This window comes from Deinococcus marmoris DSM 12784 (assembly GCF_000701405.1).
GTDB classification, from domain to species: Bacteria; Deinococcota; Deinococci; order Deinococcales; family Deinococcaceae; genus Deinococcus; species Deinococcus marmoris.
Genome location: NZ_JNIV01000020.1, coordinates 1 through 53,511, shown reverse-complemented (window position 1 = coordinate 53,511; position 53,511 = coordinate 1). Strand labels below are relative to the sequence as shown.

The following is a 53,511-nucleotide window of genomic DNA, read 5'->3' as shown; positions in this document are numbered from 1 at the left end:
CATCGAGTGTACGTTCAGCAGCATGAAGTCGCGTGGCTTTGACCTGGAACGGTCAGCGGTGACCCACGCTGACCGATTAGAGCGGTTGTTTGGACTGGTCACGCTGGCCTGGGTGTGCTGTCTGCGGGTGGGCGTCTGGATGAATGCGTCCAAACCAATTCCAGTCAAAGCGCATGGTCGTCGCGCAGTCAGCGTGGTCCAGTATGGCTGGCAATATCTGGCGAGAGCGCTGAGATGGGATCACCCACAGGCCGAAATATACTTCGGCCTCTTAAATCAACCTTTCTCCGCACCCAGCGCCACTTAAACGCAAGTTGTCCGGTACTGAAGTCATAGTCGTAGCCGAAGAGCTGATGATGGAGATTTCCTAGAAAACTCAGGAAGATTCGGTAATCGTTGGGAATGATTCTGGATAATACTCCTTCCAGCTCTAAAATTTTTTCTTCTGTCCATCCCAGTTCGGTTGGTACGAAGTGTTTATCAAGCCAGGACTCCACAGCTTCTGGACTCATTTTGTAGAAACGATAGGGACAGTTCAATCGGAGTTGATCGGCTCTCTCGGCCACAGCAGAAAAGCGTTGCTTAACTGTTTGTAAGTAGCTGCTTTCCATTTCAGATTCAGTGAATGTCAATGCCCTGCTCCTTGCGGTAAGCCATCATGGCGTCCCAACTGCTGGCAATTTCAGGGCGCTGGGCGGTCAGGGCGTCCCAACTGATGTTTTCCTGCGTGCTGGAAACACTGACCATCGTGATGCAGCCGTCCACCGGGCAGACGTTGGCGCACAGCGCGCAGCCCACGCACTCGGGTTCGCGGACCACCGGAGTCGGGCGGGTGTCGGCCACCGCCCTGCCGTTGACGCGCACGTCGTAGCCGGGGTCTACCCGCACGCCGTTTCCAGCCACCAAGTCAATGCACTGGTGCGCGGTGTCGTTGCAGGCCACGTAACACAGGTTGCACTGAATGCACTTGTCCGGGTCAATCCGCGCCACCGCCTGATACCCCAGATCCAGTTGCCCAAAACTGCTCATCTGCGGCAGGGCCCGGCCCGAAACGTCGGCAATGGTGGCAAAACCCTTGTCATCCATCCAGTTGCCCAGGCCGTCAATCATGTCCTCCACGATCCGGTAGCCGTAGTGCATGGCGGCGGTGCAGACCTGAACGGCCCCCGCGCCCAGCAGCAGGAATTCGGCGGCGTCCTTCCAAGTCACGATGCCGCCCATGCCGCACACCGGAACGCCGCTTTTCAGCACGCCCTGGTCGGTCAGCAACTCCGTGAGCATATTTAACGCGATTGGTTTGACGGCTGGCCCCGCGTAACCGCCGTGGGTGCCGCGCCCGCCAATGTTGGGCGTGATTTGCAGGGTGTCCAGATCAACGCTCATCACTGAATTGATGGTGTTGATCAGGCTCAGCGCGTTGGCCCCGCCCGCAATCGCCGCGTGCGCAGGTTCGGTGATGTGTGTGACGTTCGGGGTCAGCTTGACGATCACCGGGAGTTTGGTAATAGAGGTGACCCAGTGCGTGTTCAGCTCGCACATTTCCGGCACCTGACCGACGGCTGCGCCCATGCCGCGTTCGCTCATGCCCTGGGGGCAGCCGTAATTGAGTTCTATGCCGTCTGCTCCAGTGTCCTCAATCATCATGACGATTTCGCGCCAAGCTTCGGGCGAGGCATCCACCATCGCGCTCACGATCACGGCGCGGTCCGGCCACAGCCGCTTGATCTCGGCGATTTCGCGCAGGTTCACGTCTAGCGGGCGGTCACTGATCAGTTCCACGTTGTTGATCGCCAGCAGGCGCTGCCCGCCGATACTCAGGCCGCCGTAGCGGTTGCTGATGTTCAGGACGGGCGCACCGATGGTCTTCCAGACGGCCCCGCCCCAGCCGTGTTCAAAGGCGCGGTGAATCTGCGCCCCGCTGTTGGTGGGCGGCGCGGAGGCCAGCCAGAACGGATTGGGCGCGCGGATACCCGCGAAATTGACGGAGAGGTCAGCCATGTGGAGCCTCCTGGGCAGATAAAAGAGCTTGATGAATGGCAACGGCGGCGTATTTGCCGTCCTGTACGGCCATCACGGTGCTGGCGGTGCCGCGCAGGCGCACGCAATCGCCCCCGGCATACACGCGCGGCAGGCTGGTCTGCATGTCGTGGTTGACGACCATATAACCGCCGGAAACCTCTAGCCCCAGCTCGGTTGCCAGCGCAGGTTTCTCCTGTCCAATCGCCTTGATGACGGCGTCGCAGGGAACCACGAATTCGCTGCCGGGCAGAGGATGCGGGCTGGGCCGTCCGCCGGTGTCTGGCACGCCCAGCACCATCTTCACGCACTCCACGCCCGTCACCCTGCCGCCTTCCGAGATCACCCGCACGGGCTGGGTCAGGAAGCGGTACTGGATGCCCTCTGACAGGGCGAATTCGTATTCGTGGCGGTAGGCGGTCATCTCGGCTTCGGTGCGGCGATACAGCAGGGTCACGTCCGCGCCGCGCCGCCGGGCAATGGTGGCGGCGTCAATGGCCGTGTTGCCTGCGCCGATGACCACGACGTTTTCAGCGTCTGGCAGGCTGTCAGGGGTAATCTTGCTGTCCTCAATGTACTGAAGGCCGTCAATCAGGTGTTCCTCGCCAGGAATGCCCATTGCCGGAACTGCGCCCAATCCCAATCCCAGAAATACAGCGTCGTATTCATCCAAAAGTGCAGTTAGCCCGGCTTGATCCGTCAACTCGCGCTCAGTCTCCACCGTCACGCCCAGTGCCCGGACCGCCTCCACTTCCTGCAACGACACCTCCACGGGTTCGCGCAGGACGATAATTCCGTAGGTGCTGAGGCCGCCGCCCAGCTCGCGCTTTTCCAGCAGCGTGACTGCGTGGCCCAGCTTGGCGAGTTCGGCGCTGACGCTGAGTCCTGCGGGACCACTGCCGACGACGGCCACCTTGCGGCCCGTGGGCGTTCCTGCCGTGAACATCTGCAAACCGCGCTCCTGCACATGGTCTACCGCATGTCGTTGCAGCCGCCCAATCGCAATGGGCTTTTCTTCCGCGTTCAGCACGCACGCGCCCTCGCACAGTTCCTCGACGGGGCACACACGGGCACAGGTACCACCCAGAAAGTTGGATTCCAGAATGACGCGGGCGCTGCCACGCAGGTTGTCGGTGGCAATTTTACGAATGAACGTGGGGATGTCGATATGCGTCGGACATGCCTGAATGCACGGCGCGTCGTAGCAGTACAGGCAGCGGTGGGCCTCCACTGCCGCCTCGTGCGCGCTCAGGGGCGGGTAGGTGGGCGCGAATCTGGGGTCAAAGGGAAAGCCAGCGTGAGGAGTCTGGGCGTCGTCTACCAGCGCGTGGTCCGTCAAGGCATCCTCCGGTTGTGCGTCCATCCTGAGTCGAAGACATGGAAAATTGCCACCGCCCTGGCAGCCTGAAGGCCACCGGGCAGCGGTCCAGACCCTCACCGGAGACGATTAACCGCGTGGGCGCATGCTAGGGCGAAAATAAAGAAAAAGTCAATTTTGGGAATCGGGAACTGTACGGACCAATGACCTCAAGGATACTTCCGACGCAAAGTACATTCTTGCGTGTTCGAGATGCAAGCGGAGTTCCCGCATCATGTGTGTGTCTGAAAAGTTTAGAAGAACGGCAAAAATCTGAATGTGGCCCCCTCGTTTGTCGCCGCCAAAACGCGGAGATTACTGGAAGCAACGCGGCAACCGAAATCGATTTCGATTCTCCGAAATGACGTGCTATGGTGGGCTTACTCAAAATCAATCACCTCCTCTCGTTCGCGTATTGTCGTGCCCCACCTCTTGCTCTCTGGAGAACCCTGTGCCGATCTGGAGCCACGCCGATTCTGTTTGCGTTTCCGTCCAGTCCCGTAACGTGGGGCACGCGTGACAACCACGCCTGCCGTGCAGTTCCGGGGGATCACAAAATCATTTGGGCCGGTGGAGGTCCTGCACGGCGTCAGTTTCGAAATTAGCGCCGCCGAGATTCACGCTTTAATCGGCGAGAACGGCGCGGGCAAGAGTACGCTGATGAAGATTCTGGGCGGCTATCAGTCCCAGACCTCTGGCGAGATCGTATTGAAAGGACAGCCTGTGACCTTTCGCAGCAGCCGCGACGCCGAGGGCCGGGGCGTGGTGCTGATCCATCAGGAATTCAACCTGGCCGATGACCTGAGTGTGGCACAGAACATCTTTCTGGGGCGGGAACTGGGCGGCACGCTGCTGAACGACGCAGAGATGAACCGGCAGGCGGCGGAAGCCTTGAAGCGGTTAGATGTGGGGCTTGATCCCAGAGTCAAGGTCAAAGACCTGAGCGTGCCGCAAAAGCAACTTGTCGAGATTGCCAAGGCCCTAGCCAGAAATGCCCGTGTGCTGGTCATGGACGAGCCGACGGCCACCCTGACCAACCGCGAAACCGACGTGCTGTTCGCGCTGATTCGCCGCCTGCGGGACGATGGCGTGACCATCCTCTACATCAGCCACAAGCTGGACGAGGTGCAGGCTCTGGCCGACTCGGTGACCGTCTTGCGCGACGGCGCGGTGGTGTTCAGCGGCCCGGCGGCGGGCAAAACCCCGCACGATCTGGCGAATTTGATGGTGGGCCGGGAGCTGGAGGAAATGTTCCCGGACAAGGGGCGGCCCGCCGAGAAAGAGGCGCTGCATGTTGAGGGCCTGGAGGTTCCCGGCTGGGCGCACGACATCAATTTCACGCTGCGTGCGGGCGAGGTGCTGGGCTTCGCGGGCCTCGTGGGTTCGGGGCGCACAGAGCTGTTCGAGGGGCTGCTGGGCCTGCGCCGCCACACCGTTAGTCAGGTGCGAGTGGCGGGCCGCCCCACCCGTATCAACAGTCCTGGCAGAGCGGCAAACGCGGGCATCGTCTATCTCAGCGAGGACCGCAAGGGCAAGGGTTTGCTTGTGGACTTCCATCTTCGACCCAATCTCACGTTAATGACACTGGAGGAGTACGCGCGGCCCCTGCTGAACATCGGCGCGGAGACGCGGGCGCTGGAGGGGGCGGTCAAAACTTACGGCATCCGCACCGGGCGGCTGGACGTGCCCGCCAGCGCGCTGTCCGGCGGCAATCAGCAGAAGCTGGCGCTGGCCCGCATTCTGGAAGTCGATCCCGACGTGATCGTGCTGGACGAGCCGACGCGCGGCGTGGACGTGGGGGCCAAGCGCGAGATCTACCTGCTGATTCAGGCGCTGGCGGCGGCGGGCAAGGGCATCATCGTCATTTCCAGCGAGCTGACCGAGTTGCTGGGCCTGTGCCAGCGCCTGCTGGTGGTGCGTGAGGGCCGCGTCGTCGGCAACCTGACAGGGGGCGAATTGACCGAACAGGAAGTGATTCAGTATGCCACCGGATTAAAAGCCAATTCCCCTGCCCTGGAGGCTGCCCCCAGATGACCGAACATTCCGCCGAAACATCCAAGCCCGCCCGCCCGCCGCTGCTGTCCCGGCTGGGCAGCCTGGGGCCGCTGCTGGGGCTGATCGCCCTGATGATCGTGGCGACGGCACTCAATAGCGACTTCCTGACCGTCTCTAACCTGTCTAACGTGGCGACGCGCGCCTCATTTATCGGCATCATCGCGGTGGGGGCGACGTTCGTGATCATCTCCGGTGGGATTGATCTGTCGGTGGGTTCGATGGCCGCCCTGATCGCCGGTTCGATGATCCTGATCATGAACGCGCTGGGAGCTGGTGGCGGCGGGGCTGGCGTGATTGCCATCGGGATGCTGTGTGCGCTGCTCATCGGGGCTGGGGCGGGGCTGCTGCAAGGCACTTTTATCGCGCGTGGGCGTATCGAGCCGTTTATCGTGACGCTGGGAACGCTGGGCATCTACCGCGCCGTCCTGACCTACCTGTCGGAGGGTGGCAGCATCTCGCTCAACAACACTCTCAGCGACGCCTACAGCCCGGTGTATTACGGCAAGATTCTGGGCGTGCCGTTTCCCATCATCGTGTTCGCGGTGGTGGCGCTGCTCGGCGGGCTGATTCTGAACCGCACCCGTTATGGCCGCTACGTGCAGGCCATCGGCAGCAATGAGCAGGTGGCGCGCTACGCCGCTGTGGATGTGAACCGCGTCAAGGTCATCACCTACATGATCCAGGGCATTTGCGTGGCGCTGGCTACCCTGCTGTACGTGCCCCGTCTGGGCAGCGCCAGCCCCAGCACCGGCATCCTCTGGGAACTGGAGGCGATTGCCGCCGTCATCATCGGTGGCACGGCCCTCAAAGGCGGCTCCGGGCGCATCTGGGGAACGGTGGTGGGCGCGATCTTGCTGCTGAGCATCGAGAACGTGTTGAACCTGACCTCGATCATCAGCGTGTACCTGAACGCCGCCGTGCAGGGCGTCGTGATCATTGTGGTGGCCTTCCTGCAACGTGGAAAACGGTCATGAAGGCCGTGGAACCGGTCTGTGTTTCTCGGCTGCCTCCCTAGCAGATGCCTGTGTGGTCACGTGAGCCTCACCCGGAGAAAAGATATTCCGCGCCGCGTTCTTCCGCCCATCTCCGCATAGAAAACCAAGGAGCCAACCATGTCTCAAACCCTGAAAAAACTCGCCGTCCTATCCATCTCGCTGCTGGCCTCTGCCGCGCTGGCGCAAACGAAGCAGGTCATCGGTGTCTCCATCCCGTCAGCGGACCACGGCTGGACGGGCGGCGTGGTGTACTGGGCCAACCAGACCAAAACAGAGCTGCAAAAGATGTATCCGGGCCTGACCGTGATCGTCAAGACGGCCAAGGACGCCAACGAGCAGGCCAACCAGATTCAGGACATGTACACGGTCAACAAGATCAACGCGCTGGTGATCCTGCCGCAGGAGAGTGCGCCGCTGACCCGACCCGTCGCCAACCTCAAGAACAAGGGCGTGTTCACGGTGGTGGTGGACCGCGCGCTGACCGATCCCAAGGCGCAGGACGCCTACGTGGCCGGGGACAATCCGGGCCTGGGCCGCGTGAGTGGCGAATACGTGGGCAAAACGCTGGGCGGCAAGGGCAATGTGGTGGTGCTGCGCGGCATTGCCACCGTGATCGACAACCAGCGCGTGGACGCCTTCGACAAGGTGATGAAGGAGAAGTACCCGAACGTCAAGATTCTGGACCGGCAGTACGCCAACTGGAACCGCGACGACGGCTTCAAGGTCATGCAGGACTACCTGACCCGTTTTCCCAAGATTGACGCCGTGTGGGCGCAGGACGACGATATTGCCGTGGGCGTGCTGAAGGCCATTGAGCAGGCGGGGCGCAAGGACATCAAATTCGTGCTGGGCGGCGCGGGCATGAAGGAAATGATCAAGAAGGTGCAGGACGGCGATCCCCTGATCACTGCCGACGTGACCTACCCGCCCAACATGATCCGCGAGGCCATGCTGCTGACCGCCAAGTCGCGGATGACCAAGACGGCCATGCCCAAAACCACGATCATTCCCAGCGTGTTGGTGACGAAAGACAACGCCGCCAAGTTCTATTTCCCGAATTCCCCGTTCTGAGAACGAGGGAGATTTTTTTCTCCGTGTGAATGGGAGGCCCCTTGCGGTTTAACCCCTCAGTCTGCTTCGCAGCCAGCTCCCCTTAAAGGGAGCCAAGAAAAGCGGCTGGTCAGGCAATTCTGAGACTCTCGCCTCCCTTCCAAGGGGAGGTGCCCCGGAGGGGCGGACTCACAGAGCTGCAAAGCAGAGGGGTTAATCGTGGGAGCCACCCCGTCACACCAGCGTCCAACTCGACCCAACCCCTGCCCTGGAGGCACCTTAGACCCATGCCAAGACCTGTCACTTTATTTACCGGCCAGTGGGCCGACCTGCCACTGGCTGAACTCGCACCGCTGGCCAGACAGATGGGCTTCGATGGTCTGGAACTGGCCTGCTGGGGCGATCATTTCGATGTGCAGCGGGCGCTGAAGGAGGATGGTTACGCCGATAGCGTGCGCGAGTTGCTCGCCCAACACGGTCTGCAAGTTCACGCCATCGGCAACCATCTGGTGGGGCAGGCAGTGTGTGATCCCATCGACGAGCGGCACAAATCCATCGTTCCCGCTCACGTCTGGGGCGACGGCGATCCCGAGGGTGTACGCGTGCGGGCCGCCCAGGAAATCATCGACACCGGCAAGGCGGCCCGCAAACTGGGTGTGAACGTGGTCACCGGATTTACCGGATCGAGCATCTGGCACAGCCTGTACGCCTTTCCACCCACCGATCAGGCGTACTGGGAACGTGGATTTGCGGACTTTGCCCGGCGCTTCACTCCCATTCTGGACGCCTTCGCCGAGGTAGACGTGAACTTTGCGCTGGAGGTTCATCCCACCGAGATCGCCTTCGACACTGCCAGCGCTGCCCGTGCCCTGGAGGCTGTGGGCCACCACCCGCGCTTCGGCTTCAACTATGATCCCAGCCATCTGGCGTATCAGGGCGTGGATTACGTGGGCTTCATTCGCCGCTTTCCAGAACGCATTTTCCACGTCCACATCAAGGACGTGTGGTGGGGTCACGGCAGCGGCGAGGTGGGCGTGTTCGGCGGCCATACCACCTTTGGCGACAGGCGGCGCTTCTGGGATTTCCGCTCAGTGGGGCGCGGGGACGTGAAATTCGAGGACATCATCGTGGCGCTGCACGACATCGGCTACAGCGGGCCATTAAGCATCGAGTGGGAGGACGCCCGCATGGACCGGGTGGCAGGCGCAACCGAGAGTGCGGCCTACACGCGCCGCCTGGATTTCCCGCCGTCGGACGTGGTGTTCGACGCGGCGTTTGCCAAGGAAGAGGCGTGAGCGACTATCGGCGTCCCCTGCGGCTGGCGATGGTAGGCGGCGGTCAGGACGCCTTTATCGGCGCTGTTCACCGGCACGCGGCGGCGCTGGACGGGCGCTATGTGCTGGTGGCTGGGGCGCTGTCCAGCACGCCGGAAAGGTCCAGAGAATCGGGGGCGGCGTTGGGCCTCCCGCCGGAGCGCAGTTACGGCATCTGGCAGGAACTGTTAGAGGGCGAGAAAAACAGGGAAGATGGCGCGGAAGTGATCAGCATCGTCACGCCCAACCACCTGCATTTCCCAGTGGCGCTGGCAGCGGTTCAGGCGGGTTTTCATGTCATCTGCGACAAACCCCTGGTGCCCACGCTAAAAGAGGCGCAGGAGTTGGAGGCAGCGGTCAAACAGGCTGGAACCGCCTTCGCCGTGACCTACAACTACAGCGGCTATCCCCTGATCCGTCAGGCCCGCGAGATGGTGCGGAAGGGTGAACTGGGCCAGATTCGCAAGGTGATCGTGGAATATCACCAAGGCTGGCTGGCCACCGAGCAGACGGGCAAGCAGGCCGAGTGGCGCACCGATCCGGCCCGCAGCGGTCCTGCCGGGGCGTTGGGCGACATCGGCACCCACGCCGAGCAACTGGCGACGTTTGTCAGTGGGCTGACGCTGGAAGAGGTGGCTGCCGAGCTGACTGCCTTCGTGCCGGGCCGTCGTTTGGACGACGACGCCAGCATGTTGCTGCGTTTTGAAGGGGGCGCAAGGGGCGTACTGACCGTCTCCCAGATCGAGATTGGCCGTGAAAACGATCTGCGCCTGTCTATTTTTGGCACGAAGGGCAGCCTGAGCTGGCGGCAGGAAGACCCCAACCACCTCCTTTTCGACCAACTGGATAGGCCCCGGCAGATTCTGACGCGCGGCGGGCCGGGAACGGGCGGAGCGGCCAACGCCGTGACCCGCCTGCCCGCCGGACACCCGGAAGCGTTTATTGAGGCGTTTGCCAACATTTACAGCGCGGTGGCCGACGATCTGGCGGCGCAGGAACGCGGCGAGGCGATCAATCCTGACTATCCGACGATCAAGGACGGCGTGCAGGGCGTGAAATTCATGACGGGCGTGCTGGAAAGTGCGGCGGCGAACGGAAACTGGGTTAGCCTGAAAGGCAGTGGCTAAGTCGAGCAAGCTCGAAACCGGGCGCGTCAGCATCCGCGAGGTGGCCGCCGCGTCGGGCGTCAGCACGGCCACGGTCTCCAAGGTGCTATCGGGCCGCGCCGATTATCCGGTGCGTGCCGAGACCGCCGAGCGGGTCAAACTGGTGGCCCTTGAACTGGGTTACGTGCCGGACGTGGCCGCCCGCAACCTGCGGACCCGGCAGACCGGGCAACTGGGCGTGGTGCTGGAGGCGGTGGGCGCTTCGGAACCCGACAGTCTGCTGGGGGCCATGACCACCAGCAACGCGGTCCGCCGGACCTTTGACGGTGCGATCATGGCGGGCCTCAGCGACGCGGCGCGTAGCCTGAACGTGCCCGCGCTGGTGGTCTATCCGGGCAGCAGCGGCCTGCACCACACCTATCTGGACGGACGGGTGGACGGGTTGCTGGTGGGGTGCGATCCCTTGCGCGGACACCAGTTGCTTCAGGACCTGGCCCAACTGCCGCTGCCCGTGGTGGCGCTGTGGACCCAGCGGGTGCCGCCGGGCATCAGCAGCGTGGACGTGGACCATCAGGCGGGCGCGCGGCAGGCTATCGGGCATCTGCTGGAGCTGGGGCACACCCGCATCGCCTTTTACGGTGGTGGTGAGGCCAGCGGAGTGGAACACTTCCAGCGCCGGGAACAGGGCTACCGGGAGGCGATGACCGCCGCCGGACTCTCCCCTATGGCCGCCGTGCATGACGGTGATCTGCTGGTGCAGGCTGTCAGACGGGGCGAGGTCACTGCGGTCTTTGCCGAAACCGATCTGGGGGCAGCGGCGGTGGTGCAGGCGCTGGCCAGGGCTGGGCTGAGCGTTCCCGCTGACCTTTCGCTGGTGGGCTTTGACGACATCCTGGGCGCGGAATACATCGCGGGCGGCCTGACCACGGTGTACCAGCCCGCAGCGGAAATGGCGGCAGAGGGTGTACGGGTGCTGCTGGCCCGTCTCGGAGGTGCGCCCGTGTCCCACACGCTGCTTCCCACGCACCTGCTGGTGCGCCGCAGCACCGCTCCGTTGACTGACCCTGAGTGACCTACAAGAGGAGCCTGACCGTTTCATAGTCAGTTCTCCGGTATATGACCTCTTGACCTTTTGAGCGAAAGGGGTATACTTCAGTCACCGAAATCGTTTTCCTTAACTCAAACTGTTGAGACTTCCCCTGAAAGTTGCCCTCTTCGCCTTGATTCAGCCCTATGGGGTTGTCTAATTTTATTTCTCTGTCTACTGGCGCAAAGCGCCCTATCAAGGAGTTCTATGAAACGAATGGGCATTTTAACCGCAGTTCTTGGCCTGAGCCTTCTCGCCTCGCCCGCACTGGCACAGAAGCAAGTGGTGGTGGGCGTCAGTTGGTCCAATTTTCAGGAGGAGCGCTGGAAGACCGATGAAGCGGCGATCAAGGCCCAACTGGACAAGCTGGGGGCCAAGTACATCAGCGCCGATGCCCAGAGTTCCAACGAAAAACAGCTCTCGGACATTGAAAGTCTGGTGACGCGCGGCGCAACCGTGCTGCTGGTGCTGGCCCAGGACACCGAGGCCGTGCTGCCCGCCATTGCCAAGGCCAAGGCCGACGGCATCCCCGTCGTTTCGTATGACCGCCTGATTGAAGACCCCTGGGCTTTTTACATCTCCTTTGACAACAAGGAAGTCGGGCGCTTGCAGGCCAGGATGATCCTGAACGCCAAGCCCAAGGGCAATTACGCCTTTATCAAGGGCAGTCCCAGCGATCCCAACGCGGCGCTGCTGTACGCTGGGCAACTGGAAGTGCTGGACAAGGCGATCAAGTCCGGCGCGATCAAGAACGTGGGCAGCCAGTTCACTGAAGGCTGGCAGCCCGAGATCGCCCAGCGCAACATGGAGCAGATGCTGACCGCCAACCAGAACAAGATTGACGCGGTGGTGGCCTCCAATGACGGCACGGCAGGGGGCGCGGTCTCGGCACTGGCGGGCGTGGGGCTGGCGGGTAAGATTCCCGTCTCGGGTCAGGACGCCGACAAGGCCGCCCTGAACCGGATTGCCAGAGGACTGCAAACGGGCACCGTCTGGAAGGACTCGCGCACGCTGGGAACGGAAGCGGCCAAGATCGCCGTGCAACTGGCGGGCGGCACCAAGGTCAATGCCGTCAAGGGCAGCAGCACCTTTAACGGTGGCCCTAGGAAGGTGGCCGTGTCCAGCATTCTCCTGAAGCCGGTGGTGGTCACCAAGGCCAACCTCGGCACGCTGATCACCGCCAAGTGGGCCACCAAGGCCGAAATCTGCAACGGCGTGACGGGCGCTGCGGCCCCGGCAGCCTGCCGCTAAACCCCTAGACCGTTTCAGGGGGAAATGAACAGGGCCAGTCTGTCGCCCGTCATTTCCCCTTTCGCATGCCGCTCCTACTGCGGCCTGGAGGACTATGCAAAGTGTCAAGACCGTTCCAACCACGCCGCCTAAGCGATTACTGGCGCAACTGGGGATTGATGGCCGCCTGCTGTTCATGGTGCTGGCGATTGCCGGAATCTGGATCGCTTTTAACCTGCTGACCGGCGGGGTCTTCATCACCTCGCGCAATTTGTGGAACCTGTCGGTGCAGACCGCGTCGGTGGGCGTGATGGTCAGCGGCATGGTGCTGGTCATCGTGATGCGCAACATTGACCTGTCCATCGGGTCCATCCTGGGCTTCACGGGGATGGCGATGGCGGTCCTGAACATCCGGGTGTTCACGGAGGATACGTGGTGGGGCGCGCTGCTCACGCTGGCGCTGGGGCTGCTGCTGGGGCTGGGCATCGGCATGTTGCAGGGAACGTGGGTGGCGCTGCTGGGCGTGCCGTCCTTTATCGTCACCCTGGGCGGCCTGCTGATCTTCCGGGGCGGCGCGTGGCTGCTGACCAGCGGCCAGACGGTTGCGCCCCTGACCGAGACCTTCCAGATTCTGGGCGGCGGCCTGAACGGCTCGATTGGCGGCCCGGCAAGCTGGGGCGTGGGCGTGCTGATCGCGGCGGCCATCGTGTGGACGGACCTGCGGAACTATCAGCAGCGGGCCAGACGCGGGCTGCCCAACCGCTCCGCCACCCTGCAATTCGCCTTCACGGGCGTCACGCTGGCGCTGGTGCTGGCCTTCGTGCTGGTGATGAATAGCTACCCCGATCCCCGCAGCGGCCTGCCACGCGGGATGCCGGTGCCGGTGCTGATCATGCTGGCGGTCACGGCAATCATGATGTGGGTGGTCCGCGCCACCCGTTTTGGCCGCTATGTGTTCGCCTACGGCGGTAACCCGGAAGCCGCGCGGCTGGCCGGGATCAACACCACCCGCCTGACCATTCTGGTCTTCGGCATCATGGGCATGCTGGCCGCCCTGGCCGGGGCGATTCAAACGGCCCGTCTGAACGCCGGGACCAACTCCACCGGCACCCTGGCCGAACTGAGCGTGATCGCGGCGGCCGTTATTGGCGGAACATCGCTGGCGGGCGGCACGGGCAGCATTCCCGGCGCATTTCTGGGAGCGATTCTGATGGCGAGCCTGATCAACGGCATGTTGCTGCTGGATCTGCCCAGCGCGTGGCAGAACGTGGTGCAGGGATTGGTGCTGATGCTGGCGGTCACGCTGGACGGCATCTTCCAGCGCAGGCGGGCCAAATGAGCGCAGCCTTTTCCCCTAACAGCGTCACTCCGCTGGTGGAGGCGCGTGGCATCTCCAAGAGTTTCGGCGGGATCCACGCGCTGGAGGACGTGAACATCAGCCTGGCCCCCGGTGAGGTGCTGGGATTGCTGGGCCACAACGGCGCGGGCAAGTCCACCCTGATCAAGATGCTTTCCGGGGCGTACACCGCCGACGCCGGGCAGATACTGATGAACGGGCAGGAGGTGAAACTGACCAGCCCCCGCGCCGCGCAGAAGCTGGGGATTGAAACCATTTACCAGAATCTGGCGCTGGCCGACAACCTGGATGTGGCGGCCAACATTTTCCTGGGGCGCGAGTTGCTGCGTGGTGGCACGCTGGACGAGGACACGATGGAGCTGGAGGCCCGCAAGGTGCTGGACCGCCTGAAGGTCAATCTGCCGGACCTCAAGAAACCCGTTTTTAACCTGTCGGGCGGGCAGCGCCAGTGTATCGCCATCAGCCGGGCCATTTATTTCAAGGCCAGAGTGCTGATCATGGACGAACCCACCGCCGCCCTGGGGCCGCAGGAAACGCATCAGGTCAACGAGCTGATCAAATCGCTGAAGACCGAGGGCGTGGGCATCTTCCTGATCAGCCACGACATGCATGACGTGTTCGATCTGGCAGACCGCGTGACCGTTATGAAAAACGGGAAAGTGGTGGGCAGCGCCCTGACCTCACAGATCACGCAGGACGAGGTGCTGGAGATGATCATCGCGGGCAAGTTGCCGGGGCGGGATGTGCTGACGCTCTAGACGTTCTGCCCACTGCCACTCTGCTCAAATCAAACTGAAATCGTTTTCGTTGTACCCTAGGAGAACCATGACCAACTTTACCCCCACCGCCGCAGACCGTTTTACCTTTGGCCTCTGGACCGTCGGCAACGTCGGACGCGATCCATTCGGGGAACCCACCCGGCAGCCGATCAGCGCACCGTACATCGTGCGGAAGCTGGCCGAACTGGGCGCATCGGGCATTAACCTGCACGACAACGATCTGGTGCCGATTGACGCCACGGCTGCCGAGCGCGACAGGATTGTTTCAGACCTGAAAGCTGCGCTGGCTGAAACCGGGCTGAAGGTGCCGATGGCGACTACCAACCTGTTTGGCGACCCGGCGTTCAAGGACGGCGCGTTCACCAGTGCGGACCGCCGAGTTCGCGCCTACGCCCTGCAAAAGACCATGCGCTCTATGGACCTGGGGGCCGAGTTGGGCGCAAAAACCTACGTGTTCTGGGGGGGCCGCGAGGGAACCGAGGTGGACGCGGGCGGCAAGCTGCTGGACGCGCTGGCGTGGTTCCGCGAGAGCCTCAACTTTCTGGCCGAATACAGCGAATCGCAGGGCTACGGCTACCGCTTCGCGCTGGAACCCAAGCCCAACGAGCCGCGCGCTGACATCTTCCTGCCCACCGTGGGCAGCGCTCTGGGCTTCATTCCCACGCTGGACAAACCGGAATTGTTCGGCGTCAACCCCGAATTTGCCCACGAGACGATGGCGGGCCTCAGCTTTCCGCATGCCATTGCTCAGGCGCTGGATGCGGGTAAGCTGTTCCACATTGACCTGAACGATCAGAAGATGGGCCGCTTTGACCAGGATCTGCGTTTCGGCGCGGAGAACATCAAGGGCGCGTTCTTTACGGTCATGCTGTTGGAAGACACGGGTTACAGCGGCCCGCTGCACTTTGACGCCCACGCCCTGCGGACCGAGGACGAGGCGGGCGTGTGGGCCTTTGCGCGCGGCTGTATGCGGACCTACCTGATTCTCAAGGACAAGGTGGCGCAGTTCCATGCCGATCCCGAGATCACGGCGGCGCTGGAGGCGTACCGCGTGGAGGACACGGAGCTGGCCACCCTGAGCAAGTTCTCGCCCGAGAATGCCGAGGCCCTCAAGAACCGCGAATTTGACCGTGAGGCGCTGGGCGTGCGTGGGCTGGGTCTGGAAGCCCTGGACCAGATGACCATTGAGCTGCTGATGGGCGTGCGCGGGTGAGCCAGCCCGTCAAAACCCAGCCAGTCACGCTGGGCATTGACATCGGCACCAGCGGCGTCAAGGCTGTGGCGCTGGACGCGGGCGGGGCAGTTGTCGCCAGCACCACGCGCACCTATCCCCTGCTGACGCCTCAGCCCGGCTGGACTGAGCAGCGCCCGCAGGACTGGGCGTCAGCCACTCTGGACGCGCTTAAAGAACTGGCTGGGACGTTGAAAGCAGATGGCCGCACGCCGCTGGCCCTGGGCCTCAGCGGGCAGATGCATGGCGCGGTCTTTCTGGACGCGGACGGCGAGGTGATTCGCCCCGCGCCCCTCTGGAACGATCAGCGTACCGGGGCGGCGGTGGATGAGATTGAGGCTAAGATTCCGCGTGAGGAGCTGATCGCCCGCACGGGCAACCGCGCCGTGACTGGATTTCAGTTGCCCAAGGTGCTGTGGCTCCGTCAGGCCGAGCCGGAGAACTTCGCCCGCCTGCACAAAGTGCTGCTGCCCAAGGATTACCTGGGCTACGTGCTGACCGGGAATTTCTTCACCGAGCCATCGGATGCTTCGGGCATCGGGGCGCTGAATCTGACGAATAAGACGTGGGATACGGAAGTCTTGAACGCCCTTTCTCTGAACGTGGACCTATTCCCAGAGGTGGTGGATTCCTGGGCGGTGGTGGGGCAGATTCTGCCTGAGATGGCGGCGCAAACCGGACTGCCTGTTGACCTGAAAATTGTGGCGGGTGGCGGCGACAATGCGGCGGCGGGGATTGGCCTGGGCCTGGGCGCACACCGCCCCGGCGTGGGCAGCGTCAGCCTGGGCACCAGCGGCGTGCTGTTCGCCCCGCTGGACACGCCTACCCCCGATCCGCAGGGCCGCGTCCACCTGTTCGCCCACGCCGACGGCGGCTACAACCTGCTGGGCGTCACGCTGGCCTGCGCCGGGGCGCTGCAATGGTTCCATGATGCGCTGGCTCCCGAAACGGATTTTGCGGACCTGCTGGCCGAGGCTGGAACGGTCCCGGACGGTGCGGAGGGCGTGACCTTCCTCCCTTACCTTGCCGGGGAACGCAGCCCGCTGATGAATCCCGACTTGCGCGGCTCATGGTCTGGCCTGAGTCTGGCGCACCGCCGCCCACACTTGGTTCGCGCGCTGCTGGAAGGCACGGTCTGCGCCCTGTCTGACACGTACAGGGTGATGCAGCCCCTTTCCAGTCTGACCACGCTGCTCTCCACGGGCGGCGGCGCACGCAGTGACCTGTGGCTGGGCATGGTCAGCGGCGCGCTGGAATTGCCTGTCCAGCACATTGAACATGCTCCCGGTGCGGCAGAGGGCGCGGCCCTGCTCGCCATGCCTGCCGCCGGACTGTTTCCCGATCTGAAAGCGGTGATGGACACGCTCAGGCCGGGGGGAGAGGCCGTGGCCGCGCAGCCGATGGGGCAGGCTTTGAAACAGCATGAGCAGGCGCTGGCGGCATTGCCTGACCTCAACGCCTGAACCGCAATTTTTCAGAGCAAACGCGAAGGGTCCCGGCTATGACGGCGGGACCCTTCGCGTTTGTCCGCGCCGCCCTACTTCAGCGCGTTCATGGCGATCATCTTCAGCGCGCCGCCCGCTTTGGCAAATGCCTCGTTGCAACCCACCGCATTGTGGCGTGACATCAGGTAGGCCAGATCGTTGTAGGTCAGCCAGACCTGCCCGGCGGCGTCCTGATACGACAGGAATTTGACGGGCAGGTCAATCGCCACCGTCTGCGCGCACTGCATCAGCGTCGTGCCGCCCTTCGGGTTGCCCACCAGCAGCACCTCGGTGGGGCGCAGTTCCAGACCCACCTTCTGCGCCGCTTGGGCGTGGTTGATGCGTGCGGCCACGCCAAAATCCAGGGCCGCCGCCGCACTTGTTACCCGGTCCAGCGTCTCGCCCACGCTGTAGGTGCTGGGCAAACTGATCAGGCCACTGGCCACTGGCGCTGCCCCTCCGGCGGAAGCGAGGCCAAGATTGGCGGTGAGGGCGGCAGCCAGGGTAGCGGCGCTCAATAGAGTCGGGAATTTTGACATGGGAACTCCTCTTGAAAGTCGGCGGTCTGAACGGGCGGATATTCTCAGTACGCTGGCTGAGCAATCTGGGTTCAATTCTGTCCTATAGCCGCGTCCGCACTTCCCACAATTCCGGGAACAGCACCACACCCAGCACGCCGCGCAGGTAGCCCGCGCCGCTGGTGCCGCCCGAACCCGCCTTGAAGCCAATCGTGCGCTCCACGGTGGTCAGGTGGTTAAAGCGCCAGCGCCGGAAGTTGTCCTCCACGTCCAGCAACTTCTCGGCCAGCTCGTACAGGTCCCAGTAGGTCTGCGGATCGCGGTAGACGGTCAGCCAGGATTCCAGCACCGTTTCGTTCAGGACCGGGGGCAGGGTCAGGTCACGGTGAAGCACCTCGTCCGGCACAGGCAGCCCGCGTTCGGCCAGCAGTTTCAGGGCCAGATCGTAGACGCTGGGGGCGTTCAGCACGGCCTCCAGCGGGCCATGCAGGTCCGGGCGATGTTCGTGAGGGCGCAGCAGCACGGCGCGTCGGTTGCCCAGCAGGAATTCCACCGTGCGGTAACTGGCCGACTGGAAACCCGACGCCTGCCCGAAGGCGTGCCGGAATTGCAGATAATCGGCAGGGGTCATGGTCTTCAGGACTTCCCAGGCGTTGGTCAGTTGCTCCTGAGCGCGCACCACACGGGTCAGCATCTTCAGCGGCGCGTCGGTGATGCCGCCTTCCAGCAGGCGCATGGCTGCCCCGAGTTCGCGCACGATCAGCTCCAGCCACACTTCCGAGACGTGGTGAACGGTGATGAACAGGTGCTCGTCGTGTGCCTCGGTAATCGGCTGATGCGCGGCCTTGAGCGTATCCAGTTGCAGGTAATCGCCGTAGCTGAGGCTTTTGGAAAAGTCGGTATAGGCGCGTTCGGGAGCATTCTGGTCAGTCATGCGCCTCCTGCTAAGACCTGTTTAATGCCCTGCACGGCCCGCCACACGTCCGCGTGCGAGTGGTACAGCGGCGTGAAGCCGAAGCGCAGGATGTCCGGCGTGCGGTAGTCGCCCAGGATGCCGCTCTCGATCAGCTTTTGCATCACTTCCCGCGCCTGCGGATGCCTGTAGGAGACCTGACTGCCGCGCTCGTCGTGGTTGCGGGGCGTTACCAGCGTCAGCGGGTACTGGGCCGTCAGCGGTTCCATCAACTCCATAAACGTGTCGGTCAGCGAGAGCGATTTGGCCCGCAAAACGTTCATGTCCACATCCGCGAACACGTCCAGCGCGGCGTCCAGCGCACTCAGGCTCAGGACCGTCGGTGTGCCCACCACGTAGCGCCGTGCGCCGGGGGCGGGGGTAAATTCGCGGGCCATCTCAAAGGGGTCGGCGTGGCCCATCCAGCCGCTCAGGAAAGCGCGGGCCGAGTCCTGATGACGCTCTGCGACGAACAGAAAACTGGGTGCGCCGGGGCCGCCGTTGAGAAATTTGTAGCCGCAGCCCACCGCGAAATCTGCGCCCGCGCCGTTCAGGTCCACCGGGAAGGCCCCGGCAGAATGTGCCAGATCCCACACCGTCAGGATGCCGTGCTGGTGCGCTTTGGCCGTCAGGCCCGCCATGTCCAGCCGGTGGCCCGTGCGGTAATCCACCTCGGTCAGCAGGGTCAGGGCGACGTCTTCACTCAGGTTGGCTTCCAGTTCGGCAGATGGCACAGGCCGCAGCTCGTACTTCTCCCCCAGCAGCGCGTTCAGGCCCTGCGCCATGTACAGGTCCGTGGGGAAGTTGTCGGCGTCAGTCAGGATCACCCGGCGCTCAGGCGGGGCCATGTGCAGCGCGGCGGCCAGCAGCTTGAAGATGTTGACGCTGGTGCTGTCGCCCACCGCGACTTCGTGCGCCCCCGCGCCGATCAACGGGGCAATCTTGGCGGCCACACGGTCCGGCAGGTTCATCCAGTCCTGGGCTGCTTCAGCATTGGCGGTCCACGAGCGGATGAGCTGACCACCCCATTCCTCCTCGGCCACGCGGGCCAGGCGGGCGGGAACGGTCAGCGGCAACGCGCCCAGGCTGTTGCCGTCCAGATAGACCACGCCCTCCGGCAATTTGAATTCGGCGCGTTTGTAGGCCAGCGGATCGCGGGCGTCTTTTTCCTGCAACTGGCTCAGGGTGGAATCGGCGAACAGGCGGTCAAATACGGTCATGGTGGAACCTCGCAGTGAAAATGAAAATCCGGCCCCGGCAGCGGGGTGTGGAAAGAAAACCGCCTCAACCCGGCAGTGGACGGCCCAACTTGGCGCACCACCACGCCCGCAGCGCGTGGGCAATGGCGTTCGCCCCGGCGCGGGTGCCGTGATGGAGGCTGTCGGTTGACATTCCCCTGAGTATAGAGCGGGGTCTACTCTCGCCCGGCCCACAGCCCCGCGCCGATCAGCCCGGCATCCGCGCCCAGTTCGGCGTGAACGACTTCAGGTTGGTAGCGGGCGGGAAACTGGCTCAGGCTCCCGCGTACCCGGTCCAGGTATCCGGCCCGCAGGCCCACGCTGCCGCCCAGAGCCACACGCGTGACGCCCAGCAATGCAGCGATGTCGGCGATTTTCCACGCGATCAGCGCGGCGGAGCGGCGGTAGATCAGGTCCGCCTGGGCATTCCCGTCTTCGGCAGCGTCGGCCAGCGCGCGGGCATCGGCCAGACCCAGCGCCAGCGCCTGAGCGCCCAGGGCCGTCCCGCTCGTCTCGAACTCCAGCGGTCCCAGTTCGCCCAGCGGCGCAACCTCCGCCCCCCGTTTCCAGACCGCAGGCACGCTGACAAAGCCCAGTTCGGCGTCCAGCCCGTTGCCCGCCAGATGCAGCCGCCCACCTAGCACCAGCCCCGCGCCCACCCCGGTGCTGACGGTGATGAACATAAATTCGCCCGTGCCCCGGCCTGCCCCCCCCACGTATTCACCCCAGGCGGCGGCGCGGGCGTCGTTCAGGGCTGCACAGGGCAGCTTTAGCCCGGCCCCGATCTGATCGGCAAGCGGCACGTCGGTCCAGCCGGGAAAGGTGTGGACGGCAGTGGCCGTCACGCGCCCACCCGCCACCGCGCCCGCGCACGCCACGCCGATAGCGGCAGCTTCCGGGGCAAGCGGGGCGGCCAGTTCCAGCGCCGCTGTGGTCACGGCGTCCGGCGTGCTGGGCTTGGGGGTGCGGACCTCGGCGCGGCGGGTGATCCGCCCGCCTTCCATCAGCGCGGCGCGCATGGAGGTGCCGCCGATATCCAGGGCCAGAAGTGACGTGGGAATGGGCATGGGGGGATTACAGCACGGCGGAATTACAGCACGGCGAGGCTGGACCTCAGTGGGCCAAATCTCAGCGGGTCAGCGCCAGACTGGGCACACGGGGCGGGGCACAACTGCCGCGCACGATCAGGCGGCCTGGAAAGACCGCGTGCTGGGGCGTGGTTTCTCGGCCCGCGTCAAATCCGCCTTCCAGCGCGCGCAGCACCGCGTGGGCCGCTGCCCCGGCCATCGCCTCGACAGGCTGCTCAATCACGGTGATGGGCGGGTCCACCAGGGCGGTCCACGGGTAGTTGTCGAAGGTCAGCAGCGACAGGTCACCCGGCAGGCTCAGGCCACGCTCGCGGATGGCCCTGAACGCGCCGATGGCCTGGGTTCCGGTCAGGGCAATCAGGGCGGTGGGCGGCGTGGGCAGCGCCAGCAGTTCATGGGTCAGGTTGTAGGCGGTGTCCTCGGTCAGCAGGACCACGCGCTGGTAGTCGGGCGGCACACTCAGGCCCCGGTCCTGCATGGCCTGCGGAAAGGTGCGTGAGCGGTCTTCCGGGTGAATCTCGGGATCATAGGTGCCCAGTGCGGCAATCCGGGTGTGGCCCAGTCCGTGCAGGTAGGCCACCGCCTCACGCATGCAGCCCGTGTGATCCAGCACCACGCTGGGAAAGCCCGAGTCGTCCGGCGCATAGTCGAATTCCAGGATGAACAGTCCCCGCTCCCGCAGACGCTCCAGGTATTCACGGCTGTCGTCGCCGTAGCCGGGCCGCAGCATGATGGCGGCCACGCGCTGGCCGTACAGGCGGCGCAGTTCGGGCAGCTCCAGCCGGGCGCTGTACTCGTTCTCGCTGACGATCAGGGTGTAGTCGGCGGCCTTGAGGTGCCGGGCGGCGGCGCGGGCAAACTGCGCGAAGAACGGCTCGACGATGCTGGCCACCACCAGGCCCACCGTGCGGCTCTGGCCGCCGCGCAGGCTGCCCGCGCGCACGTCGGGTTCGTAATGCAGCTCCTGAATCGCCGCCTGTACGCGCGCCAGCGTGTCGGGCGTGAGTTTCTCGGGGTCGCGCAGCGCACGCTTGGCAGTGGTCGGTGACACCCCGGCCAGCCGCGCGACATCCTGAATCGTTGACACGCCACACATTCTAGGCGGTTTGGGCCAGATGGGTGTCCACCGACATCGGGACGCTGAGACCGAACCCCTGAAACTGAATCAGGACCGCGTTTGAGAGTGGCCTCCTGTCCATTGTCAGCCAACACTGACCTGAGTCTAAGAAATCAGATTTGACGAATGGAAAAATCTGTGATTAAGTAATGGACACGAGACCATTCATCATCTGACCGGGGACTGCTCCGGTTAATCAGAACGCGTTGACCCCATTATCTGAGGTTTGCCGTTCATTATCTCGCCGCCTGGAAACATTGCGGCGATGGAGGAAGACCCATGAAACGACTGTTGATGCTCAGCCTTGCCCTGACGGCCACCGCGCAGGCGGCCACCACCATCACCATCGCCACCGTGAACAACCCGGACATGGTGACCATGCAGAAGCTGTCGGGCGAGTTCACCAAGAAGTACCCCGATATCACCACCAAGTGGGTCGTCCTCCCCGAGAATGAACTGCGCCAGAAGGTCACGCTGGACGTGGCCAGCAATGCGGGCAGCTTCGATGTCGCCACTGTTGGGGCCTATGAAGTGCCGATCTGGGCCAAGAACGGCTGGCTGGACCCCCTGACCCCCATGTTCGCCAAGAACCCTGAAATTGCCAAGAGCTACAACCTGGCCGACGTGATCCCCGGTGTCCGCAAGGCGCTGACCGTGGGCGGCAACCTGTACGCCGTGCCCTTCTACGCCGAGAGCAGCATGACGTACTACAACAAAGACCTGTTCAAGGCTGCCGGAATCACCATGCCCACCCAGCCCACCTGGACCCAGATTCAGGGCTTTGCCGCCAAGATCCACAAGCCGGCCAGCGGTGTCTACGGCATCTGCCTGCGCGGGCTGCCGGGCTGGGGCGAGAACATGGCCGTGTTCAGCACCGTCATGAACACCTTCGGCGGGCGCTGGTACGACAACGACTGGAAGGCGCAGCTCAACTCGCCGGCCTGGAAAAACGCCATGACCTTCTACGTCGATACCATCAAGAAGTACGGCCCTCCCGGCGCGACCGGCAACGGCTTTACCGAGAACCTGACGCTGATGAGCCAGGGCAAGTGCGGCATGTGGGTGGACGCCACCGTGGCCGCCGGATTCCTGAGCGATCCCACCAGCTCCAAGATCACCAAGTCGGTGGGCTTCGCCAACGCGCCCACCGGCCCCGGGACCCCCAAGGGCAACCACTGGTACTGGAGCTGGAACCTGGCCATTCCCAAAACCACCAAGAACGAGGACGCGGCTTTCAAGTTCATCACCTGGGCCACCAGTCAGGAGTACATCGCGCTGGTCGCCAAGGAAAAGGGCACCTGGGCCTCGGTGCCCCCCGGCACGCGCACCAGCACCTACAACAATGCCAACTACAAAAAGGCCGCCGGAGCTTTCAGCGGACTGGTGCAGAGTGCCATCAACAGCGCCGACGTGAACGCTGCCACCAAGGACCCCGTGCCCTACTCGGGCATCCAGTACGTCGCCATCCCGCAGTTCCAGGCGCTGGGCACCCAGGTCGGTCAGTTCCTGGCCGGGGCCATCAGCGGCCAGACCACCGTGGATCAGGCGCTGAAGCAGGCCCAGGACGCCGCCACCAAGGTCGCCAAGGAAGGCGGCTACCAGAAATAAACCCCAGCGCTTCTGATCACCGCTAAAGGAGGAGGCTGGGCCACGTTGCCCGGCTCCTCCTCGCCTTTGGCCGGAAAGAGGCCGCGCTGAACCGGACTGCCGCCCGCGCCCCGCCTTTCAAGTGCCGGGTGCCGGGACGGCCACCACTGCCACAAGGGGATCCCATGACCACCATCGCCAACCCCACCACCACCACGGCCAGTCCGCCCGCACCCAAACGTGGTCTGCGCCTGACCCCCGCCGTACTGATCTGGCCCGCCATGCTGTACCTGATCCTGACCACTCAGGTGCCGTTCTTCATGACGGTGTACTACTCGTTCTTCAACTACAACCTGGTCATTCCCGACAACCGGCCCTTCATCGGGTTTGGCAATTACGCCACGCTGCTGACCAACCCGCAGAACCTGCAAGTCGTGCTGAACACCGTCGTGCTGGCGGGCGGAACGCTGCTTCTGACCCTGTTCATTGGCGGCGCGATGGCCATGCTCCTGAACCGCAACTTTCCGGGGCGCGGGCTGCTGCGGACCCTGATGATCAGCTCGTTTCTGGTCATGCCCATCGTCACGGCGGTGGTCTGGAAGAACATGCTGCTCAATCCGGTGTTCGGCTTCTTCTCGTGGGTGGTGACCTCACTGGGTGGGCAGCCGGTGGACTGGCTGGCGCAGTACCCGATGGCCAGCGTGATCGCCATGATCACCTGGGAATGGACCCCTTTTGCCATGCTGATCCTGCTGACCGGGTTGCAGAGCCTGCCCGACGATCAACTGGAGGCCGCTCGCCTGGACGGGGCCAGTCCCTTGCAGGAGTTCCAGCACATCGTCATGCCGCACTGGGCGCAGGCCATTCAGGTGGTGGTGCTGATGGAAACCATCGCGCTGCTCCAGGTCTACGGCGAGATCTACGGATCGACCTCCGGGGGACCGGGGCTGGCGACCACCAACCTGCCGTATTTCATCTACCAGAAGGCTTTTGCCGAGTACAACATCGGACTGGCCAGCGCGGCAGGGGTGATTACCGTGATCCTCACCAACATTCTGGCGGTCTACCTGCTGCGGATGATCAGCCGCACCACCGCAAGCAACAGAGGGGGATAACATGACGGCCATTCCCAGCAGTTCAATGCCAGTCAAACGCGACAAGAGCCGCATCAGGGTTCGCAATACCATTCTGACGATCATTACCTACCTGATCGCCATCGCCTTCCTGTTTCCGCTGGTGTGGATGTTCCTGGCCGCCTTTAAAACTGAGGCGCAGGCTTTCGCCGTTCCGCCCGTCTTCGCCTTCGCGCCGATTCTGGAGAACTTCCAGAACGCGCTGCCCAGTTACTTTCCGGCGCTCAAGAACAGCCTGATTGCGGCCATTGGCAGCACCGTGCTGGCCTTTGTGCTGGGCCTGCCCGCCGCCTTTGCGCTGGCCGTCTACCCCACCACCCGCGCGCAGGGCACGCTGACCTGGATGCTGTCCACCAAGATGATGCCCGCCGTGGGCGTGATCGTGCCCATCTTCTTGCTGTTCCGTGACCTGAGCCTGCTGGACACCCTGCCGGGATTGATCCTGATGTACACCACCATGAACCTGCCGCTGGTGGTGTGGATGATGCACAGCTACATGACCGAGATCCCCTTTGCCATCTACGAGGCGGCCAAGGTGGACGGCGCATCGGTGGCGCAGGAATTCTTCGGCATCGCGCTGCCGCTGTCCACGCCAGGGATGGCCGCCACCGCGCTGCTGGCGGTCATCTTCGCGTGGAATGAGGTCTTTTTCGCCGTCAATCTGACCAGTTCGGACGCCGCGCCCCTGAGCGTCTTCATCAGCTCGTTCAAGACCAGCATGGGCCTGTTCTGGGCGCAGATGAGCGCCGCCGCCGCGTTGACCGTACTGCCGGTGCTGATCTTCGGCTGGGTGGCTCAGCGCCAGTTGATCCGTGGCCTGAGCTTCGGAGCCGTCAAATAAATCCAGCAGGCGCGCCGTTGCCAATTTTGCCTTCCACCTCTTACCCTTAAATGGAGAACCGAGATGACTATCCCACGCCCTGACCCACAACTGGCCCCGCCCGAAACCATCCGGGCAACCCTGGCCCAGTTGCTGGTGCGGGCGCGGGCCATGATCGTTCCCGGCGAGCGGCGCATTCTGGGCATCGTGGGTGCGCCGGGAGCGGGCAAGTCCACCCTCTGCGCGGCGCTGGCAGACGCTCTGGGCGATCAGGCGGCGCTGGTGGGGATGGACGGCTTTCATCTGGCGAATGCCGAACTGGTGCGGTTGGGCCGACGCGGGCGCAAGGGCGCACCCGAGACCTTCGACGCTGGCGGCTATGCGGCGCTGCTGGAGCGGCTGCGCGCCGAGAAAGATCAGACGGTTTACGCCCCTACATTTGACCGCCAGCTCGAAGAATCCATCGGGAGTGCCATTCCCATTTCCGCAGGCACGCCCCTGATTCTGACCGAGGGCAATTACCTGCTGCTGGAGGACGGCGAATGGGAAAGGGTCAGACCCGCGCTGGACGCCGCATGGTTTCTGGAATTGCCCGACGGTCTGCGGATGGAGCGGCTGATCTCCCGCCACGTCGCTTACGGCAAAGCACAGGCCGAAGCCCAGGGCTGGGTGGAGGCGGTGGACGGCCCGAACGCCGCCCTGATCCATGCCACCCGCACCCGCGCCGACCTGATCGTGCAACTCGCCGAATGAAGTCCCCTCTCTTTCCTGTCTCGATACCCTGCTGGAGCGTCATCCATGACCAAACTTAATCTGGAAAATCTCGGTCAGTTCGGCCCTGGTGTGGCCGTTCCCGACTACGATCCCCGCACGTTGAGGACCGGCATCGTGCATTTCGGCGTCGGCGGCTTTCACCGCTCGCACGAGGCGATGTACCTGGACCGGGTTTTGAATGCCGGGGATCATGCCGACTGGGGCATCTGCGGCGTGGGTGTGCTGCCCGGAGACACGAAGATGCGCGAGGTGCTGGAGGCGCAGGATCACCTGTATACCCTGGTGACCAAATCACCGGCAGGCGACGTGGATACGCGGGTGATTGGCTCGGTCCACGACTTCCTGTTTGCCCCCGACGATCCCGAATGGGTGATCGAGAAGCTGGCCGATCCTGCCACGCGCATCGTCTCGCTGACCGTCACCGAGGGCGGCTACAACCTGAACAACGCGACGGGCGAGTTCGATCCCACAGGCGCGGATATCGCCCACGATCTGCAAGCGGGCGCAGTGCCCAGAACGGTGTTCGGCCTGATCACTGAGGGCCTGCGCCGCCGCCGCGAACGCAGCATTCCGCCCTTCACTGTCATGTCCTGCGACAACATCCAGGGCAACGGCCATGTGACCCAGAAGGTGCTGAGTGCCTTCGCGCGCCTCAAGAACGCCGATCTGGGCGAGTGGATCGCCCGCGAGGTGGCGTTTCCCAACTCGATGGTGGACCGCATCACGCCCATGACCACGGATCAGGACCGGCAGGAACTGGCCGCACAGTCGGGCATCGAGGACGGCTGGCCGGTGGTGGGCGAGAGCTTCACACAGTGGGTTTTGGAAGACCATTTCACGCTGGGACGGCCCCCGCTGGAAACGGTGGGCGTGCAGGTGGTGGCAGACGTGGAACCCTACGAGCTGATGAAGCTGCGGCTGCTGAACGCTGGGCATCAGGCGATGGGCTACCTGGGGCTGCTGGCCGGATACACCTACGCGCATGAAGTCTGCCGCCAGCCCGTGTTCGTGAATTTTCTGCTGGGCTACATGTCCCGCGAGGGTGCGCCGACGCTGAGACCTGTTCCCGGCGTTGATCTCGACGCCTATCAGCACCAGTTGATCGAACGCTTTGCCAGCACCGCCATTCAGGACACCCTGTCCCGCCTGATCTTCGACGGCTCCGAGCGCATTCCCAAATTCCTGCTGCCGGTGGTGCGCGGTCAACTGGCGGGGGAGGGTGAGATCAGCCACGCCGCGCTGGTGGTGGCGTCGTGGGCGGCGTATCTGGAGGCGGTGGATGCGGGTGGCCCGGTTCCGCCGCTCCAGGATCAGCGCGGTCCGGCCCTGCTCGAGGCTGTGCGCCGCGAGGCCACGCAGCCCGGCGCGTTCCTGCAACAGAAGGAACTGTTCGGTGATCTGGGTGACGATCCGCGCTTCAGGTCTGCTTATCTGGCCGCCCGCGAGAGCCTGCGTCAGCGTGGACCAGTGGGCGCAATCGAGGCGCTGGCCAGCCGGTAGCGCTGATAGTTGGCGTCTGGACCCCAATACGCTGTCCCTCCCCTCCACTTCTTCCGCACATTGAGGCCCCCCCATGACTTCTATTGACCATCCCCCAACATCATCTGAAACGCAGACCTTCTCTGGAACGCAGACCTCCCGCACCAGTGTCCTGCACGGCATCCGCGAGCTGAAATGGGAAACGCGTGAGGTTCCCTCTCCTGGCCCCCATGAGGTGCGCGTGCGCGTGCGGCGCATCGGCGTGTGCGGCAGCGACGTGCATTACTACACCCACGGACGCATCGGCCCTTTTGTCGTCGAAGCTCCGCTGGTGCTGGGCCATGAAGTCATGGGCGTGGTTGAAGCCCTGGGACCGGACGTAACCGGTTTGCAGGTGGGTGACCGGGTGGCGCTGGAGCCGGGCTACCCGTGCCGCCGCTGCGCGTACTGCAAGCGTGGCGAGTACAACCTGTGCCCGCACATGACCTTCATGGCCACGCCCCCGGTCAACGGCGCGCTGGGCGAGTACGTGGTCTGGCCCGACGACTTCGCTTTCAAACTCCCTGACAGCATCAGTGACGATGCGGGCGCGCTGCTGGAGCCGCTGGCGGTGGGCATCTGGGCGGCCCGCAAGGGGAATGTGGGGCCAGGGGACAGCGTGGCGGTGTTTGGCGCAGGTCCCATTGGCTGCACCACCATTCAGGCGGCCAGGGCGGCGGGGGCCACCACCATCATCGCCGTCGATCTTGAAGACTTCCGGCTGGAACTGGCGCGCAAGGTGGGGGCCACGCACACCATCAACGCCCGTCATGAAGACGTGCTGGCCGTGATCCGCGAGTTGACGAGAGGCGATCTCCCGCTGTCTCACGCCGGGGTCGATGTGTCTTTCGAGACGGCGGGCAGCCTGCCCACCACGCGCATGACGCTGGCCGCGCCGCGTCCCGGTGGCCGCGCCGTGCTGGTGGGCCTGCCCGCGGATCCCGAGGTCAGCCTGGATATCGTCTCGGCGGCCAGCCGCGAGGTCACGCTGCGCGGCGTGTTCCGCTATGCCAACTGCTATCCGGCAGCCATCGCGCTGGTGGCCAGCGGCGCAATCGATCTGGACGCACTGGTCACGCACCGCTACGCCTTCGATCAGACCCCCGAAGCCTTCGAGTTCGCTGACCACGAGAAAAAGGCGAGCATGAAGGTGATGATCGACGTGAGCTGATCCTGACGCCGATAAGATCGTTTGCAAAAACGGCTTGATCTGGGCGGATGCGCGAGTGAGCAAGGCGGGTTTCAGTCTGGTGACGAAGCAGACAAGATCCATCTCATCTGGAGATCTTGAGGGTGCATCAAAAACAGCAGATCAACGCTGCAATTGTGCTGACCTTCGCGAGGTTATTGGTCAGGCTGCCTGACTGAACACGGAGACGTGGCCCCGGTCTGTGGCCCTGCACCACAAATAGAGTTTGGAAGAGAGCCGCCTGGCTGGAATGTCGGGCGGCTCTTGTGTGGTTTACGGGGATGACTTGTGTGGTCTACGGGGATAAACCGTGTGGAAGCCCTGCGATTCGCTGGCATGTTGCCCGCCGCTCGGCGGGGCCGACTATGCTGGAGAGAAAGACACGTCCTGTCCCGCTTCATACACCGACTGGATGCGTCAAGGAGTTTCCATGACCTCAGCAAACCAACTTCAAGACCGAGATGTCGTCATCGTTTCCGCTGTCCGCACGCCTATCGGGGCCATCCGGGGGGCGCTGTCCACCGTGCGGCCCGACGATCTGGCCGCACACATCATCAAAGCTGCCGTGGAAAGAAGCGGTGTTCCGCCCGAGTTGATCGAGGAAGTGATCCTGGGCTGCGCCAATCAGGCGGGCGAGGACAACCGCAACGTGGCGCGCATGGCGGCGCTGCTCGCGGGTCTTCCCGATACGGTGGCAGGCCTGACGGTCAACCGCCTGTGTGCTTCGGGTCTGGCGGCCATCAACACGGCGGCCCGTGCCATCCGCAACGGGGACGGCGACGTGTACGTGGCGGGCGGCGTGGAAAGCATGACCCGCGCGCCGATGGTGATGCCCAAGGGTGCAGGGGCTTTCCAGAACGGCAATGTGACGGTCTACGACAGCACGCTGGGCTGGCGCTTCCCGAATCCCGCGATGGCCGAACTGTTTCCGCTGGAGGTAATGGGCGAGACCGCCGAGAACATCGTGGAACGCAGCCGCGAGGGCGCGTATGCGGGCGGCGAGATCACCCGCGCCGATCAGGACGCCTTCGCGCTGGAGTCGCAGCGCCGGGCAGTGGCCGCGCTGAACACTGGGCGCTTCAAGGACGAGATCGTACCTGTGGAAGTCAAGGGGAGAAAAGGCGTCACCGTTTTTGACACCGATGAGCATCCCCGGTACACGCGCGAGGGCGACACCTTCACGCTGGACACCTCCGCCGATAAGCTTGCGGGCCTGAAACCCGCGTTCCGCAAGGGTGGCAGCGTCACGGCGGGCAACGCCTCGGGCCTGAACGACGGTGCAGCGGCGCTGGTGCTGATGAGCGCGGGCAAGGCACGTGAACTGGGCATCACGCCGCTGGCCCGCTGGGTGGGTGGCGCGGCGGCAGGCGTCGAAGCCCGCGTGATGGGTCTGGGACCCATTCCAGCCACGCGCAAAGTGCTGGAACGCACCGGAATCCAGCAGGAAGACCTGGACCTGATCGAACTCAACGAGGCCTTCGCCGCGCAGGGCCTGGCCGTGATCCGTGAGCTGGGACTGGACCCCGCAAAGGTGAATGTGAATGGCGGCGCGATTGCGCTGGGCCATCCGCTGGGCATGTCTGGAGCGCGGCTGATCGTGGCCCTGACCCATGAACTGCGGCGGCGGGGCGGACGCTACGGTCTGGCGACGTTGTGCGTGGGTGTCGGTCAGGGAGAAGCGGCCATCATCGAGCGGATCCAGGGATGAAGGCCGTCCCCATTCTTTCCGCCGAGGAAGCCGCCGCAATGGTGAAATCTGGCGACACGTTGCTGGTGGGCGGGTTCGGCATGACTGGCAACCCGGTGCATCTGGTTCACGCCCTGGCCGAAACGGGGACCCGTGACCTGACCTTCATCGGCAACAACGTCGGCGAGGCGGGCCTGAGCGGGGGCCGCCTGCTGCGGAACGGGCAACTGAAAAAGGCCATCGGCTCGTTTTTCACCTCCAACCGTGAAGCGGTGGCGGCGGCGCAGGACGGTTCGCTGGAAGTGCAACTGATCCCGCAGGGCACGCTGGCCGAGGCCATTCGGGCCGGTGGGGCGGGCATCGGCGGCTTCTACACGCCCACCGCCGCCGGAACGGTGATCGCCGGAGACGCGGACGTGCGCGTGCTGAACGGTCAGGAGATGGTCTTCGTTCCGGCCCTGTGCGGCGACGTGGCATTGATCCGCGCGTGGCGGGCCGACACGGCGGGCAACCTTCAGTACCGCCTGACCGAGCAGAACTTCAACCCGGCGATGGCGACGGCGGCGCGGCTGGTGATCGTGGAGGCCGAGGAGATCGTGAAAGTGGGCGACATTGCCCCCGAACACGTCCACACTCCTGGCCTGTACGTGGATTATCTGGTGCAGGCCACCCTGACCCTGGCGGACCTGGGCAGCAGCGCTGACGTGAAGGGCGGCGCAAAGCGTGTGGACGCGGCCCGCACAAACATGGCCCGCCGCGCCCTGCGGGAATTGCAGGCTGGAGACGTGGTGAATCTGGGCATCGGCATTCCCACGCTGGTGGCGGACCTGATCACGCTGGAGATGAACATCAATCTGCACACCGAGAACGGGATGCTGGGCGTTGGTCCTGCGCCGGAGGGCGGCGGGGCGATGGATTACCCGGTGAACGCGGGCAAGATTCCGGTGACCGCGCTGCCGGGGGCGAGTTACTTCGATTCCGCTGCGTCCTTTGGCATGATCCGGGGCGGGCATGTAGACGTGGCGGTGATGGGCGGGTTGCAGGTGGACGCGGCAGGCAATCTGGCGAACTGGGCCGTTCCTGGCAAGCCGTTGCTGGGCGTGGGGGGCGCGATGGACCTCGCCAGCGGCGCGCGGCGGCTGATCGTGACCATGACCCACACGGACCCGGACGGCACACCCAAGATCGTGGAGAGTTGCACGCTGCCGCTGACGTCCCGTGGGGCGGTGGACATGGTCATCACCGATAAGGCAGTGTTTGAGTTTACGGACGGGCAACTCATTCTGGCTGAACTGATGCCCGGTGCGACGCTGGAAGAGGTGCGGAACTCGACTGGTACGGCATTTGTGGAGCGGCTGGCCTGATGGATTTGAGTTGCTCGTCACGTGACGAGCAACCTGTGCCAACTCGAATTTGCTCCGGTCATGGGACAGCTTTCCCCTCTATTCCCGCGCTTTCACGAGTCTCTTTCGCGGCGATGATGCGATAAGCTGCGCCCTAATGAAGACACTCACGCTGTTTAACCACGCTGGTGGGGTCATGAAGTCCAGCCTGACCCGCGATGTGGGGTTCACGCTGGCGCAGGCTGGACAGCGGGTGCTGCTGGTGGACCTCGATCCGCAGGCCAATTTGACCGACTGGCTGGGCGTCAGTGGCGTAACGCGCGAGCAGACGGTGTACAACACGGCCTCGCGCGGTGATCCATTACCCTCACCCGCCGAGGTTCACGGGCTGCACCTGATCCCCAGCGACGTCTCGCTGGCGCTGGCCGAGGGGCAGATGATGGGCGTGGTGGGCGCGCACTTGCACCTGCGTCAGGCGCTGCTGGCGCTGGCAGACCACTACGACGTGGTGTTGATCGATAGCCCGCCCAGTCTGGGGCAGCTCTCGATTCTGGGGGCGCTGGCCGCCGATCACCTGATCGTGCCGGTGCCGACGCGCCAGAAGGGGATGAACGCGCTGGCCGGACTGTCCGAGGCGATGGCCACCTACCGCAAGCTGCGCCCGGACCTGACGGTGGCGCTGTATGTGCCCACTCTCTACGATGCCCGGCGCTCGCATGACCGCGAGGCGTATGCGGCCTTGCAGGGTCTGCTCTCCCCTCTTGCTAGCCCGATTGCAGATCGGGGGGCAGTGTGGAACGACAGCTCCAGCGCGGGGCAGCCAGTGGGCGTGTATGCGCCGGGTTCGCCGGTTCACCGCGACGTGCTGACGGTTACGGCGGAAATCGCGCGGGCGGTGGGTCTCCCGGTCCAGATTCCCGGAGTTGGGGCGTGACCCGCAAGACCCGTCCAGTGATCGGCGCGCGCCTGAGCGGCTTGGTAGAGGGTATGGACTCGCTGAGCCAGCCCGCCGCCACCACGCTGCCGCTGGCCCGCTTGCAGCCCGGCCAGTTTCAGCCCCGCAGCTACTTCGATCCTGCCAGCCTGGACGAACTGGCCCGCAGCGTGAAGGAGCAGGGCGTTTTGCAACCCCTGCTGGTGCGGCCCCTGGGCGGCGGAACCTTCGAGATCGTGGCTGGGGAGCGGCGCTGGCGTGCGGCTCAGCAGGCGGGCCTGAGCGAGGTGCCAGTGCTGATCCGCACCCTGGGCGACACCGAGGCCCGCTTGGCCGCCGCCGTGGAAAACCTGCAACGCGAGAACCTGAACGTGATCGAGGAGGTGCGCGCCCGCCTGCAAGTGGCCGCCGCCACCCTGGACCTGCCGGAAGCTGGCGCTGTGGCCCGCATGTTTGCCTTGGACCGTCACCCGGAGTCTGAACCGGAACTGGTGGCGCGACTGGACACCGCTTTTGGCGCACTGGGCGGCGAAACGTGGCGCAGCTTCATCCGCAACCGCGCCGCCGTCCTGAATCTGCCCGAGGATGTTCAGGACGCCGTACGGGCGGGTCTCGACTACCGCAAAGCGCTGATCATCGGACGGGTGGAACAGGCCGGAGAGCGGGCCGAGCTGATTGCCCGGGCACAGGCGGGGGCCACGGTTCAGCAACTCCGCGAGGCCGTCAGCCCGAAGGCGGACACAGGTGGGAACTGGAAGACCCTGGCCCGCCGCCTTGGTGATGTCAGGACGCTGGAACGGCTCGGTACGAAAAAGCGGGAACGGGCGGAGAAGCTGTTGCGTCAGCTTGAGACCCTGCTCGCTGAACCGGATTGAGATTGCCCCAGCCGTCCTGTCCCCCTCAGACTGTTTCGGTCCTGAAGGCCAGATACAGTCGGGCCAGGAGCGCCGGATCGCTCAGCCGCCCGCCCAGCACTTCCTCGGCACGGCGCAGGCGGTACCGCAGGGTGTTGACGTGAATGTCTTGCGTGGCGGCTAGTTCGGACAGCGTTCCCCGGTGGGACAGGTACGCCCGCAGGGTGTCGGCGGTGCGCCCATCGTCTCCCAGGGTGTCCAGTTGCGCGTTCACCTGCGCGGCCAGCACGCTCAGGCTGCCGTCCGAGATCAGGGTATGCAGGGCGTCCATCTCGTGAAATACGGTATAGGCCCGCGTATGTTGCGTGGCCAACAGCGCTTGCCTCGCCTGCGTGAGGGCCGTCTGGACGCCCGTAACCCCCTCACGCGCGCCACCTGCCTGCCGTCCGCTGACGCCCAACCTCACGTCCAGGGCGGTAGAGGAGGTCAGCGACAGGTGCAGTTCGCGCGCCTCGCGGGAAAGGTCCAGGGTGGTCCACAGCCACACGGCCATGCCGCCCTGCCTCCCGGTCCGCACGGTGGAATGGCCCACCAGGCGGCGTTCGCTGAAATAGCCCTCTCCCACCGCAGCCAGCAGGTCCAGCGCCTGATCCTGCGCGGACGCCTGGGGCGGCAGGGTGGCCACGGCCAGCGCGAACGGTTCGCGGCCCAGTCCGTTCAGGGCGTCATCCCCCTGCCCTGACAGGAGCGCGTCCAGCATCCTCTCCCCCACCCGCCGCCGCGCTGCCCCCGCCGCTGCCGAACGTAGGCGGGCCAGCAGGGCGTATTCGGCCAGCACGGGAATCAGAACCTGCCACTGGGCGGGGAGGGCGGCGGTCAGTGTTCCGACGTGGCGCTCATGGTGATCCAGGCGTGTGGTTTCTGTCGGCCCGGCGGCCCGGCCTGCCGAGGCAACCGTATCTCCCCAACTGGCCCGGATCTCTGCGAAGCCTCCGGTCCAGTTTGCTGCCAGCTCCACCAGTTCGCGCTCAGGCTGGGGCGACATGGCCGCGCCGCGCAGCGCCCCCAGCAGGGTGGGCAGGCCCGGACTCTGGAGCGTTGCCAGGACAGCCTGCGCTGCTGCCTCTACTTCCGAAGGGGACTGATGGGGCAGGAGGCGGGCCGTCTCATCCGCTGCTGTGGGGGTGATCCGCTCATCTGCGCCATCCTTCAGGCCGGGTCGTGGACACATTTCACTGAAGCTTGGCATTTGTTCAAAGATACAGAATTGCACCGCACAATTCATATTTCGTCCAACATCCAGGGGATCAGGAGTCCTATGCTGAATCCGAACCCATTTTTCGCCCCCTCTCCCCGGAGACCACATGAAATATGCCCGCTTTATCGCTGGAGGCCGCGCTCTGAACGGTCATCTGCACGACGGAAAACTGATTGACGCTGCTGGCGTTGCACACACGCCTGATGATGTTCAATTCCTGCTGCCCGTGGAGCCGCCCAAGGTCATTGCCCTGGCCCTGAATTACAACGATCACGCCGGGGAACTGGGTCTGACCCAGCCCACGGAACCCGCGCTGTTCTGGAAGCCCAACACCACCCTGCTCCCCCACCGAGGCAGCGTGATCTACCCGCGTGGCGCGGAATTCATGCACTACGAGGTGGAACTGGGCGTGATCATCGGACGCGACGCCCGGCGCGTGAAGGCCGCCGATGCCATGGATCATGTGGGCGGCTACACCATCGGTAATGATCTGGTGGTGCGCGACTACGTGACCAACACCTTCCGCCCCCCGATGCGCGGCAAGGGCTGGGACACCTTCGGACCTCTGGGGCCGTACTACGTGACCGCCGACGAGATTGCCGATCCGCACGATCTGAAGCTAACGGCGCATGTCAACGGCGAACTGCGGCAGGAAGGGTCCACCCGCGACATGATCTTTTCCATCCCCGAGCTGATCGAGCACATCTCGCGCTTCATGACCCTGCAAAAAGACGACGTGATACTCACTGGCACGCCCAAAGGCATCAGCCATGTGCGCCCCGGCGACGTGATGACCCTGGAAGTGGAGGGGCTGGGAACGCTGGTGAACGACATCGTGGAGGAAGACGAGGGTGCGGAGCCGATTCAGGGCAAAGAGAGCAAGGAAGGCGAGTGGGACGGACGGTGAGTGGGTCTGAAGGTCAAAATAATTTGCGCCGCTTTCCATCAACTTTCAACCATCAACCCCCATCCCAGGAGGTTCCATGACCCAGACCGCACCCCCTCAAACAGCGCAGCCGAACCATGAAATTGCCGCCAAGCTCCGGGACAGCCGACTGAGCCAGGGCCTGAAGCATTTCATCGGCGGGCAGTGGACCGATTCTCACGGCGGCGAGACGTTTGAGACGCACTCGCCCGTGGACAATTCCGTGCTGACGACGGTTGCCAGCGGCGACGCCACCGACATTGACCTTGCCGCCCATGCTGCCCACGACGCCTTTCAGATGTGGCGCGAGGTCAGTGGGCAGGAACGCAAGAAGATTCTGCACAAGGTGGCTGATCTGATTGAGAAAAGAGCGCAGGAAATCGCCGTGCTGGAAAGCATTGACACCGGGCAGGCCATCCGCTTCATGAAGTCGGCGGCGGCGCGCGGCGCAGACAATTTCCGCTTCTTCGCGGACCGTGCGCCCAGTGCGGCGGACGGCCAGAGTCTGCCCGCGCCCGGTTTCATCAACTACACGCTGCGCCAGCCAATTGGCCCCGTTGGCGTGATTACCCCGTGGAACACGCCGTTCATGCTGTCCACCTGGAAAATCGCGCCCGCGCTGGCGGCGGGTTGCACGGTGGTCCATAAGCCTGCGGAATGGAGTCCAGTCACCGCCACGCTGCTGGCCGAGATCATGGATGAGGCGGGGCTGCCCAGGGGCGTGCACAACCTCGTCCACGGCTTCGGCGAGAGCGCGGGCAAGGCGCTGACCGAACATCCGCTGATCAAGGCGGTGGCCTTTGTGGGCGAAACGACTACCGGCAGCCACATCATGCGGCAGGGAGCCGACACCCTCAAGCGCGTGCATTTTGAGCTGGGCGGCAAGAATCCGGTGGTGGTGTTTGACGACGCCGATCTGGAAAAAGCGCTCGACGCCGTGGTGTTCATGATCTACAGCCTGAACGGCGAGCGCTGCACCAGCAGCAGCCGGGTGTTGATTCAGGACGGCATTTACGACACGTTCACCGCCCGCATCGCCGAGCGCGCGAAGAACATCCGCGTGGGCGACCCGCTGGACCCGGAGACGGAAGTTGGCCCCCTGGTCCACCCTCGCCACTTCGAGAAGGTCATGGGTTATTTCGATCAGGCCAAGAAGGATGGGGCAACGATTGCCGCCGGGGGCGAGCGTGTGGGAAGTGAGGGCAACTTCGTCTCCCCCACCCTGTTCACCGCCGCCCGCAATGACATGCGAATCGCGCAGGAGGAGATCTTCGGCCCCGTGCTGACCGCCATTCCGTTTACGGACGAGGCGGACGCCCTGGCGCTGGCCAACGACGTGCAGTACGGACTGGCGGGTTACCTGTGGACCAATGACCTGACCCGCGCCCACCGCTTCGCCCAGGGGTTGGAAGCGGGCATGATCTGGGTCAACAGTGAGAACGTGCGGCATCTGCCCACACCGTTCGGTGGCGTCAAGAACAGCGGCATCGGGCGCGACGGCGGCGACTACAGCTTTGAGTTCTACATGGAAACCAAGAACATCGCCATCTCGCTGGGGACGCACAAGACGGCGCGGCTGGGCGTGGGAAAGCCGCAGCCAGAGCGTGACCGGGCCGATGGGCGGCTCGCAGAGTGAACGCTCAGAAGGTTGGCCACAGCCTGAACCACAAGCCATTTGTGTCCGGCCCAGCCGGAAAGGAGTCCTGAACATGGCCGCTATCACCGGACAGCACTTCCTGAACCGCCTGCAAAAGAACCCGCCCACCCTGTACATCGACGGTGAGCGCATCACCGATCCCACCACGCACCCGTCCACCCGCAACATGTGCGCTTCGCTGGCGGGCCTGTATGACCTGCAACACCAGCCGGACCTTCGTGACGCCCTGACCTACGAGGACGGCGGCGAGCGCCACGCCGTCAGCTTCATGGTGCCGCGCAGCAAGGACGACCTGAAAAAAATTGGCGAGGCACACCGCATCCGCGCCAACTACTCGCTGGGTTTTCTGGGCCGCGCACCGGACTACATGAATGCCAACGTGATGGCGGCGGGCATGGGGGCGGACTACTTTGGCCAGTGTGACGCCAGCCGCCCCGGCAGCGAGAACCGCGACTTTGCCGCCAACATGCGCCGTTACTACGAGTTCGTGCGCGACAACGACCTGTGCCTGACGCACGCCCTGACCAACCCACAGGTCAACCGCGCCAAGCAGGCGTCCGAGATGCCTGACCCCTACATCGCGCTGGGCGTGGTGGAGGAAACCGAGGAAGGCGTGATCGTGCGCGGCGCGCGGATGATGGCGACGCTGCCGATTGCCGACGAGATCCTGATTTTTCCATCCACCGTTCTCAAGGAAAACGCTGACAAGAGCCGTTACGCCATGGGCTTCGGCATTCCCACCAACACGCCGGGCCTGAGCTTCCAGTGCCGCGAACCCATTGACGTGGGCCGTGATCCCGAAGACCATCCGCTGGCCAGCCGCTTCGACGAGCAGGACGCCTTCGTGATCTTCGACGACGTCCTGGTGCCGTGGGAGCGGGTCTTCTTGCTGTACGACACGGAGCTGGCGAACAAGGCCTACGCCGGCACCGATGCCGTGCTGCACATGGCCTATCAGGTGGTCAACCTCAAAATTGCCAAGACCGAGGCGTTTCTGGGCACCGCGCAGAGCATCGTGGACGCCATCGGCAGCGGGCAATTCCAGCACGTCCAGAGCAAGGTGGCCGAGATCATCGTGATTCTGGAGATCATGAAGGGCCTGGAGGCGGCGGCGCTGGCCGGCGCGGAGCCGAACAGGTACGGCGTGATGACCCCGGCGCGTGGCCCGCTGGACGCTGCCCGCAACTACTACCCCGCCAACCACGCCCGCCTGCCGGAGCTGCTGCAACTGCTGGGCGCATCGGGAATCATCATGATGCCCAGCAAGGCAGACCGCGAGGGGCCGCTGGGGCCGCAGATCGCCAAGTACCTGCAAGCGGGCCGCGCCACCGCCGAGGAACGTCTCAAGCTGTTCCGGCTGGCGTGGGACATGTCCATGAGCAGCTTTGCCGGGCGGCAGACCCTGTACGAGCGCTACTTCTTCGGCGACCCGGTGCGGATGCACTCGGCGCTGTACGAGGTGTTTGACAAGCAGCCGTATGTGGACCGTATCCACGCCTTTCTGGAGCGCGAGGACAAACAAGAGGCGGTGGCGGCGGATGACTGAAGCGGGCCGCCCCAATCTCATCCGCATCGCCCACGCCGTCTTCACGGTCAAGAGTCTGGAGGCCAGCCGCGAGTTCTACGTCGATCTGCTGGGCATGAACGTCCTGCACGAGGAGCCGGGGGCGCTGTACCTACGCGGCGTGGAAGACCGTGAGTGGACGCTGAAACTGGAGGAGAAAGGCACGTCCACCGTGCGTCACCTCGCCTACCGTGTGAACGGCGAGGCCGATCTGGACGCGCTGGTGGCGCTGGCCGAGCGCGAGGGTCTCCCCCACCGCTGGGAGGAGGAACTGGACCGCCCACGCCTGCTGCGGATGCAGGACCCCTTCGGCATTCCAGTGGCCTTCTACCACGTCAGCCAGAAGTACCCGTGGCTGTTACAGGACTTCCACCTGCATCGGGGACCGGGCTTGCAGCGCGTGGACCACGTGAACGTGATGGTGCCAGACGTGGAAAAGACCATGCGCTGGTACATGGACACGCTTGGATTCAGATTGTCCGAGTACACCGTGGACGAGCAGGAGCGCTACTGGGCCGCCTGGATTCAGCGGCGCGGCGGCGTGCATGATCTTGCCCTCACCAATGGCCCCGGCCCCCGCCTGCACCACTGGGCGTACTGGATGCCCGACGCCATGTCCATCCTGCGGACCTGCGACATCCTCGCTGGGGCGCGGCAGCCGGAGCGCATTGAGCGGGGGCCGGGGCGGCATGGCGTCTCCAACGCCTTTTTCCTGTATATCCGTGACCCGGACGGCCACCGCATTGAGCTATATACCTCCGATTACATCACCGTGGACCCGGACTTCGAGCCGATCCGCTGGCTGCGCGACGATCCGCGCCGCCAGACGCTTTGGGGGGCCAGAACGCCGCGCAGTTGGTTCGAGGAGGCCTCAGAGATGGAGGCGTTTGAGGGCGGCACGGTCTCTCCTGTCGCCGGGGAACTGACAGGCATTCCGGTACATGTGATCTGATCGCCGGGAGGCCAAAGCCGGGCTGCCCTCACCTTTGTAAAACGATTCAGACAAACCGTTATGATGGAGCAAATACTGTCTTTAACCCCCTACAGGAGGCTCCATGTCCCGTCCCACGGCTGATTCTTCTCGTCATGCCCCTGCCCTGATCGTCCGTCAGGCGTCGCCGCCCAATCTGGAAACCCCGTTCTACGCGCTGGATGGACGGCTGACCCCGCAACCCAGTCATTACGTCCGTAGCCATTTTCCGGTGCCGCTCCTGGACGCGCAGACGTGGCGGTTAGAGGTGGGCGGCGGGGTGGCCTCTCCCCTGTCGCTGTCGCTGGAAGAGTTGCGGGCCATGCCGTCCCACACGCTGAGCGCCACGATGGAATGCGCGGGCAATGGGCGGGTGTACCTGTCGCCCCGCATGCCAGGGGTGCAGTGGGACCTTGGCGCAGTCGGGACCGCCGAATGGACCGGGGTGCGCCTGCGCGACGTGCTGGAGCGGGCCGGGATTCAGGACGGGGCACTGGAAGTTGTTCTGGAGGGGGCCGATAGGGGAACCCTGACCGATCCGGGCCGCACACCCGGCGAGATTCGCTATGCCCGCAGTGTGCCGCTGGCAAAGGCTCAGGATGATGTGGTGCTGGCCTACGCCATGAACGGGCAGCCGTTGACGCCGGACCACGGTTTTCCGCTGCGGGCTGTGGTGCCGGGCTGGTACGGCATGGCCGCCGTGAAGTGGCTGAGCAAACTGCATGTGACGGACACGCCTTATCAGGGCTTTTTCCAGACCACTGACTACAGCTACTGGCAACATCGGGACGGCCTCTCGCCGCAAATGATTCCCATGACTGCCATGCAGGTGAAGGCGCAGATTGCGCGCCCCGCCCCGCACGGCAGCGTGACGGCGGGGAGTGTTTTTGAGGTCATCGGCACAGCTTGGACGGGTGAGGGAGATATAACGCGGGTGGAGGTCAGCACAGATGGCGGCGAGACGTGGGCCGACACGGAATTTCTGGACCCCGCCGAACCGCACATCTGGCGCAGATGGCGCTTGGATTGGCACACGCCCCAGCAGCCCGGATGCGTCACACTGCTGGCCCGCGCCACAGATTCGGCGGGCCGCACGCAGGAAAGCGGTCACGATGCCGGACGGGGCGGGTACATGGTCAACTTCCCGCTGCCGATCACGGTCTACGTCAAGGCTGAGCCGTCATGACCACCGTGGAGCGTGTGATTCCCGAAGCCGAATTGGCCGGTCTGGCTGCCGAACTGGAAGTCGCCGAACTCAGCGGCGTGCAGATCGCCCCGTTCTCCGAGCGGTTTCCAGGCATGGCCTTTGCCGATGCCTACGCTGTACAGCGCGCCTGGGTGGGCCTCAAGCTGGACGCGGGCGGGCGGGTACGCGGCCACAAAATTGGGCTGACCTCGCGGGCCATGCAAATCGCCTCGCAGATCACCGAGCCGGATTACGGCACGTTGCTGGACAGCATGTTCTACGAGCCGAATGGCGACATTCCACTGTCCGATTTCGTGGCCCCGAAGGTAGAAGTGGAACTGGCCTTCCTCTTAAAAGATGATCTGCGTGGGCCGGGCGTGACTTTGTTTGATGTGCTGCGGGTCACCGAATACGTCACCCCCGCCGCCGAGATCATCGACGCGCGGATTCAGCGGGTCAGCGCCGCGACGGGCAAACCGCGCCGGGTCTTCGACACCATCAGTGACAACGCGGCCAACGCCGGAATCATCGTGGGCGGCAATGCGGTCAGACCCGACGCTCTGGATTTGCGCTGGTCGGCGGCGCTGTGCATCCGCAACGGCGTGATCGAGGAAACCGGGGTGGCGGCGGGCGTGCTGGGGCATCCGGCGCAGGGCATCGCGTGGCTGGCGAACTGTCTGGCCCCGCACGGCGAGTACCTGAAGGCGGGGGAACTGGTGCTGGCCGGATCATTCACGCGCCCGGTAGATATCGCGTCCGGCGACGTGTTTACCTTCGATTACGGACCTCTGGGCACCTTCTCGTGCCGATTCGCCGGGCAGGCGCGTGGAGCAATACATGGCTAAAAATACGTTTAAAGCAGCTCTTGGGCGCGGTGACACCCTGTGCGGTTTGTGGCTGGCGCTGGCCGATCCATACAGCGCCGAGGTCTGCGCCGGGGCGGGTTTCGACTGGCTGCTGATTGACGGCGAACACGCGCCCAATGACCTCCGCAGCACGCTGGCGAGTTTGCAGGCGCTGGCCGCGTACCCGGCGGTGACCCCGCTGGTGCGTCCGCCCGTGGGCGATACGGTGGGCATCAAGCGACTGCTGGACATCGGCGCACGCAACATCCTGATTCCTATGGTGGAAACGGCGATACAGGCGCAGGAACTTGTGGCCGCCACCCGTTATCCGCCGCGCGGGGTACGCGGTGTGGGCGCATCGCTGGCCCGCGCCAGCGGCTTCGGGCGGGACGCCGACTATCTGCAACACGCGGAGGATGGTGTCTGTCTCCTGCTCCAGATCGAGTCCATTGCTGGCCTGGAAGCGCTGGATGAGATCGCGGCGGTAGACGGTGTGGACGGCGTTTTCATTGGCCCGGCAGACCTTGCGGCCTCGTTCGGACAACTGGGCAATCCCGGTCACCCGGATGTTCAGAATGCCATCCGGGACGCGGCGACGCGAATCCGGGCGGCGGGGAAGGCGGCGGGCATCCTCTCCACCGATGAAGCGCAGGCCCAGACCTATCTGGAATGGGGCTACACCTTCGTCGCCGTGGGAACGGACGTGACCCTGCTTTCGCGCGCCAGCACGGCACTGGCGGCGCGCTTCAGGAAGAACTGAGGGTTGCTCGTCACGTGACGAGCAACTCTTGTCCCACGGTTGCCCCGGCCCGTCTCGACTACCCTGCGGCCATGATCGTTGCCTTCGTCAACCCACAACCCACCCTTTACAGCGCGGACCCCACGCCCGAGCAGGAGCGCACGGCGTCGGGTCTTTCCGTGTTGCTCCAGCACGCCGAACTGATTCCCGTCACGGGTCTGGACGAGGCCGAACTGCTGTCGGTTCCGGCGGCTTTCACCTCCTGGCAGATCCTGCGGCACGGGGCGGTGGTAATCGGCCCGGACGGACTGGAAGATCCGGCGTGGCGGCGGTTGACGTTGGAAACGCAGCGCCTGCGTGCAGAGGGCCTGCGACTGGCCCACACGGCAGCCACGCACATCAGCCAGTTGGGGCAACTGGGGCTGGAGGTCACGCTGGAGGAGCATTCCGGTCTGCCGCTGCTGGCGCGTCTGGTTCATCCGTACGGGCTGGAACTGGCGCTGCTTCAGGCCGAGCGTGAATTGCACGAGTGGCTGGACGGTGGCCCCTTCCAGGCGGATTTCCGGGTTCTCAATCAGGGCGAGAGCCTGACGCTGCTGCCCCGCGAACTGACCCCTGAAAGTGCCGTGAATTACGTGCTGGGCCAGCTCCCGCCCGAGGTGACCCTGACCGTGGGTGTCAGCGCACAGGAGGGCGACGCCGCCTTTCTGGCGCTGTGCGATTACGCCATGATTCCCGGCGAGAGTGGGTGGCTCAGCCGGGCCGAGATCGCTGAGGACGAGGACTGAAGTTTGGAGAGTAGTGTCTGCTTCAGAGGCCTGACCAGCCGCTCAAACTGGCGACTTCAGACCATCTACATGCGAGTCAAGCTCTAGAGTGCCCTGTGCCCCAGAAGGATCAGATGACCCCTGCCACACACCACTCCCCGCCCCGCATCCATGAGTTGGGGCTGCTCAGTGACCGCCGCAGCGCCGCGCTGGTCACGCCCCTGGGCGAGGTGGTCTGGTACTGTCCCGGACGCTTCGATGCACCCTCATTGCTGGCGCGTCTGCTGGACGAGGAACGCGGCGGCTCGTGGGCTGTGGAACTGGCAGGCGCGGTGCCGGGCGGACGCTGCTATCTGGGTGACGGCGGCCACCTGGAAACGGTCCTGCGCGCCGGGGACGGGGAGCTGACCATCACCGACTTCATGCCCTTTGATGTGGGATTGCCAGGTGGCATCTGCCGGGTGTTTTCGCGCGCCCCACGGCCCTACCGGCTGATCCTGAATGCCGCGCCCGATTATGCCCGCCGCACCGTGACAATGGAGCAGCAGGGCGAGGCGGTGCGGATTGACGGGCAGCAGTGGCTGTATGCCTCGCACACGCCCCGGATCGTGGGGGACTCGGTGGTGGTGGAGGTGCCGCAGGATGAGGCGGCCTGGGCGTTCCTGAGCGATGAACGGCTGGAGTCGCCCGACTGGGAAAGCGTGACCCGCTGGCGCGAGCAGTCGATGCTGAGCTGGCAGGAATTGACCACCCACGCCACCTATCACGGCCCCTACGAGGACGCCGTGCGGGCCTCGCTGCGGGCCATCCGGCTGCTGACCGATCACGCGGGTAACGCGACCATCGCGGCCCCCACCACCAGCCTGCCAGAAGCCCTTGGCGGCCAGAAAAATTGGGATTACCGCTACGTCTGGCTGCGCGACGCGGGCATGGTGGTCAGCGCCCTGACACGCGCCGGGGGCGACGGTCAGGAGGGCCGGGCATTTCTGGAGTTCATCTGCGCCCAGGCAAAACCGCAAAACGGCCTCCCCGCGCCACCCTTTCTGACTGTGGACGGCGGCGAACCTCCGCAGGAAACCACGCTGGACCTCGCGGGGTACGCGGGCAGTCGCCCCGTTCAGATCGGCAACGGGGCGCGCGGGCAGTTGCAACTGGACGCCTACGGCAACGTGCTGCTGGCCGCCAAGTTGGTCTACGAGCGCTTTGATGCACGGGACAGCGGGGGCACCCTTGAACACTGGGGGGTGACTGAGCGGTTTGCCGAGTTCCTGGCAGACCACTGGCAGGACGACGATTACGGTATCTGGGAGGAACGCAAGCAGCGGCCCTATGTGGCAGGCAAGGTGCTGGCCGCCGTGGCGTTGGAGTACATCGCCGAACACAGCGAGGAACCCGCGCAGGCCGCGCGCTGGAAGGCGGCGGCGGGGGCTGCGCGGCAGTGGGTCATGGCCAACGCCCTGAACGCCGAGGGCGCCTACGCCTACGTGGCCGGGGAAGAGGGTGTGGACGTGACGGCAGCCCTGTATCCGGTGTGGGGCTTCTGCGCCCCCGACTCGCCGGAGATGCTGGCGACGGTGGCCGTGCTGGAGCGCGAGTCCTGTCAGGACCATCTGTACTGGCGCTTTCTGGCCGATGACGATACACAGGCAGAAGGCGCGTTCCTGGCCGGGACGCTGTGGGTGGCGCAGTACTGGGTGATGCGCGATCCGGCGCGGGCGCGCGTGATCCTGGACGCCGTGCTGGCCTACGCGGGTGATCTGGGCCTGCTGCCCGAGATGGCCGATCCCCGGACCGGTCAGCCGCTGGGCAACTATCCGCAGACCTTCGTCCACGCTGCTCTAGTCGGTCTGGTGGTGGATCTGGCTGAGGCCGAGGCTGCCGGGGTTAAATCTGCCGGAACTGAATCTGCTGAGGCCACAGCCTGACGCGCTACCCTGGGCCGTGCGAAACGCTGATCTGCTGAGGCTGGCTGGCCTGGGCCTGCTGCGCCGTCCGGTGCGAACCGTCCTGACGGCGCTGGGACTGGCGGTGGCGCTGGGCAGCATGATGATTTTCCTGTCGCTGGGCGAGGGCCTGCGCGGTGTGTTCGCCGCTGAACTGGGCACGGTGGGACCGGACCTTCAGGTGGCGAGTACGCGGGCAGGGGAGACCCTGCTGCCGCGCATGGACATGAATCCGGCGGTGGTGGAAACACTGAAAAAGCTGGCCCCCACGCTGGGGATCACGGCCCTGACCCCGGTGGCCGCCACCATCCGCCAGTCGCTGGACCCGGCCCAGAGCGCCGTCTTTTATGGCCTGCCCGCCGCCAGTGGCATCGACGCCATGTTCACGGGTGTGCGGCCAGCCCAGGGCCGCCTGCTGAGGGCGGGCGACGCCGGAAAAGATGTGGCCGTGCTGGGGGCCAAGGCCGCGCAGAACCTGGGGCTGGGGCTGGGCGATACCCTGGAGCTGACCCGGCGGGGAAGTGCGCGGGTGGTTGGCATCCTCCAGCCGGAAGGTGCGCTGACCGATACCTTTGCCTTCCTGCCCATCGAGGCTGTGCAGCGCGCCTTCGGGGTGGGGGATAGCCTCTCGTTGGTGGCGCTACGCCTGAAGAACCCCGCCGATGCAGACCGGGTGGCCGCCGCGCTGGCGAAGCAGCCCCAGGTGGGCGGGCTGGGTCTGGAGGTCAGCACCCGCGCGGACGTGGTGGGCAATATCGGCAAAGTGCTGAACAGCGCTGACATCCTGAGCGTCTGCCTGTCGGCCATCGCCCTGATCGTGGGCGGGCTGGCGGTGGTCAACACCGTGCTGATGGGCGTTTACGAGCGCACCCGCGAATTCGGCACCCTGCGGGCCATCGGGGCGCGGCCCGCCTTCGTGCGGCGGCTGGTGCTGAGCGAAACCGTGTTGCTGTCGGTGCTGGGCGGCGTGGTGGGGCTGGGGCTGGCGGCCTTGGGTGCGGGCGGCATCAACGTCTACACCCAGAATCTGGCGGGCTTCAATGGCGCGGCCCTGACCCCACGCCTGATCCTGGTGGGTCTGGGCGTGGCGCTGGCGTTGGGTCTGCTGGCCGGACTGTGGCCTGCCCGCAGCGCCGGGCGCGTGACCGTGGTGGACGCGCTGGGACGGCTCTAGGGCGTGCTGCTCGTCCCGGCGAAACTGGGCGGCGCGGGGCTGCTGGTGGCGCTGACTGCCTGGGGGCTGGGCCGTGTTACTGGATTTCACACCCTCCTCTTCGCGCTGGGGGTGCAGGTCCTGCTGATGTGGTGGGCGCTGTATCTGTTAGCCCTGACCAGGCCGGTGCTGCGTGGTTCATTTTTTACCGTTGGTGACGGTGAAGTCCCCTTCTATAAAAGGCTGGGAGCGCCAGTTTTTGCCAATCTTCTTAGGTGGGTGGGCTGGGAACGCCTGCGCCGGGATGCACGCGGCTTCGGCGGCACGCGCGCCTCGCTGGCGCGGCTGGACCGGGCCACCCGCGAGGCGGAATACAGCCACCTGCTGCTGGCGCTGATCTGCCTGGGCCTTGCCGTGGGCGCGCTGCGGCTGCGCGCTGCCGATACCGCCGGATGGCTGCTGCTGACCACCATCCCCACCCACCTCTACCCGGTGATGTTGCAGCGAAGCCTGCGCTGGCGGTTGCAGCGGATCGGCATCAAAGACTGACGACTCGCTTCACTGCACGCCCTGTCCGCGCCAACTGTTCCACCAGCGTCGCGGCCTCATTTGGCGCGTCGTGCAGGCGCATCTCGGCTCCCAGCATCTGCGCCCGCTGCCGCTGGGGGCTGTCGCCCAGCAGGCCCAGCACCGCCCGGCGAATGCGCTCGGGCGTAGGCCGGGCCGTCCGCAGATTCGGGCCTACCCCCGCGTTGGCCACGCGGCCCGCCACCTCCGTCTTGTCCTCGCTGCCGCCCGCCACCACCACCGGGACGCCGTGTGCCAGCGCCGACTGCACGCCGCCATAGCCGCCGTTGGTCACGTACACCGAGACGTGTGGTAACAGCGCCGCGAAGGGAACGAAGGCCGCCGCGCGGGCGTTGGCAGGCAGATTCTCCAGTCCAGCCGCGCCCGCCGCAATGACCAGCACGTCCTCATTTTCCAGCGCCCTCAGGGTGGGCAGGATCAGCTCACGCGGATCGGTGGCGAGGGTGCCCTGGGTCACCAGCACCACTGGACGTTTTGCTTCCAGAACGTCCGGCCACCACGCGGGCAGGTCCACCCGCGCCGGAACAGGCGGCGTGATTGGACCGATGAAATGCAGGGTGCGCGGCAGATCGCTCTGCGGGTACTCAAAGGCGGGGACGGTGGGCTGAAGCATCAGGTGGGGCGATCTCGGCAGCGAAAAGGGCCGGGGCCGCACGCCCATGCGTCCGCAGGCCGCCGCCAGATCGCGCGACGCTGCGCTAAAGACGACCTGCTGCGTCAGCCAGTGCAGAGCGCGGTTTTTGGCCCGACCTGCGGGCGTGGCAGAAGGCGGCAGCCCAAGCCCGAACGGCGCGGTATCGCGGCTCTGGATGCCCAGCGGCAAGACGCCCAGCAGCGCGCAGGGTGGCCCACCCACCTCTGCGTGCAGCAGCGCCGCCACCAGCGTCTGATCAGCAAGCACGGCGTCGGCGGGCCAGTCCCGCTGAATCTGCCGCAGATCGTGCATGTTGCCCTCGATCCCGCCCACGAAGATCTGTTGCACGTCGTATTGCAACTGCCGCAGACCGCGCCGCCAGTTGCGCTGAGGGAAAGTGGCCCCGAAATCGGCATCGTCGAAATCGCGGGCGTGGACGAAGGGCAGAAATTCGGCCCCCGCTGCCTCCACCCGCGCCGCGTACCTGCGCCCGGTGTACCAGCGCACAGCATGTCCGCGCCGCACCAGTTCCCGCGCGATGGGCAGCAGCGGCAGAACATGCCCGGCGATAGGCTGCGAGGCGATCAGGATGCGGGACAGTGGGAACCTCGCGCACAGACTGACCACTCCAGATTTGCTCCCAATGTGACCATTTCCGACACTCTATAGCCAGCGCATCGTGAACGCTTTGGCCAGCAGCGGCTCGGCAGTGGGGGAGAGCAGCACCTTCTCGATCAGGCGTTCGCGCCAGCGTTGCGCCCGTGCGCCCGCTGGACGGCCCGCCGCCATATTCAATTCTGCCTGCCGGGTGGCGATGGCCGCAGAACGCAGGCGTCTGCGTTCAAAACGCGGCCAGTCTACCCGGCGGCCCTCCAGAGACCCTTGCAGCAGCGGGGCCAGCGCGGCAGCGTCCAGCCAGCCCAGGTTCATGCCCTGCCCGCCAATCGGGCTGACCACATGCGCGGCGTCCCCGATCAGCACGGCCCGTCCGCAGACCATGCGGGGCGCACGGTGGCGGCGGACCTCAAAGGCGCTGAGCATCCGGCACTCGGCGGCGGGAACGTGCAGGCCAGTGCGCTCCTCGATCATGGCCGTCAACTCCTGTGCTGAGGAATTTCCCCAAAGCTGCTCTCCGGTGTGGACTACCCAACGCCTTCCTTGCCCCGGCAGCGGAAAGGATTCCACCACGCCGTCCCCGGTCAGCGACACCAGCGCCGTTTGCCCCAGCGGTGTGGTGTCGGGAAAGTCGCCCATCAGGTACTTGTCGGGGTAGAGGTGGCCGGGGAAGGAGAGACCCAGCGCCTTTCGCACGCGGCTGCGCCAGCCGTCCGCACCGATGACGTAACGGGCGCGCAGTTCCAGCGGTCTGCCGTTTTCGCAGGCAGTAACGTGAATGCAGTCCGCCACTTCCCGCAATTTCAGCACGTCTACGCCAGCGCAGAAAGCGCCGGGCGCGAGTCCGGCCAGTCGGCGGCGTAAAACGGCCTCGGTGTCGCGCTGGGGCAGCGAGAGGATAAATGGAAACTCCGCTGAGGCCGTCCCGAAGCCCAGTTCGCCCAGCGGCCCGTTCTCGCCCATGACCATGCCGCGCGTGATCGGCAGGCCCTCCGCCAGCAGCGGTTCAGTCAGCCCCACCTCGCGGAAGGCTTCCAGCGCAGGCGGGTGAATGCCGATGGCGCGGGAATGCTGCCCTGGAGAGCCTCGCCGTTCCAGCACGCGGAAGCTCAGACCACGTTTTGCCAGCAGACAGCCCAGGAACAGCCCGACTGGACCGCCCCCGACAATCAGCACGTCCAGCATCGGCTCAGCCACGGCCCGGAGCCTCGTACATCAGCAGGTTACGGAAGGGGATCAGGCTACGGACCGTCCAATCCGCCGGAGCCAGCTCGCGCAGTTCGGCGGCGGTAAAACTGCGGCGGATGGACAGCAGCCCGTCCTCACCGATGAACGATCCCCGGAACAGCGGCGCGATCCCAGCCCGGAAGCCCAGATACGCCAGCGGACTGCGCTGGATGTCGCTGTGGACCACCAGACCGGAACCCAGACCAGAACACAGCACCTCACTGTCGGCCAGCAGGGCATCCAGCTCCGGGGCCGTCAGGTGGTGCAGCAGGTGGTTGGAGATCACCAGATCAAAACGCTGCCCCTCCTGCACCAGATCGCCGCTCATGGCCTGCCGGAAGTGCAGACCGGAAACAGGCGGCTGCGCCCCGGCAAAGGCGATGGCCCGCGCGTCGGCATCGATGGCCGTGATCCGCACGGTAAAACCGTCGCGCGCCGCCCAGCGGGCCAGGGCACGCGGCACGTCACCCCCGCCGCAGCCGATGTCCAGCAGCGTATTCGGGCGCGAGGCCGAGAGCCGGGGGCGCAGGAATTGCCGATAGACCTGCCGCCAGCCGGCCACCAGTCCATTGACCGCGCCAAACTGCGCGTAGGTCTGGTTGAGTTCCTGGGGGTCACAGTGGGGATCGTCCATACGCTCGGCCAGTTGGACCTCGCGCCCGTGGAAGTGGGCCGGAAAGATCACCGCACCCCGGCCAGTTCGCCCTGACGCTGGGGCAGTTCGGCAGTTCCAGTCCCCACTGCGCCGCTCAGCAGGCCCATTTCCACGGTCAGGCCCGGCCCGAAGGCCATCGCGCAGACACGCTCACCTTCCGGCACAGTGTTCAGCAGATCGCGCAGGATAAACAGGATCGTGGCGCTGCTCATGTTGCCGTACTGCCGCAGAATTTCCCGTGAGGGCTGCATCTGCTCGTCGCTCAGCTTCAGGCTGCCCTGTACCTTGTCCAGAATGCTGCGCCCGCCGGGGTGGACGGCCCAGTGTTCGACTCCGGCGTGCCGGGCGTCGGCCAGCGCGGGTTCGTGGTCCAGCAGCGGCGACAGCGCGCCCTCGATATGCGATTCGATGATGGACGGCACGTAGCTGCTCAGGACCATCTCGTAGCCCTGATCACCAATCGTCCAGGCCATCTCTGCCTCGCCCACGCCGGGGGGGGTCAGGGTGGTCTCGAAGTGGTCCATTCGCAGCGCCCGCTGTCCGGCTGCCGGGGGCCGGGCACTGACCAGCGCGGCGGCGCAGCCATCCGCGAACACCGAGGCGGCGATGATCGTGTCCGGGTCCGGTGCAGCGCGCATGTGCAGGGTACACAGCTCGGCGCTGACCACCAGCACGGCGGCGTTGGGGTCCGCCTGACAGAATGCCTTGGCCATCTTCAGCGCGGGAAAGGCCGCATAGCAGCCCATGAAGCCCACGTGATAACGCCCCACATTCCCGCCCAGCCCCAGCGCCCGCACGATGGCGTAGTCCGGCCCCGGCGCAAAAAAGCCAGTGCAGGACACCGTGATGACGTGGGTGATGTCGGCAGCCTCGAAGGGGCTGTCCTCCAGCACCTTGCGGGCGGCCTCCACGTACAGTTTGGTGGCCTCCTGCGCGTAGACGATGTTGCGCTGCCCGGTGGTGGGTGTGAGCATCCGCTCATTGGCCGGATCGTAGAACAGACCAGCTTCTCCGTCTGTGTCGGCAAATTCCCTGACCACGCTGTAGCGCTGATCGATGCCCGAGGCGTTGAAAGCGGCTCCGGTCAGCCGTTTGGCCAGGCGGTCCAGTTCCGGTTGCGCCTTAATCACGTCCCGGATCACCGACTGGGGGTACGCGGTCTCGGGCAGCGCCAGAGCGATGTTGTGAAGGTAAACGGGCATGGTTCAATTTAGGCGTTGAAACTGATGTTGAGTGCGTGAATTGCACAAGATTCAGGCAATGCGAAGGCGTGGAAAAGGTCATCTGTCCCGGTCACCGGAGTCGACCTATGAAATGGCGGTGGGGCCGGCGTTCTAGAATCGCGGGCATGACTTCTTCCGGCCCGCCCAAGACCCACCCGAGCGCCCCTCACCTTGGCTAGAGGCTTGCAGCTTCAGGCGCTGGCCGGACTGCCGCGCAACGCCCGCAACGCCATTCTGATGGAGCCGCTGTGGGGCGTGTTCGGCGTGGTGGTGCTGTATTACGCGCCGCTGTACATGAGCAGCGTGGGCCTGTCCAGCACGCAGATCGGGCTGCTCGGCTCCATGACGCTGGCCCTGTCGTTCCTGTTTCAGGCGGTGGCGGCCCCGATCACCAACCGCGTGGGTCGCAAACGCACCACCCTGATCGGTGACCTGATCTCGTGGACGGTGCCCATGTTCGTGTGGGCCTTCGCCAATTCCTTCGCCGCCTTCGCTGTGGCCGCCGTGCTGGCCGCCAGCGGGCGCATCGTGACCGTCTCGTGGAGCCTGCTGCTGATTGAGGACGTCGAGGAATGGCAACGGGCGCGCGTCTTCGGCATCATCAACCTGATCGTGACGGTCTGCGGCCTGCTGACGCCATTGGTGGGGCTGGTGATTGCCCAGCACGGCGTGACCGCCACCATGCGTGGCTTTTACATCCTGGGTGGCGTCGGCATGACTGTCATGTTTCTGTGGCGCAATGCGATCACCGACGAAACCCGCAGCGGCGTGGCCGCAATGGCGCAGCACCGCGAACTGGGCCTGGGCCAGAGCGTGCGCCACACCCTGGGGCTGGTGGGCGGCATGCGCGGTCATCCTGGCCTGATGGGCATCACCGCCTTCTACCTGCTGACTGTGTTCATCGAGCAGCTCAGCCTGTTTCAGATCCTCTTTCTTCAGCAGACGCTGGACTTCAGCGCCCAGACCCTGTCGTTCGTGCCATTCGTGGCCGCCTTCGTGACGCTGCTGCTGTACGGCGTGGCGTTGCCCCGACTCTCAAGGCTGCCGCTGGGCCGCACGCTGGTGGTGGTCCGCGCGCTGGGGCTGATCGGCGCAGTGGCGCTGCTGTTCGTTCCGGCGGGCAACGTCGGCGCGATGCTGGCGGCAGTGGGGCTGCTGGGCGGCGTGACCTTCCTGACCCTGACCTACCGCGACGCTGCCCTGTTCAGCCGCCTGCCGCAGAACGGCACGGCTGATCTGTTCTCGGCAGTGCAGACCCTGACCCTGCTGTGCGCCATTCCGGCGGCGGGTCTGGCCGGGGCGCTGTTTGCCTTCTCACCGCGCAGCCTGTTCGTGCTGATCGCTGTGCTGTGCGGGGTGCTGCTGCTGCTGGCCGTCTGGCTGGCCCGGCGTGAGGGGAAGGAGCAGGTGGCCGGGGCCTGATGCCCGCTCAGCGTGTCCCCTTTAATCAATGGTTCGGACAGTTTTGACGAAAAGTAGGGGTGGCCCAAAAAACGGGTCTCCGGTAGGGTGAGGTTCTCAAGCCCACACCCAAGGAGACCCAATGACTATTTTACCTGTGCTGCTCACCCTGCTCAATCTCCCCGCTGCCCAACAGCGTTTTTTCCTCCACCTGATGCCGGTGTGGCAGGCCATTCCTGGCCGAATCAATGCCCTGAATCTCAGCCGTTACAGCGGACTCCACGAACGTACCTTCCGCCGATGGTTTCAAAAGGCCCTCCCGTGGAATACGCTCCAATGGAGCGTACCG

The 53,511-nt window shown here is 64.8% G+C and carries 45 protein-coding genes and 2 pseudogenes; 35 read left to right on the top strand and 12 right to left on the bottom strand.

The features are described from left to right. Positions 1–307 (top strand): annotated as a pseudogene (locus Q319_RS26910) (IS4 family transposase); the annotation flags it as partial. A gap of 311 nt (positions 308–618) precedes the next feature. On the opposite strand, the gene preA reads toward Q319_RS26910, so the two are convergent. Together preA and Q319_RS0106670 are read right to left on the bottom strand one after the other, a co-directional pair. Continuing rightward, positions 619–1,998: an NAD-dependent dihydropyrimidine dehydrogenase subunit PreA gene (gene preA / locus Q319_RS0106675; protein ID WP_029481330.1), complete on the bottom strand. Its 1,380-nt coding sequence runs from the start codon at positions 1,996–1,998 to the stop codon at positions 619–621. After that, positions 1,991–3,355 carry an NAD(P)-dependent oxidoreductase gene (locus Q319_RS0106670; protein WP_245619018.1) on the bottom strand — a complete coding sequence of 455 codons (1,365 nt, stop codon included), beginning with the start codon at positions 3,353–3,355 and terminating at the stop codon, positions 1,991–1,993. The genes preA and Q319_RS0106670 overlap by 8 nt, the downstream gene beginning before the upstream one ends. A gap of 534 nt (positions 3,356–3,889) precedes the next feature. On the opposite strand from Q319_RS0106670, the gene Q319_RS0106665 reads away from it, so the two are divergent. The 11 genes from Q319_RS0106665 (at position 3,890) to xylB (ending at position 17,039) form a co-directional block, all read left to right on the top strand. Continuing rightward, positions 3,890–5,407 carry a sugar ABC transporter ATP-binding protein gene (locus tag Q319_RS0106665; protein ID WP_029481326.1) on the top strand — a complete coding sequence of 506 codons (1,518 nt, stop codon included), beginning with the start codon at positions 3,890–3,892 and terminating at the stop codon, positions 5,405–5,407. Continuing rightward, a complete protein-coding gene (locus Q319_RS0106660; RefSeq protein ID WP_029481325.1) occupies positions 5,404–6,402 on the top strand; it encodes an ABC transporter permease in 999 nt (332 codons plus the stop codon). The genes Q319_RS0106665 and Q319_RS0106660 overlap by 4 nt, the downstream gene beginning before the upstream one ends. Positions 6,403–6,540: 138 nt before the next feature. Then, entirely contained in the window at positions 6,541–7,494 is a 954-nt protein-coding gene (locus Q319_RS0106655) for an ABC transporter substrate-binding protein (protein ID WP_029481323.1), read from the top strand. 266 nt (positions 7,495–7,760) lie between these two features. After that, positions 7,761–8,768 (top strand): sugar phosphate isomerase/epimerase family protein, encoded by a 1,008-nt coding sequence (locus tag Q319_RS0106650; RefSeq protein WP_029481322.1) that lies wholly within the window; start codon positions 7,761–7,763, stop codon positions 8,766–8,768. Continuing rightward, complete coding sequence (locus Q319_RS0106645; protein ID WP_051655163.1) at positions 8,765–9,913, top strand: Gfo/Idh/MocA family protein; 1,149 nt, start codon at positions 8,765–8,767, stop codon at positions 9,911–9,913. Before Q319_RS0106650 ends, Q319_RS0106645 begins: the two co-directional genes overlap by 4 nt. Then, positions 9,906–10,964, top strand: a complete 1,059-nt coding sequence (locus Q319_RS0106640; RefSeq protein ID WP_029481319.1) for a LacI family DNA-binding transcriptional regulator — start codon at positions 9,906–9,908, stop codon at positions 10,962–10,964. Before Q319_RS0106645 ends, Q319_RS0106640 begins: the two co-directional genes overlap by 8 nt. A 222-nt stretch (positions 10,965–11,186) precedes the next feature. Continuing rightward, positions 11,187–12,230 (top strand): D-xylose ABC transporter substrate-binding protein, encoded by a 1,044-nt coding sequence (gene xylF / locus Q319_RS0106635; RefSeq protein WP_156039199.1) that lies wholly within the window; start codon positions 11,187–11,189, stop codon positions 12,228–12,230. 94 nt (positions 12,231–12,324) lie between these two features. Continuing rightward, a complete protein-coding gene (locus tag Q319_RS0106630) occupies positions 12,325–13,548 on the top strand; it encodes a sugar ABC transporter permease (RefSeq protein ID WP_029481317.1) in 1,224 nt (407 codons plus the stop codon). Beyond that, positions 13,545–14,324 carry an ATP-binding cassette domain-containing protein gene (locus tag Q319_RS0106625; protein ID WP_029481315.1) on the top strand — a complete coding sequence of 260 codons (780 nt, stop codon included), beginning with the start codon at positions 13,545–13,547 and terminating at the stop codon, positions 14,322–14,324. Before Q319_RS0106630 ends, Q319_RS0106625 begins: the two co-directional genes overlap by 4 nt. A gap of 67 nt (positions 14,325–14,391) precedes the next feature. After that, on the top strand, positions 14,392–15,558 hold the full coding sequence (xylA, locus tag Q319_RS0106620) for a xylose isomerase (RefSeq protein ID WP_029481314.1): 1,167 nt from the start codon (positions 14,392–14,394) through the stop codon (positions 15,556–15,558). Then, the gene (xylB, locus tag Q319_RS0106615) at positions 15,555–17,039 is read left to right on the top strand and encodes a xylulokinase (protein ID WP_029481313.1); all 1,485 of its coding nucleotides are present in this window, start codon (positions 15,555–15,557) and stop codon (positions 17,037–17,039) included. The genes xylA and xylB overlap by 4 nt, the downstream gene beginning before the upstream one ends. A 74-nt stretch (positions 17,040–17,113) precedes the next feature. Here xylB and Q319_RS0106610 read toward each other — a convergent pair whose 3' ends face one another. From Q319_RS0106610 to Q319_RS0106590, 5 genes are all read right to left on the bottom strand, one after another. Next, positions 17,114–17,599 carry a DUF302 domain-containing protein gene (locus tag Q319_RS0106610; RefSeq protein ID WP_081845920.1) on the bottom strand — a complete coding sequence of 162 codons (486 nt, stop codon included), beginning with the start codon at positions 17,597–17,599 and terminating at the stop codon, positions 17,114–17,116. An 82-nt stretch (positions 17,600–17,681) separates the two neighbouring features. Next, positions 17,682–18,512 (bottom strand): tryptophan 2,3-dioxygenase, encoded by an 831-nt coding sequence (locus Q319_RS0106605; RefSeq protein WP_029481309.1) that lies wholly within the window; start codon positions 18,510–18,512, stop codon positions 17,682–17,684. Next, complete coding sequence (gene kynU, locus Q319_RS0106600; protein ID WP_029481307.1) at positions 18,509–19,750, bottom strand: kynureninase; 1,242 nt, start codon at positions 19,748–19,750, stop codon at positions 18,509–18,511. Before kynU ends, Q319_RS0106605 begins: the two co-directional genes overlap by 4 nt. Positions 19,751–19,944: 194 nt before the next feature. Continuing rightward, positions 19,945–20,835 carry an ROK family protein gene (locus tag Q319_RS0106595; RefSeq protein WP_029481305.1) on the bottom strand — a complete coding sequence of 297 codons (891 nt, stop codon included), beginning with the start codon at positions 20,833–20,835 and terminating at the stop codon, positions 19,945–19,947. Between the two features lie 61 nt (positions 20,836–20,896). Next, positions 20,897–21,952: a LacI family DNA-binding transcriptional regulator gene (locus Q319_RS0106590; RefSeq protein WP_029481302.1), complete on the bottom strand. Its 1,056-nt coding sequence runs from the start codon at positions 21,950–21,952 to the stop codon at positions 20,897–20,899. A gap of 300 nt (positions 21,953–22,252) precedes the next feature. On the opposite strand from Q319_RS0106590, the gene Q319_RS0106585 reads away from it, so the two are divergent. From Q319_RS0106585 to Q319_RS0106535, 10 genes are all read left to right on the top strand, one after another. Continuing rightward, positions 22,253–23,581 carry an ABC transporter substrate-binding protein gene (locus Q319_RS0106585; protein ID WP_029481300.1) on the top strand — a complete coding sequence of 443 codons (1,329 nt, stop codon included), beginning with the start codon at positions 22,253–22,255 and terminating at the stop codon, positions 23,579–23,581. A gap of 164 nt (positions 23,582–23,745) precedes the next feature. After that, positions 23,746–24,675 (top strand): carbohydrate ABC transporter permease, encoded by a 930-nt coding sequence (locus Q319_RS0106580; protein ID WP_029481298.1) that lies wholly within the window; start codon positions 23,746–23,748, stop codon positions 24,673–24,675. 1 nt (position 24,676) lies between these two features. After that, positions 24,677–25,534 (top strand): carbohydrate ABC transporter permease, encoded by an 858-nt coding sequence (locus Q319_RS0106575; RefSeq protein ID WP_029481297.1) that lies wholly within the window; start codon positions 24,677–24,679, stop codon positions 25,532–25,534. Between the two features lie 63 nt (positions 25,535–25,597). After that, a complete protein-coding gene (locus Q319_RS0106570) occupies positions 25,598–26,266 on the top strand; it encodes a nucleoside/nucleotide kinase family protein (protein WP_081845919.1) in 669 nt (222 codons plus the stop codon). A 45-nt stretch (positions 26,267–26,311) separates the two neighbouring features. After that, positions 26,312–27,787, top strand: coding sequence for a mannitol dehydrogenase family protein (locus Q319_RS0106565; protein WP_029481294.1), 1,476 nt, complete (start codon positions 26,312–26,314; stop codon positions 27,785–27,787). Between the two features lie 73 nt (positions 27,788–27,860). Beyond that, entirely contained in the window at positions 27,861–28,976 is a 1,116-nt protein-coding gene (locus Q319_RS0106560) for an NAD(P)-dependent alcohol dehydrogenase (RefSeq protein ID WP_051655162.1), read from the top strand. A 448-nt stretch (positions 28,977–29,424) separates the two neighbouring features. Continuing rightward, on the top strand, positions 29,425–30,702 hold the full coding sequence (locus Q319_RS0106555) for a thiolase family protein (RefSeq protein ID WP_029481292.1): 1,278 nt from the start codon (positions 29,425–29,427) through the stop codon (positions 30,700–30,702). Further along, positions 30,699–32,045 carry a 3-oxoacid CoA-transferase gene (locus tag Q319_RS26125; RefSeq protein ID WP_034414098.1) on the top strand — a complete coding sequence of 449 codons (1,347 nt, stop codon included), beginning with the start codon at positions 30,699–30,701 and terminating at the stop codon, positions 32,043–32,045. The genes Q319_RS0106555 and Q319_RS26125 overlap by 4 nt, the downstream gene beginning before the upstream one ends. A gap of 136 nt (positions 32,046–32,181) precedes the next feature. After that, complete coding sequence (locus Q319_RS0106540) at positions 32,182–32,958, top strand: ParA family protein (protein WP_029481291.1); 777 nt, start codon at positions 32,182–32,184, stop codon at positions 32,956–32,958. Further along, the gene (locus Q319_RS0106535; protein WP_029481290.1) at positions 32,955–33,833 is read left to right on the top strand and encodes a ParB/RepB/Spo0J family partition protein; all 879 of its coding nucleotides are present in this window, start codon (positions 32,955–32,957) and stop codon (positions 33,831–33,833) included. The genes Q319_RS0106540 and Q319_RS0106535 overlap by 4 nt, the downstream gene beginning before the upstream one ends. Positions 33,834–33,858: 25 nt before the next feature. Here Q319_RS0106535 and Q319_RS0106530 read toward each other — a convergent pair whose 3' ends face one another. Then, positions 33,859–35,043, bottom strand: coding sequence for a PucR family transcriptional regulator (locus Q319_RS0106530; protein WP_245619017.1), 1,185 nt, complete (start codon positions 35,041–35,043; stop codon positions 33,859–33,861). Between the two features lie 133 nt (positions 35,044–35,176). On the opposite strand from Q319_RS0106530, the gene Q319_RS0106525 reads away from it, so the two are divergent. The 11 genes from Q319_RS0106525 (at position 35,177) to Q319_RS0106475 (ending at position 47,368) form a co-directional block, all read left to right on the top strand. Continuing rightward, positions 35,177–35,977, top strand: coding sequence for a fumarylacetoacetate hydrolase family protein (locus tag Q319_RS0106525; RefSeq protein ID WP_029481288.1), 801 nt, complete (start codon positions 35,177–35,179; stop codon positions 35,975–35,977). Between the two features lie 76 nt (positions 35,978–36,053). After that, on the top strand, positions 36,054–37,631 hold the full coding sequence (gene hpaE, locus Q319_RS0106520; protein ID WP_029481287.1) for a 5-carboxymethyl-2-hydroxymuconate semialdehyde dehydrogenase: 1,578 nt from the start codon (positions 36,054–36,056) through the stop codon (positions 37,629–37,631). 73 nt (positions 37,632–37,704) lie between these two features. Beyond that, a complete protein-coding gene (gene hpaB, locus Q319_RS0106515; protein ID WP_029481285.1) occupies positions 37,705–39,198 on the top strand; it encodes a 4-hydroxyphenylacetate 3-monooxygenase, oxygenase component in 1,494 nt (497 codons plus the stop codon). Next, positions 39,191–40,168 (top strand): 3,4-dihydroxyphenylacetate 2,3-dioxygenase, encoded by a 978-nt coding sequence (gene hpaD, locus Q319_RS0106510; RefSeq protein WP_029481284.1) that lies wholly within the window; start codon positions 39,191–39,193, stop codon positions 40,166–40,168. The genes hpaB and hpaD overlap by 8 nt, the downstream gene beginning before the upstream one ends. 103 nt (positions 40,169–40,271) lie before the next feature. Beyond that, a complete protein-coding gene (locus Q319_RS0106505) occupies positions 40,272–41,372 on the top strand; it encodes a sulfite oxidase (protein ID WP_051655161.1) in 1,101 nt (366 codons plus the stop codon). Next, on the top strand, positions 41,369–42,217 hold the full coding sequence (gene hpaH / locus Q319_RS0106500) for a 2-oxo-hept-4-ene-1,7-dioate hydratase (RefSeq protein ID WP_029481281.1): 849 nt from the start codon (positions 41,369–41,371) through the stop codon (positions 42,215–42,217). Before Q319_RS0106505 ends, hpaH begins: the two co-directional genes overlap by 4 nt. Continuing rightward, positions 42,210–42,977, top strand: a complete 768-nt coding sequence (hpaI, locus tag Q319_RS0106495; RefSeq protein WP_029481279.1) for a 4-hydroxy-2-oxoheptanedioate aldolase — start codon at positions 42,210–42,212, stop codon at positions 42,975–42,977. The genes hpaH and hpaI overlap by 8 nt, the downstream gene beginning before the upstream one ends. 71 nt (positions 42,978–43,048) lie before the next feature. Beyond that, positions 43,049–43,744, top strand: coding sequence for an HAD family hydrolase (locus Q319_RS0106490; RefSeq protein WP_029481277.1), 696 nt, complete (start codon positions 43,049–43,051; stop codon positions 43,742–43,744). A 113-nt stretch (positions 43,745–43,857) separates the two neighbouring features. Further along, entirely contained in the window at positions 43,858–45,648 is a 1,791-nt protein-coding gene (locus Q319_RS0106485) for a glycoside hydrolase family 15 protein (RefSeq protein WP_029481275.1), read from the top strand. 16 nt (positions 45,649–45,664) lie between these two features. Further along, positions 45,665–46,840, top strand: coding sequence for an ABC transporter permease (locus tag Q319_RS0106480; RefSeq protein ID WP_029481274.1), 1,176 nt, complete (start codon positions 45,665–45,667; stop codon positions 46,838–46,840). A 3-nt stretch (positions 46,841–46,843) separates the two neighbouring features. After that, complete coding sequence (locus Q319_RS0106475; protein ID WP_029481273.1) at positions 46,844–47,368, top strand: glycosyl-4,4'-diaponeurosporenoate acyltransferase CrtO family protein; 525 nt, start codon at positions 46,844–46,846, stop codon at positions 47,366–47,368. On the opposite strand, the gene Q319_RS0106470 is transcribed toward Q319_RS0106475, so the two are convergent. The 4 genes from Q319_RS0106470 to Q319_RS0106455 are packed head-to-tail and all read right to left on the bottom strand — an operon-like array spanning position 47,358 to position 51,740. Further along, entirely contained in the window at positions 47,358–48,668 is a 1,311-nt protein-coding gene (locus Q319_RS0106470) for a glycosyltransferase (RefSeq protein ID WP_245619015.1), read from the bottom strand. The genes Q319_RS0106475 and Q319_RS0106470 overlap by 11 nt on opposite strands. A 36-nt stretch (positions 48,669–48,704) precedes the next feature. After that, positions 48,705–49,853 carry an FAD-dependent oxidoreductase gene (locus Q319_RS0106465; RefSeq protein WP_245619013.1) on the bottom strand — a complete coding sequence of 383 codons (1,149 nt, stop codon included), beginning with the start codon at positions 49,851–49,853 and terminating at the stop codon, positions 48,705–48,707. Next, entirely contained in the window at positions 49,846–50,568 is a 723-nt protein-coding gene (locus Q319_RS0106460; protein WP_029481270.1) for a class I SAM-dependent methyltransferase, read from the bottom strand. Before Q319_RS0106460 ends, Q319_RS0106465 begins: the two co-directional genes overlap by 8 nt. Beyond that, the gene (locus tag Q319_RS0106455) at positions 50,565–51,740 is read right to left on the bottom strand and encodes a type III polyketide synthase (protein WP_051655160.1); all 1,176 of its coding nucleotides are present in this window, start codon (positions 51,738–51,740) and stop codon (positions 50,565–50,567) included. Before Q319_RS0106455 ends, Q319_RS0106460 begins: the two co-directional genes overlap by 4 nt. 204 nt (positions 51,741–51,944) lie before the next feature. Between Q319_RS0106455 and Q319_RS0106450 the strand changes: the two genes are divergently transcribed. Both Q319_RS0106450 and Q319_RS26905 read left to right on the top strand, forming a co-directional pair. Next, a complete protein-coding gene (locus Q319_RS0106450; RefSeq protein ID WP_245619011.1) occupies positions 51,945–53,183 on the top strand; it encodes an MFS transporter in 1,239 nt (412 codons plus the stop codon). A gap of 121 nt (positions 53,184–53,304) precedes the next feature. After that, positions 53,305–53,511, top strand: a pseudogene (locus Q319_RS26905) (IS4 family transposase); the annotation flags it as partial.

What these genes read in the sequence shown, in the direction of transcription:
- Q319_RS0106610 (WP_081845920.1), bottom strand. Translation starts at nt 17,599, where the DNA reads ATGTCAAAATTCCCGACTCTATTGAGCGCCGCTACCCTGGCTGCCGCC.
- Q319_RS0106525 (WP_029481288.1), top strand. Translation starts at nt 35,177, where the DNA reads ATGAAATATGCCCGCTTTATCGCTGGAGGCCGCGCTCTGAACGGTCAT.
- kynU (WP_029481307.1), bottom strand. Translation starts at nt 19,750, where the DNA reads ATGACCGTATTTGACCGCCTGTTCGCCGATTCCACCCTGAGCCAGTTG.
- Q319_RS0106455 (WP_051655160.1), bottom strand. Translation starts at nt 51,740, where the DNA reads ATGCCCGTTTACCTTCACAACATCGCTCTGGCGCTGCCCGAGACCGCG.
- Q319_RS0106625 (WP_029481315.1), top strand. Translation starts at nt 13,545, where the DNA reads ATGAGCGCAGCCTTTTCCCCTAACAGCGTCACTCCGCTGGTGGAGGCG.
- Q319_RS0106605 (WP_029481309.1), bottom strand. Translation starts at nt 18,512, where the DNA reads ATGACTGACCAGAATGCTCCCGAACGCGCCTATACCGACTTTTCCAAA.
- xylA (WP_029481314.1), top strand. Translation starts at nt 14,392, where the DNA reads ATGACCAACTTTACCCCCACCGCCGCAGACCGTTTTACCTTTGGCCTC.
- Q319_RS0106580 (WP_029481298.1), top strand. Translation starts at nt 23,746, where the DNA reads ATGACCACCATCGCCAACCCCACCACCACCACGGCCAGTCCGCCCGCA.
- Q319_RS0106650 (WP_029481322.1), top strand. Translation starts at nt 7,761, where the DNA reads ATGCCAAGACCTGTCACTTTATTTACCGGCCAGTGGGCCGACCTGCCA.
- Q319_RS0106630 (WP_029481317.1), top strand. Translation starts at nt 12,325, where the DNA reads ATGCAAAGTGTCAAGACCGTTCCAACCACGCCGCCTAAGCGATTACTG.
- Q319_RS0106590 (WP_029481302.1), bottom strand. Translation starts at nt 21,952, where the DNA reads ATGTGTGGCGTGTCAACGATTCAGGATGTCGCGCGGCTGGCCGGGGTG.
- Q319_RS0106660 (WP_029481325.1), top strand. Translation starts at nt 5,404, where the DNA reads ATGACCGAACATTCCGCCGAAACATCCAAGCCCGCCCGCCCGCCGCTG.
- Q319_RS0106555 (WP_029481292.1), top strand. Translation starts at nt 29,425, where the DNA reads ATGACCTCAGCAAACCAACTTCAAGACCGAGATGTCGTCATCGTTTCC.
- Q319_RS0106540 (WP_029481291.1), top strand. Translation starts at nt 32,182, where the DNA reads ATGAAGACACTCACGCTGTTTAACCACGCTGGTGGGGTCATGAAGTCC.
- hpaB (WP_029481285.1), top strand. Translation starts at nt 37,705, where the DNA reads ATGGCCGCTATCACCGGACAGCACTTCCTGAACCGCCTGCAAAAGAAC.
- Q319_RS26125 (WP_034414098.1), top strand. Translation starts at nt 30,699, where the DNA reads ATGAAGGCCGTCCCCATTCTTTCCGCCGAGGAAGCCGCCGCAATGGTG.
- hpaE (WP_029481287.1), top strand. Translation starts at nt 36,054, where the DNA reads ATGACCCAGACCGCACCCCCTCAAACAGCGCAGCCGAACCATGAAATT.
- Q319_RS0106585 (WP_029481300.1), top strand. Translation starts at nt 22,253, where the DNA reads ATGAAACGACTGTTGATGCTCAGCCTTGCCCTGACGGCCACCGCGCAG.
- Q319_RS0106570 (WP_081845919.1), top strand. Translation starts at nt 25,598, where the DNA reads ATGACTATCCCACGCCCTGACCCACAACTGGCCCCGCCCGAAACCATC.
- Q319_RS0106485 (WP_029481275.1), top strand. Translation starts at nt 43,858, where the DNA reads ATGACCCCTGCCACACACCACTCCCCGCCCCGCATCCATGAGTTGGGG.
- hpaI (WP_029481279.1), top strand. Translation starts at nt 42,210, where the DNA reads ATGGCTAAAAATACGTTTAAAGCAGCTCTTGGGCGCGGTGACACCCTG.
- Q319_RS0106490 (WP_029481277.1), top strand. Translation starts at nt 43,049, where the DNA reads ATGATCGTTGCCTTCGTCAACCCACAACCCACCCTTTACAGCGCGGAC.
- hpaD (WP_029481284.1), top strand. Translation starts at nt 39,191, where the DNA reads ATGACTGAAGCGGGCCGCCCCAATCTCATCCGCATCGCCCACGCCGTC.
- Q319_RS0106560 (WP_051655162.1), top strand. Translation starts at nt 27,861, where the DNA reads ATGACTTCTATTGACCATCCCCCAACATCATCTGAAACGCAGACCTTC.
- Q319_RS0106595 (WP_029481305.1), bottom strand. Translation starts at nt 20,835, where the DNA reads ATGCCCATTCCCACGTCACTTCTGGCCCTGGATATCGGCGGCACCTCC.
- Q319_RS0106565 (WP_029481294.1), top strand. Translation starts at nt 26,312, where the DNA reads ATGACCAAACTTAATCTGGAAAATCTCGGTCAGTTCGGCCCTGGTGTG.
- Q319_RS0106655 (WP_029481323.1), top strand. Translation starts at nt 6,541, where the DNA reads ATGTCTCAAACCCTGAAAAAACTCGCCGTCCTATCCATCTCGCTGCTG.
- xylF (WP_156039199.1), top strand. Translation starts at nt 11,187, where the DNA reads ATGAAACGAATGGGCATTTTAACCGCAGTTCTTGGCCTGAGCCTTCTC.
- Q319_RS0106530 (WP_245619017.1), bottom strand. Translation starts at nt 35,043, where the DNA reads ATGTGTCCACGACCCGGCCTGAAGGATGGCGCAGATGAGCGGATCACC.
- hpaH (WP_029481281.1), top strand. Translation starts at nt 41,369, where the DNA reads ATGACCACCGTGGAGCGTGTGATTCCCGAAGCCGAATTGGCCGGTCTG.
- Q319_RS0106575 (WP_029481297.1), top strand. Translation starts at nt 24,677, where the DNA reads ATGACGGCCATTCCCAGCAGTTCAATGCCAGTCAAACGCGACAAGAGC.
- preA (WP_029481330.1), bottom strand. Translation starts at nt 1,998, where the DNA reads ATGGCTGACCTCTCCGTCAATTTCGCGGGTATCCGCGCGCCCAATCCG.
- Q319_RS0106505 (WP_051655161.1), top strand. Translation starts at nt 40,272, where the DNA reads ATGTCCCGTCCCACGGCTGATTCTTCTCGTCATGCCCCTGCCCTGATC.